This window comes from Arthrobacter crystallopoietes (assembly GCF_002849715.1).
In the GTDB taxonomy this organism is placed as follows: Bacteria; Actinomycetota; Actinomycetes; order Actinomycetales; family Micrococcaceae; genus Crystallibacter; species Crystallibacter crystallopoietes.
Genome location: NZ_CP018863.1, coordinates 4,552,481 through 4,609,386 on the forward strand (window position 1 = coordinate 4,552,481; position 56,906 = coordinate 4,609,386).

The 56,906-nt window shown below is 62.0% G+C and carries 52 protein-coding genes, 1 pseudogene and 1 riboswitch (1 of these 54 cut by a window edge); of the genes and pseudogenes, 34 read left to right on the top strand and 19 right to left on the bottom strand.

Annotated elements, in window-relative coordinates; translation table 11 throughout:
- Positions 1-294 precede the first annotated feature (294 nt).
- The 3 genes from AC20117_RS20940 to AC20117_RS20950 form a co-directional block, all read right to left on the bottom strand.
- On the bottom strand, positions 295-1,011 hold the full coding sequence (locus tag AC20117_RS20940; RefSeq protein WP_236777391.1) for a M23 family metallopeptidase: 717 nt from the start codon (positions 1,009-1,011) through the stop codon (positions 295-297).
- Between the two features lie 142 nt (positions 1,012-1,153).
- A riboswitch (cyclic di-AMP (ydaO/yuaA leader) is annotated at positions 1,154-1,322 on the bottom strand.
- A 385-nt stretch (positions 1,323-1,707) separates the two neighbouring features.
- Positions 1,708-1,929: a heavy-metal-associated domain-containing protein gene (locus tag AC20117_RS20945; protein WP_074701838.1), complete on the bottom strand. Its 222-nt coding sequence runs from the start codon at positions 1,927-1,929 to the stop codon at positions 1,708-1,710.
- A gap of 46 nt (positions 1,930-1,975) precedes the next feature.
- Positions 1,976-2,302 (bottom strand): metal-sensitive transcriptional regulator, encoded by a 327-nt coding sequence (locus tag AC20117_RS20950; protein WP_074701836.1) that lies wholly within the window; start codon positions 2,300-2,302, stop codon positions 1,976-1,978.
- Between the two features lie 606 nt (positions 2,303-2,908).
- Between AC20117_RS20950 and AC20117_RS20955 the strand changes: the two genes are divergently transcribed.
- Positions 2,909-3,538, top strand: a complete 630-nt coding sequence (locus tag AC20117_RS20955; RefSeq protein ID WP_236777392.1) for a matrixin family metalloprotease — start codon at positions 2,909-2,911, stop codon at positions 3,536-3,538.
- Positions 3,539-4,352: 814 nt separating this feature from the next.
- Here AC20117_RS20955 and AC20117_RS20960 read toward each other — a convergent pair.
- The 3 genes from AC20117_RS20960 to AC20117_RS20970 form a co-directional block, all read right to left on the bottom strand.
- Positions 4,353-4,952, bottom strand: a complete 600-nt coding sequence (locus AC20117_RS20960; RefSeq protein ID WP_236777393.1) for a DUF305 domain-containing protein — start codon at positions 4,950-4,952, stop codon at positions 4,353-4,355.
- A gap of 190 nt (positions 4,953-5,142) precedes the next feature.
- Positions 5,143-5,550 (bottom strand): four-helix bundle copper-binding protein, encoded by a 408-nt coding sequence (locus AC20117_RS20965; RefSeq protein ID WP_074701835.1) that lies wholly within the window; start codon positions 5,548-5,550, stop codon positions 5,143-5,145.
- 255 nt (positions 5,551-5,805) lie between these two features.
- Entirely contained in the window at positions 5,806-6,258 is a 453-nt protein-coding gene (locus AC20117_RS20970) for a hypothetical protein (RefSeq protein WP_139186819.1), read from the bottom strand.
- An 885-nt stretch (positions 6,259-7,143) separates the two neighbouring features.
- Between AC20117_RS20970 and AC20117_RS20975 the strand changes: the two genes are divergently transcribed.
- The 3 genes from AC20117_RS20975 to AC20117_RS20985 are packed head-to-tail and all read left to right on the top strand — an operon-like array spanning position 7,144 to position 9,582.
- Positions 7,144-7,689: a DUF6932 family protein gene (locus tag AC20117_RS20975; RefSeq protein ID WP_074701832.1), complete on the top strand. Its 546-nt coding sequence runs from the start codon at positions 7,144-7,146 to the stop codon at positions 7,687-7,689.
- Positions 7,682-8,707 (top strand): hypothetical protein, encoded by a 1,026-nt coding sequence (locus AC20117_RS20980; RefSeq protein ID WP_074701830.1) that lies wholly within the window; start codon positions 7,682-7,684, stop codon positions 8,705-8,707. The genes AC20117_RS20975 and AC20117_RS20980 overlap by 8 nt, the downstream gene beginning before the upstream one ends.
- Positions 8,704-9,582, top strand: a complete 879-nt coding sequence (locus AC20117_RS20985; protein ID WP_074701829.1) for a RelA/SpoT-related domain-containing protein — start codon at positions 8,704-8,706, stop codon at positions 9,580-9,582. The genes AC20117_RS20980 and AC20117_RS20985 overlap by 4 nt, the downstream gene beginning before the upstream one ends.
- A gap of 1,179 nt (positions 9,583-10,761) precedes the next feature.
- Here AC20117_RS20985 and AC20117_RS20995 read toward each other — a convergent pair.
- Positions 10,762-11,418 (bottom strand): ScbR family autoregulator-binding transcription factor, encoded by a 657-nt coding sequence (locus AC20117_RS20995; protein WP_236777394.1) that lies wholly within the window; start codon positions 11,416-11,418, stop codon positions 10,762-10,764.
- A 185-nt stretch (positions 11,419-11,603) separates the two neighbouring features.
- On the opposite strand from AC20117_RS20995, the gene AC20117_RS21000 reads away from it, so the two are divergent.
- From AC20117_RS21000 to AC20117_RS21040, 8 genes are all read left to right on the top strand, one after another.
- Entirely contained in the window at positions 11,604-12,056 is a 453-nt protein-coding gene (locus AC20117_RS21000) for a PGPGW domain-containing protein (RefSeq protein ID WP_074701826.1), read from the top strand.
- 239 nt (positions 12,057-12,295) lie between these two features.
- Entirely contained in the window at positions 12,296-12,817 is a 522-nt protein-coding gene (locus AC20117_RS21005) for a hypothetical protein (protein ID WP_074701824.1), read from the top strand.
- The gene (locus AC20117_RS21010) at positions 12,817-13,395 is read left to right on the top strand and encodes an RES family NAD+ phosphorylase (RefSeq protein ID WP_074701823.1); all 579 of its coding nucleotides are present in this window, start codon (positions 12,817-12,819) and stop codon (positions 13,393-13,395) included. Before AC20117_RS21005 ends, AC20117_RS21010 begins: the two co-directional genes overlap by 1 nt.
- A 140-nt stretch (positions 13,396-13,535) precedes the next feature.
- Positions 13,536-14,798 (top strand): hypothetical protein, encoded by a 1,263-nt coding sequence (locus tag AC20117_RS21015; protein ID WP_139186818.1) that lies wholly within the window; start codon positions 13,536-13,538, stop codon positions 14,796-14,798.
- A 423-nt stretch (positions 14,799-15,221) separates the two neighbouring features.
- Complete coding sequence (locus tag AC20117_RS21020) at positions 15,222-15,608, top strand: hypothetical protein (RefSeq protein ID WP_074701820.1); 387 nt, start codon at positions 15,222-15,224, stop codon at positions 15,606-15,608.
- Positions 15,609-15,916: 308 nt separating this feature from the next.
- On the top strand, positions 15,917-16,345 hold the full coding sequence (locus AC20117_RS21025) for a hypothetical protein (RefSeq protein WP_158300497.1): 429 nt from the start codon (positions 15,917-15,919) through the stop codon (positions 16,343-16,345).
- A gap of 290 nt (positions 16,346-16,635) precedes the next feature.
- On the top strand, positions 16,636-17,220 hold the full coding sequence (locus tag AC20117_RS21035; RefSeq protein ID WP_074701816.1) for a hypothetical protein: 585 nt from the start codon (positions 16,636-16,638) through the stop codon (positions 17,218-17,220).
- Positions 17,221-17,251: 31 nt separating this feature from the next.
- Entirely contained in the window at positions 17,252-17,767 is a 516-nt protein-coding gene (locus AC20117_RS21040; RefSeq protein ID WP_074701815.1) for a hypothetical protein, read from the top strand.
- Here AC20117_RS21040 and AC20117_RS23440 read toward each other — a convergent pair.
- Both AC20117_RS23440 and AC20117_RS21050 read right to left on the bottom strand, forming a co-directional pair.
- Positions 17,757-17,996 carry a hypothetical protein gene (locus AC20117_RS23440; protein ID WP_139186817.1) on the bottom strand — a complete coding sequence of 80 codons (240 nt, stop codon included), beginning with the start codon at positions 17,994-17,996 and terminating at the stop codon, positions 17,757-17,759. The two genes, AC20117_RS21040 and AC20117_RS23440, sit on opposite strands and share 11 nt — an antisense overlap.
- 246 nt (positions 17,997-18,242) lie before the next feature.
- On the bottom strand, positions 18,243-18,578 hold the full coding sequence (locus AC20117_RS21050; protein ID WP_074701812.1) for a hypothetical protein: 336 nt from the start codon (positions 18,576-18,578) through the stop codon (positions 18,243-18,245).
- Positions 18,579-18,672: 94 nt separating this feature from the next.
- Between AC20117_RS21050 and AC20117_RS21055 the strand changes: the two genes are divergently transcribed.
- Entirely contained in the window at positions 18,673-19,122 is a 450-nt protein-coding gene (locus AC20117_RS21055; protein ID WP_139186816.1) for a hypothetical protein, read from the top strand.
- Positions 19,123-19,159: 37 nt separating this feature from the next.
- Here the strand turns inward: AC20117_RS21055 and AC20117_RS21060 are convergent, their stop codons facing one another.
- Complete coding sequence (locus AC20117_RS21060; RefSeq protein ID WP_074703346.1) at positions 19,160-19,801, bottom strand: response regulator transcription factor; 642 nt, start codon at positions 19,799-19,801, stop codon at positions 19,160-19,162.
- Positions 19,802-19,955: 154 nt separating this feature from the next.
- On the bottom strand, positions 19,956-20,141 hold the full coding sequence (locus tag AC20117_RS21065) for a hypothetical protein (protein WP_074701809.1): 186 nt from the start codon (positions 20,139-20,141) through the stop codon (positions 19,956-19,958).
- Positions 20,142-20,344: 203 nt separating this feature from the next.
- On the opposite strand from AC20117_RS21065, the gene AC20117_RS21070 reads away from it, so the two are divergent.
- From AC20117_RS21070 to AC20117_RS21110, 10 genes are all read left to right on the top strand, one after another.
- A complete protein-coding gene (locus AC20117_RS21070; RefSeq protein ID WP_074701807.1) occupies positions 20,345-21,346 on the top strand; it encodes a GIY-YIG nuclease family protein in 1,002 nt (333 codons plus the stop codon).
- Positions 21,347-21,737: 391 nt separating this feature from the next.
- On the top strand, positions 21,738-21,896 hold the full coding sequence (locus tag AC20117_RS23445) for a hypothetical protein (RefSeq protein ID WP_158300498.1): 159 nt from the start codon (positions 21,738-21,740) through the stop codon (positions 21,894-21,896).
- Positions 21,897-22,188: 292 nt separating this feature from the next.
- Positions 22,189-23,217 carry an extracellular solute-binding protein gene (locus AC20117_RS21075; protein ID WP_074701806.1) on the top strand — a complete coding sequence of 343 codons (1,029 nt, stop codon included), beginning with the start codon at positions 22,189-22,191 and terminating at the stop codon, positions 23,215-23,217.
- On the top strand, positions 23,214-24,926 hold the full coding sequence (locus AC20117_RS21080; RefSeq protein WP_083339819.1) for an ABC transporter permease: 1,713 nt from the start codon (positions 23,214-23,216) through the stop codon (positions 24,924-24,926). The genes AC20117_RS21075 and AC20117_RS21080 overlap by 4 nt, the downstream gene beginning before the upstream one ends.
- Positions 24,926-26,098: an ABC transporter ATP-binding protein gene (locus AC20117_RS21085; protein WP_074701805.1), complete on the top strand. Its 1,173-nt coding sequence runs from the start codon at positions 24,926-24,928 to the stop codon at positions 26,096-26,098. The genes AC20117_RS21080 and AC20117_RS21085 overlap by 1 nt, the downstream gene beginning before the upstream one ends.
- Positions 26,099-26,146: 48 nt before the next feature.
- Positions 26,147-28,711: an AMP-binding protein gene (locus AC20117_RS21090; protein ID WP_074701804.1), complete on the top strand. Its 2,565-nt coding sequence runs from the start codon at positions 26,147-26,149 to the stop codon at positions 28,709-28,711.
- A 332-nt stretch (positions 28,712-29,043) separates the two neighbouring features.
- Positions 29,044-30,678, top strand: coding sequence for a hypothetical protein (locus tag AC20117_RS23450; RefSeq protein ID WP_139186815.1), 1,635 nt, complete (start codon positions 29,044-29,046; stop codon positions 30,676-30,678).
- A 269-nt stretch (positions 30,679-30,947) separates the two neighbouring features.
- Entirely contained in the window at positions 30,948-31,712 is a 765-nt protein-coding gene (locus AC20117_RS21100; RefSeq protein ID WP_139186814.1) for an AfsR/SARP family transcriptional regulator, read from the top strand.
- 307 nt (positions 31,713-32,019) lie between these two features.
- Positions 32,020-32,214 carry a hypothetical protein gene (locus tag AC20117_RS21105; RefSeq protein WP_236777395.1) on the top strand — a complete coding sequence of 65 codons (195 nt, stop codon included), beginning with the start codon at positions 32,020-32,022 and terminating at the stop codon, positions 32,212-32,214.
- A gap of 206 nt (positions 32,215-32,420) precedes the next feature.
- On the top strand, positions 32,421-32,810 hold the full coding sequence (locus tag AC20117_RS21110; protein ID WP_074701799.1) for a GNAT family N-acetyltransferase: 390 nt from the start codon (positions 32,421-32,423) through the stop codon (positions 32,808-32,810).
- A gap of 165 nt (positions 32,811-32,975) precedes the next feature.
- Here AC20117_RS21110 and AC20117_RS21115 read toward each other — a convergent pair whose 3' ends face one another.
- Together AC20117_RS21115 and AC20117_RS21120 are read right to left on the bottom strand one after the other, a co-directional pair.
- Positions 32,976-33,299 carry a hypothetical protein gene (locus AC20117_RS21115; RefSeq protein WP_074701798.1) on the bottom strand — a complete coding sequence of 108 codons (324 nt, stop codon included), beginning with the start codon at positions 33,297-33,299 and terminating at the stop codon, positions 32,976-32,978.
- A gap of 184 nt (positions 33,300-33,483) precedes the next feature.
- Positions 33,484-33,834, bottom strand: a complete 351-nt coding sequence (locus AC20117_RS21120; protein ID WP_074701796.1) for a DUF7793 family protein — start codon at positions 33,832-33,834, stop codon at positions 33,484-33,486.
- 489 nt (positions 33,835-34,323) lie between these two features.
- Here AC20117_RS21120 and AC20117_RS23455 point away from each other — a divergent pair, with 489 nt between their 5' ends.
- The gene (locus AC20117_RS23455; RefSeq protein WP_158300499.1) at positions 34,324-34,473 is read left to right on the top strand and encodes a hypothetical protein; all 150 of its coding nucleotides are present in this window, start codon (positions 34,324-34,326) and stop codon (positions 34,471-34,473) included.
- An 8-nt stretch (positions 34,474-34,481) separates the two neighbouring features.
- Positions 34,482-35,246 carry a nuclease-related domain-containing protein gene (locus AC20117_RS21125; protein WP_074701795.1) on the top strand — a complete coding sequence of 255 codons (765 nt, stop codon included), beginning with the start codon at positions 34,482-34,484 and terminating at the stop codon, positions 35,244-35,246.
- Between the two features lie 942 nt (positions 35,247-36,188).
- Here AC20117_RS21125 and AC20117_RS21130 read toward each other — a convergent pair.
- Both AC20117_RS21130 and AC20117_RS21135 read right to left on the bottom strand, forming a co-directional pair.
- Positions 36,189-39,302: a hypothetical protein gene (locus tag AC20117_RS21130; protein ID WP_101632667.1), complete on the bottom strand. Its 3,114-nt coding sequence runs from the start codon at positions 39,300-39,302 to the stop codon at positions 36,189-36,191.
- Positions 39,303-40,180: 878 nt separating this feature from the next.
- The gene (locus AC20117_RS21135) at positions 40,181-42,658 is read right to left on the bottom strand and encodes a tetratricopeptide repeat protein (protein WP_158300500.1); all 2,478 of its coding nucleotides are present in this window, start codon (positions 42,656-42,658) and stop codon (positions 40,181-40,183) included.
- A gap of 605 nt (positions 42,659-43,263) precedes the next feature.
- On the opposite strand from AC20117_RS21135, the gene AC20117_RS21140 reads away from it, so the two are divergent.
- Together AC20117_RS21140 and AC20117_RS21150 are read left to right on the top strand one after the other, a co-directional pair.
- Positions 43,264-44,019, top strand: coding sequence for a helix-turn-helix domain-containing protein (locus AC20117_RS21140; protein WP_074701792.1), 756 nt, complete (start codon positions 43,264-43,266; stop codon positions 44,017-44,019).
- 530 nt (positions 44,020-44,549) lie between these two features.
- Positions 44,550-44,957, top strand: a complete 408-nt coding sequence (locus tag AC20117_RS21150) for a hypothetical protein (RefSeq protein WP_074701790.1) — start codon at positions 44,550-44,552, stop codon at positions 44,955-44,957.
- Between the two features lie 536 nt (positions 44,958-45,493).
- Here the strand turns inward: AC20117_RS21150 and AC20117_RS21155 are convergent.
- Positions 45,494-45,709: a helix-turn-helix transcriptional regulator gene (locus AC20117_RS21155; RefSeq protein WP_074703344.1), complete on the bottom strand. Its 216-nt coding sequence runs from the start codon at positions 45,707-45,709 to the stop codon at positions 45,494-45,496.
- Between the two features lie 126 nt (positions 45,710-45,835).
- On the opposite strand from AC20117_RS21155, the gene AC20117_RS21160 reads away from it, so the two are divergent.
- A complete protein-coding gene (locus tag AC20117_RS21160) occupies positions 45,836-47,098 on the top strand; it encodes a tyrosine-type recombinase/integrase (RefSeq protein ID WP_074701789.1) in 1,263 nt (420 codons plus the stop codon).
- A gap of 545 nt (positions 47,099-47,643) precedes the next feature.
- Here AC20117_RS21160 and AC20117_RS21165 read toward each other — a convergent pair.
- Positions 47,644-48,156 (bottom strand): UBP-type zinc finger domain-containing protein, encoded by a 513-nt coding sequence (locus AC20117_RS21165; RefSeq protein ID WP_335644632.1) that lies wholly within the window; start codon positions 48,154-48,156, stop codon positions 47,644-47,646.
- Positions 48,157-48,252: 96 nt separating this feature from the next.
- Between AC20117_RS21165 and AC20117_RS21170 the strand changes: the two genes are divergently transcribed.
- The 3 genes from AC20117_RS21170 (at position 48,253) to AC20117_RS21185 (ending at position 52,237) form a co-directional block, all read left to right on the top strand.
- Complete coding sequence (locus AC20117_RS21170) at positions 48,253-50,019, top strand: NAD(P)/FAD-dependent oxidoreductase (protein WP_074701786.1); 1,767 nt, start codon at positions 48,253-48,255, stop codon at positions 50,017-50,019.
- Positions 50,003-50,890, top strand: a complete 888-nt coding sequence (locus tag AC20117_RS21175; RefSeq protein WP_074701785.1) for a hypothetical protein — start codon at positions 50,003-50,005, stop codon at positions 50,888-50,890. The genes AC20117_RS21170 and AC20117_RS21175 overlap by 17 nt, the downstream gene beginning before the upstream one ends.
- A gap of 579 nt (positions 50,891-51,469) precedes the next feature.
- Positions 51,470-52,237 (top strand): cyclase family protein, encoded by a 768-nt coding sequence (locus AC20117_RS21185; RefSeq protein WP_074701782.1) that lies wholly within the window; start codon positions 51,470-51,472, stop codon positions 52,235-52,237.
- Positions 52,238-52,625: 388 nt separating this feature from the next.
- Here the strand turns inward: AC20117_RS21185 and AC20117_RS21195 are convergent, their stop codons facing one another.
- Complete coding sequence (locus tag AC20117_RS21195; RefSeq protein ID WP_074701779.1) at positions 52,626-54,050, bottom strand: FAD-binding oxidoreductase; 1,425 nt, start codon at positions 54,048-54,050, stop codon at positions 52,626-52,628.
- A gap of 478 nt (positions 54,051-54,528) precedes the next feature.
- On the opposite strand from AC20117_RS21195, the gene AC20117_RS21200 reads away from it, so the two are divergent.
- Together AC20117_RS21200 and AC20117_RS21205 are read left to right on the top strand one after the other, a co-directional pair.
- Positions 54,529-55,356: an alpha/beta fold hydrolase gene (locus tag AC20117_RS21200; RefSeq protein WP_074701777.1), complete on the top strand. Its 828-nt coding sequence runs from the start codon at positions 54,529-54,531 to the stop codon at positions 55,354-55,356.
- Between the two features lie 326 nt (positions 55,357-55,682).
- Positions 55,683-56,115, top strand: a pseudogene (locus tag AC20117_RS21205) (DUF72 domain-containing protein).
- Positions 56,116-56,267: 152 nt separating this feature from the next.
- Here AC20117_RS21205 and AC20117_RS21210 read toward each other — a convergent pair.
- On the bottom strand, positions 56,268-56,750 hold the full coding sequence (locus AC20117_RS21210) for a MarR family winged helix-turn-helix transcriptional regulator (RefSeq protein ID WP_074701776.1): 483 nt from the start codon (positions 56,748-56,750) through the stop codon (positions 56,268-56,270).
- Positions 56,751-56,846: 96 nt separating this feature from the next.
- Here AC20117_RS21210 and bcp point away from each other — a divergent pair, with 96 nt between their 5' ends.
- A protein-coding gene (gene bcp, locus AC20117_RS21215; protein WP_074701774.1) for a thioredoxin-dependent thiol peroxidase crosses the window boundary here: on the top strand, positions 56,847-56,906 show its beginning. The gene runs 411 nt beyond the window's last position; 60 of the gene's 471 nt are visible here — the first part of the coding sequence; the start codon lies at positions 56,847-56,849; its stop codon lies off the right edge, out of view.

Genomic DNA, 56,906 nt, shown 5'->3' on the forward strand with positions numbered 1-56,906 from the left:
TCGACGTTTATCACGGCCGTTGAACCGGCTCGCTGACAGGGACCGGGGATGGTCAACCTCCGCAATCCCTGAGTAACCGACAGGAAAAGACTAGAAGTCCTCGTAAGCTCCCGCATGAGTACCTCCTACCTGTTTTCGGTTCCTTCCTACTCGCTTGCGCCACGTATGGAACGGGCACTGTTCAAAGCCAGCGTGACAGCCGTGCACGGGCAATGGGCGTCCTCATCCCCGGCGGACGGCACACGAAAGCGGGGCTGCACACCGAAGTGTGCAGCCCCGCAGATCGTCTACCGCCTACAACCAGCCGGCAGGGTCGACCGTTTCGCCGTTCACCAGCACCTCAAAGTGCAGATGGCAGCCCGTTGAGTTACCGGTCGTCCCAACACCGGCAACCCGTTCACCCGCGGCGACTTCCTGTCCCGTCTGGACAGCGATGCTGCCCAAGTGGTTGTACGTTGTCTTCAGTCCGGCGCCGTGGTCGACTACCACGCGGTTTCCGTAGCCGGCGGCGCTGGAGGAAGCCTCGACGACGGTTCCGGCAGCTGATGCCAAAACAGGGGTTTCGCAGCCGCTGGAGAAGTCGGTGCCGTTGTGGAACTCGCCTGCTGCGCCCGTGAGCGGGTTGGTCCGGTAACCGAACGGCGAGCTGATGTTCATCTGTGCCAACGGCCCGGCCAGTCCGGAGACCGGCTGTCCGGTTTCGTCCGGTGCTTCCGTTTCCGGTTTTTCGGCCGGTTCTTCCTTTGCGCGGGGCTTAGCCGCTTCCGGTTCTGCTACGTCCGCAGAGGCAACAGAGGCTTTTCGGTCGCTGCCCGGCTCGGGTTTTGCCGGTGCTGCGTTGCTGGAGATTTCGGAACGGCTGAAGTCAAGGACAGCGTCCGCCGCTGCCACGGCCGTGCTGGCCGGTACGTTCGAAGCTGTCTCGGCCTCAAGGTTGTGGCTCGTCTCGGCCTGGGCCGCTGGCAATGCCACGACAGCTACCAGACCGGTTGCCACTGCTCCGAGAGCCACTTTTCGTGTCAGTCCCTGAAGGGTTGAAGCGGGCTGCGGCTCCGCTCTCCGACGTCCGGCCTGGGGGTTGCGGTTTCGTGCAGGGCTTGCTGAAGGAGCGACGGCGCGCCTGCGTCCGCGCTCACCTGTGTGATTGCTCAAGGGGTCCTCTCCGTACGCCTGCGAAGTTAGCTGTCGGATTCGAGTGAGAGTTCAACTCGGCCCGGGCAGTAAGCACCCCTTGTTAAAAGGAAGCAGTTGACCGGACTTCACCCCAAGGTGCCCAAGGCACCGGATGTGGTTCCTCCGCCCCTGTCTGGTATTTCGAACGGACTGGTCTGCTGACAGGGCTAGGCGGACAGACCAGGGCCATACCCGCGATGGGTATGCGCGGCCTCCAATCTACAATAAAAAAGGTTGACGTTACAATTCCGTGACTTGCCGCCGCAGGGCGGCATCGGCGTCTTCCCCGACCCGCCAACGGCGGAGCTTTCCTGCGTGGGAACGTGCACTGCGGAAACGGGTTCGCGACGACGAAGAAGGACGGGGCTGCCATAGCGGGGTCCGGGAGGTCACGAGTACTGCCGCCCCCGGGGCGGCACCGAAATCCGAGAGGTGTTTGCAGGCGAAGCCCGGAACAGGCACGTCGAAGCTCGCCGGCCGCCCCTCTGGATCAGCGCGCTCACCAGGGAGAGGTCCCAGGCTTATGTCAGCCGTTCAGGCGTTGTTGGATACGACCTGGTAGCCGGCCTCGGTGACGGCATCGCTGATCTTGTCCGGGTCCAGGGCCATCCCGGAGGTGATGGAAGCGGTGGAGATGCCGTCCTTGTTGAGGTCAATGGTGACGATTTCGACACCGTCGAGTTCCATCAGTTCTTCAGTAACTGAGGCGATGCAGTGGTTGCAGGTCATGCCTGAAATGCCGACTCGTGTTTCCATGAGGTTCTTCTTTCTGGATCGTGATGGCTTCAACAGTTGCCGGCGCCTAGCGCAGCAGCCTTCCGATAGCCGCGGAAGCCTCGGCAACTTTCTCCTGGACAGCCTGCGGATTGCCTGTCTCCCTGGATTCGTTCGCGGCCCCGACTACACAATGGGCAATGTGGTCTTCGAGCAAGCCCAGACTCACGGCATGCAGGGCCTTGTTGATGGCGGAGACCTGGGTCAGTACGTCGATGCAGTACTTATCCTCTTCCACCATGCGGGCGATCCCCCTGACCTGGCCCTCAATACGCTTCAGCCTGCGCAGGTACGCATCCTTGTCCGAGGTGTATCCGTGATCGATTCGCTCGTCGATAACAGTCTGCTCACTCATGGCGTCTCCTATCCATAGACACTCAATCTTATACCCTGCTAGGGTATAAGATCAAAGCCTGCTGGCAGGTTTTTGCGCTTCAAGAACCGGATCTTCAGATGGTGCGCCCTTCGCCCCATCCAAAACCGTCGCGACTCGAACTCGCTGGTCATACTCTAAGTGGGAGTAGCTGAACAGCTTGCGCGGGGATCGCACCTGAGCCCGCAGGATAGCAGCGGGGATGGCAAGCGAATGACCGGCCTTGCTGCCGTCCTTGCAGATCGAGACGGCCAGGGCGAAGCCGGTACGCCACTTCCTCTGACCGGGATTCCGGGTCCACGAGCCCGCGGCCAATAGGCGTTGAGCCGGTTGTGTCCGAACGGGTGCCAGCCCGGCTTGGACCGGCACAAGACAACCCTTTTGACCAGAAGGACACAGCAAAAACATAGGCTCTTTTCGTAGGGTGGGGGTTCAGGCTAGCGCACACCCTCCAAGGGAGCCATGATGATGACCGGAACCAGCAGCAGGGGTACCCCGCATCCGATGTCCCAGCGGACCCGCAGCTCCACATTCGCGAGGAGATTGCCTGCCTTGGTGTTGGGGCTGGGCTTGTTCCTAACTGCCTGTGTGTCCTCCCCCAGCCAAGGGGATCCGGACGATGGACCCGCACAAGACACTGTTGGGAACTTTGTTCCGGACCGCGACGACAGCTTGCGCGAAACCCTCGGGGACAGTCCGGCGGAATGCGTGGCCTCGGCGGGTGCTGAAGTGCGGGATGTCGATCCGGAGGATTCACCGGTTAAACCATGGCAGAAGCCGACGGGAGGGGAGCTTGTGGTGGAGTTCGAAACCGGCCGGCTTTCCGAGCGGTATACCCGGCTGGTAACCGAGGCCGCAACGATCTGGTCCGAGAGTCCGTGCATTGAGGCCGTGACAGCCCGGTCCTGCACCGGCGGCGCGAACTGTGTGGCCATCGTGGAAGACGGAAGCCGTTCACGTGGTACGGACGGAGAAATGCGATGGGACGACAACGGGGCCTACATGGAAAGCGCAACCATCACGCTGTACACCCAGCCATTGGACAGGGCTAGTGACAACGGTGCGCTGGCCACCATCGTCCACGAAATGGGGCACACCCTCGGCCTGGACCACCGCCTTGAGCGCTCGGACGTGATGAACTCCGTCACCGGTGACAACACGAACCCGGTTCCGGACGCTATCGATTTCGCTAACCTCGTCGCCATCTATGGGACCTGACCGAGTCGAGAAATGAACACAACGAATAATGGCTGCGGTGCAGGCGGGTCCCCGGGATGCTCCCGGTCGCCGGGGAGATGGCGGCCGACGGTGAGGGCTGTTACCTACAATATCGGCAGGTTGAGGACCTGGAGCAGCCCCATCGTTCGCTTCAGCATTCTGCGCACGCGTAAGTCAATGACGGGAACGCCAACCGGCCACATGCGGACGCCGGTCACGCTGGCATAACTGACTGTCTCGAACTCGTCGTCGCGTCCTCAGACGAGTCGGGTCGGAACAATCGCCGCTTTGAGCGCGGGAAGCAGTCCAAGTGTGTATTTGGAGTCCGCGGCAGCGGTCATCGCGATCCAGGACCGGTCCCCTGCCGGACTCTGCCAAGGGGAGAGGTAATCTTCCAGCTCATCACGGGGCAGTTCCCTGGCAACAGCACGTAGGGTGGCTTCACCGGACCGCGACGAAGAGGAAAAGCATCAAGAAACCCGCTCAATGTGGCCGGAGCACCCGCTCAGAGCCGAGGTGTTCTATTGTTGCTGGTACTTCACTTAGCGGCACAACCCCGAACGCCGCCGCCTGTCAACGAACCCACAACACTTGGCGACAACGTCACCGCAGAAGCGCCAGCCGCGACCGGCTCGCTCCATTTCATTAGCTCATAAGACCTCTAGAGTTAGGCGAATCGCATCTGATGCATTCGACGGTGATCGGTAAGGGTAGCCAACAACTCCCTGTTCCGAGTCACTTAGTCTCGCAATTTCTGGGCACCTTTTTCTCCTGTTGAGATCATGGCAGCCGGCTCACTGGGAGCAATTTCTTCTCAATCCGTGGGACATTGGCGTTCTGCTGGCTCCTGGTAGTCGGGGACCGACCGGGCTTCTGCCTCTTGGGCCGTCGCGGCCACTCCATTGCGTTGGATGTCTTCGATCAGCCAGTCCATCTCGAAGATCTCCCGGCGCTGCGCCTCGCTGATCTCGACCGCCAGCTGGCATACCCGCACGTCGGCGAGTTCGGCGCGCTCGGACCGGGTGATGGCCAGCGAGTGGTGCGGGATCATCGAGCTCATGAACCCTGTGTCCTGCACCGTGGTCTGGCTGCGGTCAAGGAACACTCCGCTGCCGAGGAGCAGGAGGCTGATTACGACCACGGCCACGTTCGCCTTCGTGTTCCGGTACATGTTCAGCATCCAGGCGAGCATGATCAGGCCCATGGTCCCGCCCATCGTGAGCGCCATGAACATCCGGCTCTCGCTCCAGCGCACATGACCCCACTCGTAGGAGCCGACGAACATGGCCGCGTACATCACCACCATCGCCGTCAGGATCATCGCCCCGAAGCGCAGGTACATCTTCATGGCGTCGCGGGACTGGTGCTCAACGTGACCCTGTCCGTTCTTCTTGTCTTTTTCCGTGTTCGACACAGAACTGCTCCTTCTCTTATCCGTGGCGCTTCGCTAACTGCCTGCAGCCGCAGCGTGTCCGCACCGGGCCTGATTATTCTGCTTAGTCTTATGTCTTTCGTTCACGTTCATGTTTTGGTTCCGGCCGCCGGGTGAGGGGGGCGTCCCCCTGGGGACATCCCGGTACCGCGCAGGCGGTGCGCGGGCGAGGTCAGCCCAGAGAGCCCAGCAGCTCCGCACAGGCCTGTTCACAGCGGCGGCAGGCCTCGGCGCAGACACGGCAGTGCTCGTGCATGGAGGCGTGTTGTTCGCATTCGTCGGCGCAGGCCTTGCAGACGGTCCGGCAGGCTTCCAGGACGGCGCGGGTAACGTTGGCGTCGTACCCGGTGTGCCGCGAGAGGATGTTGCCGGTGGTGACGCAGATGTCGGCGCAGTCGAGGTTGGTGCGGATGCACTTGGTCAATTCGGCGACCATGTCTTCGCTGAGGCACGCATCCGCGCAGGCCGTGCAGGTCTGTGCGCATTCGAAGCAGGCCCGGATGCACTCGATAAGTTTCGCCTTGCCGACGTTCCCCAGGTCCTGGGGGTACGTGTCGAGCATTGTCTGTACGTGTGTCATCGTGCTTCTCCGTTTCATTTGGTTGCTGCCAGCGGAGGGATCCCAGCCCTCCGCTGTCCCTATAAGGGGCGTCCTGCTGTTGCGACTCCGGCCCGTCGTCCTGTTCCGGATCTGCGCAGGGGCAGCCTTTACTGCCGCCCCCGTGTTCCGCACACGAAAGACCGGGCAGGCGGCCTGACGTTATCGTGCGCCGGACGCGCTTCTTTGCCGGGGCCACTCGATCGGCCGCGGCCTTGCGGCAGGGCGCGGAGCGGATTAGGTACGGCTGATCGACAGTTGGATGAGGGATGGGGCCGGCGGAGCCGGGCCGGCGTTTACCGGCGACTGCAAGGACTCGAGCAGGAGCGTCGGCACAGGCGTAGCCACGCCCGCAGGTTGATGCTCTTCGGGACGCTGGGCGGCTGCTTCAGTGGCCGACGAAACGTGGTGTGAACAGCAGTAGTGGCGGTGGTCTCCGCCATGAGGCGCCGGGTCCGCCGTGATGAGCACGGGTTCGATGCCCCGGCCCATTCCAGGTTTTACATGATGGTCATGCCCGGCTGCCGCTGCCGGCTCCGCAACAACCCGGTCGCCGGCATCCGGATGCCCGGTGACGCACACGGAGACCACGCTCGCAACGAGGAGCGTGAGGGCAAAACCGGCAAAAATGCTTCCCCAGGACCGCATCCGGTGAAGCATCGCTGCAGGGCGTCTCGTAACCCGGATCATGATCCTTCCATTGGGACGAACATGTGTGGCCCACACTACCTATGGCGTGCAGGTCCGGCTACCCCTCCGTCGACATCAGAGACGCCTGCGCGGTTCTCCGCGGCGGAGCTGGCATTGCTTCTTCTCTCATCGTTGAACCACCATCTTTCGCGATACGCAATCGATGGACAGCCCGTTAGGGCTGGATCCGGCCCACAATAACAACGAGTCCGAGTGTCCCATGGCGGTGCACGGTGCTTATCTGGCACAGGGACGGTGTCTGTGACGGTCGAAAAGTCGCTTGACCATAACGACAAGTCTATTGTCGAGCCTTCGTGTTGGGGGCGTAATCGCTTGACTCCGGAATATTGTTTACTCAGGACAAGGACAAATGACGTCCCCATTCCGAACAGAGCGGGCACCATGAAGTGCGTTCGGGTTGCTACCCCACGGCTGCGCCGGATCTCTGGCCCTTACCTTCTTTTTTCTGGGCCGCTCAGATCAGAAACAGCGTCTGCCGGTCATGTTCTGCATGATGCAAACGTCTCCCTGCGGCCATCGGCACCTCCGAAGTACCTGCCAGGACTGCTCTCCTTGTCGGCTTCAGCGTAATGTCCCGAGGACCGATCGACTGACGTAACACGCAGTGCTCTTTGTCCATCGGCATCTCGAGGAGCGGCCGATGGACCGACTTCCGAAGGGCTGGCGGAAGGTCCTGCACGAGCGGCGTCGGTTTCCGGGAAACTCTGGGCCGGAAGGCCCCTGCGCCAAGCGCATCTGCTGCACTCTATGATGTGTCGGTTGAAGGGACGGGATGTCTACCGCCGCGCGAAGGTAACCAGTGGGAAGATGGCCGAACCATCATGAATCAGTCGTCGAGGATTCCCAGGCGGAGTCCGGAAGAGGATGCAGGGACTGCAATTGCTTAAACTTGTTGGGGGGCCGGGCGGCCATCGAGTACTCGCGGTGGGCGTTCACCGCATAGGAATGTCCCATTTTCTAGACACCTTTGTACGTGGTCAGCCAGACGAGCGGCACAGGCTTGGGTTGATGAAAGACTTCATTGACTACATGCAGGTTCTCAGAGGCCACGGCTTGCACATCGACACGTGCCTCGTCGACGGCAGCTTCGTGACCAGCAAGCAGTACCCCGCGGACCTGGACTGCACACCGTTGATTGATGGTGGCCGGTCAACTCCGCCGGCCGGGATACTCGGCAGCATCCACGACCACTGGGTTAGCCCCGGAAGCCGCTACAAAAAAGTTCCGGTTCCAGGCCTGGGCCGAACGGTGGAACTCGATGTCTACGGCATTGTCAGGATTCCCCAAGAGCATCGAAACCACACACTCGGATCGAAAGCCGAACAGAAGTGGGAAAAATTTTGGCAGATGTCCAGGGGGCACGGCACGGATGCGGTCAAAGGAAGCGTGGAGGTGCGGCTGGATGACTGACCGAGACACCGGACTATCGGCCTTTCTGCGCGATGTTGAGAATCTTCTCTACGAGTACGAGGGGAATTCCTCCGACGACTGGATGACCCGGTCGAACCGCGAAAGCATGGCCGGGTTGCAAACGAATCTTGAGTCGGCATGGCTGGAATCCCGTAAGGGCATTCGTGCCCGCTTCCACCAAGGTGCCATTCAAGGGCATGCAGGGCCCGCAAACCAATTGCTCAAAGCTGTCCTGGCCCTCAACGAAACAGTTGTGGCCTTGGTGAATAAAACCCTGGACAAGCCCTATACGACAATCGATGACAATGTGCGCGGCCGGCTCGGCCTGTGGGCCATTCCAGCAACAAAAGGTTCCTTCATCATGGAACTCATCTGCCCGCCTACCGGGGACGTGGAACCCAGAGCCAATGCAAAACCCATTGACGGACAGACGACCGTTCCGGAGCTTGACGACATGGTCGTACCGGGGGCTGACGCAGTCGACCAGGTCATGGGCGTACTCTACGAGTTACTGGACTCGAGCAAAGGCAAGGTCCTCCAACTGGAGGAGAAACTCATCGATCTTGGCGCCCATGCCACGACACAACTCGGAAAATTTGCCGACCGGTGCAGTGAACTCGGGGTATCGGTCGACGTCGACGACCGGACACAGCAGAACAAGCCCCTAGTCATCCGCCCCCAAGATGCGAGGCTGCTCAAAGGAACCATCAGAACTCTCGGCCTGGAGGAGGAACCCCTCGTCATTGAAGGCGAATGGCTAACCAGCAGCAAGATCCGTGGCGTCTTTGACATCCGGGACAAGGACGGCATCGTCAGGAACGGAACAGTTCCCAAAACTCTTATGACGGACTCCGTGGCCGCTTTGGAGAAGTATGTCCAGGCTCAGATCAGAGTCATCCACAAGGGCGGACCGGATGGCCAGGCGCGCATGGTTCTTGAGAAGGTGACAGTCCTGGCGGATTCGGTGCCCGCGGACTTCTATACCGCGGTGAAGAAAGAACACGGTACTGACGCATGACAGCCGGCAACCTGCCCTTTGCCCTCGCGCCCCGGCCGCTGGGAACGAAAGCCCTCCGCCGGCTGGGAGAAGCCATCCGCGATGGCAACCTCAATGAAGACCACATCGACAGCTACGACGAGGTCATGGCCTGGTACAACGACCTCGCCGAAGGAGTCCATGAGATTCTGGAAGACCACGACTGGAGTGAAATCCTGCCCAGCTGCACGCCGAAAGTCACATCACGGTCGAAAACCATCGACACCTTGCGCGAAAAACTGCAGCGGGACCACAATACGCCCTTCGGCAATATCCAGGACGTTGCAGGGGTCCGGGTTGAGGCTCCTATGACACTGGATGACCAGGTCAAGGTAGCTGCTGAAGTTGCCAGGATATTCGACCACGCAGACGACTGCATCCGCGACCTGCGAACCACCCCACACAGCGGCTATAGAGCAGTGCATGTTTGGCTACGGGATCCAGGGCGAGTGGAAATTCAGGTGCGTACCCGCCTGCAGGGCGCGTGGGCCAACATGTATGAACGCGCGGCCGACTACATTGGCCGCTACATACGGTACGGGGAGCTGCCCTCAGACCCGGAGACGCGAAAAGCGATCGAAGAACTTCAGGACATATCGCTGACGCATATCAAGGATCTTGAAGAGATCTTAACGCTGCTGGCCGAACTTCAGAGCGACCACCAACGTGCCCTGAGCTACGCCGAACAGGTCTTCGTCTCCCCCGCACGGGTCCCGCCCCATGTCGCTCTCCAGCTCAGAAACCAGGATGACAAGGTCAAAGAGTTTGAATCCAAGATTGAAAAAGCGCAGAATGGGATGCTACGCAACGTAGAGTCGCTGCAGAACCTGTTCGAATCATTCAAGAAGGAGCACTAGGGAATGTCCGGGTACCTCATACAGTACAACCGCCGTACCGGTCGCTCCGACGTTCAGGAGTTCCCCGGTGCTGACGGCTCCCGACAGGCTATGCGGATGCGCCTCCGCCTGGAACGGGAACGCCTCGACGAGGACGTCGAAATCGCCTCCATTAACGCAGCTTCCCTGGAGAGCCTGCAGGCCACTCATTCACGGTACTTTGGCCGAGCGGATTTTCACGGAAACGTGCCAACACCAGCGTAACCAGCCACTTGAGCGACTGTGGCGGCTGCCCCTTATCGGGCAGCCGCCACAGTCGTGTGCTGGTGGGCGTTAACCGGCGATTAGTGTCGATCACGCTGCGATGCTTTCGGCCAGATGCTCAAATCTGGTTCGCACTGCTGGCGAGCCTTCCCCCGGAACGGCCTCAGCTATCCGGCCCAGGCGGACTTCGCCCTTATCAACCGCGTTTTTGGCAGCTGAAACGAGGGAACCCCACCCCGACTCTACGGTGGCCGGTTCGCGCAGAACCTCCAGTAAGGCGATCTCTCGAATGAGAGGCCTCGTCGGCGCCCGTTATTACGCTTATGCAGCTTCACGCCGTCAATGCCTTGTTTCAGCGGACCGTAAACGGCAAAGCTCGACTTTGGCCGGCACCTGTGTGGTCAGCCCGAATGCCCGCGCGGCCGAATACCCTGCCGGGCCAATCCCATCGACGCCCAGCACTTTCAGGGCAACCTCCAGAACACCTGGCCGCGCCATGCCGTATCGGGTCTTTGGACCTTTGAAATAGAGTCCCCGGAACAATGGACAAGGTCGCCGCATTTGGCCGCCCGGGAAAGCGCATTGCGGGCAGCCGTGGGAGAACCAGGAAGATCCTTGGCCCTCACGAAGGAGCGAACCGGGAGTTCCTCCAACACTTGGCCGGGCGTTTTCGTTGAAGCGCTCATGACACAAAATCGTACCGAGTTTGTCGCACGAGGGCATGCAGGCCGCCCGTTTGTGCGGCCTGAGAAAAGCTTCTGCTGCGGCTAGGGCAACTCGGGCACGAGCGAAACCAGTAGTTCACTATCTTTGGACTGAAGAACGGACCATCAGCGGGCTGAGGACGCCGCCTTGGTGGGGTTCCCCGCTAAGGCTTAAGCCGTCGGCCCCCTGCCCGTTGCAGGCTTCGGCGCCATCTTCCCGGAACTCTGGCACTCAGTGTTCCGTTTCGGCCTGACAATTCCTGGGTATCAGATCCAACAGCCGCCCGATCCGGTCTGGCGACATGTCACGCTGAATTCCAGGCAGAAGGATCTGCCACATATCCCGGATGCGTTCCATGACGTCTTCCCTGCCCGTCCGCACATCCGACACCATTTGAACGCCGGTAAAGGAAGCCACCACGAATTTCGCCAGGACAGACGGGGCAATGCCTTCCCTGATCGCTCCGTCGGTTATGGCCCGGGTGGCCAGATTTTCCATCACTCTGATCCAGTCTTCATAGGGCTCGTGAACCGAACGGCCGAAAGAAGAGGCCTCGAACGTGAGCCGGATGCCTGCCCTGACCACGGGATCATGGAGGAGCCGGTGACCGAACTCCCGGCACATAACAATCATGGCATCAAGCGGCGGACGCCCCTCCTGCAGGACCGTCAGTCCGTCGTGGACGACGAGCCGGTGCTGCTCCTCGATGACGGCCTTGGCGAGATCCTGTTTCGACGCAAAATGGAAGTACAGGGCACCCTTTGTCACCTGGGCACGCTCCGCTACCTGGATGAGGCTGGCGCGCCCGTAGCCGCTTTTTTCGAACACTTCCGCGGCCCCGGCGATAATCGTTTGCCGGGTTGCACATGAGCGATCCTGCACCGCCACAATCAATACCTCATTCCTGTGTGACCTCATGGAGCACGGATTATCGAACAATAACAGCAGCCACACGAGAAGCCTGTTCCCGAACCCGGATCATCCATAGCTGGGCGCTACTCCCAGGCACCGAGAGCCGCGCCGATTCGAAGTTGTCCGCTATACAGGCGAAACGGCCGTGAAAAGATGTTCCCATGGGCAGAAGGATCGATGCCGTCCCGCGGTGGCTGCGGCGGACCGGCATCGAGGTGCTTGGCTGGGCCCTCATCGTGCCAGGAATTGCGATGCTCGTGTTACCGGGCCCGGGCCTGCTCGCAATAGTGGGCGGCCTGGTCGTGCTCTCGGTGCACTATGTATGGGCGAAACATCTGCTGGGCAGGGTCAAGATCCGTGCGCTCAGGATAGCGATGAAGGAAGTGCAGACGTGGCCACGCATCGTGGCCGGTGCCATGAGCGGGCTTATGGTTGTTGCTGCAGGCATCGCATGGGCCGCCCAGCCGCCCATGCCGCGCTGGTGGACCTTTGGTGACCAATGGTGGCTTCCAGGAGGGCGGGGTGTCGGACTGACCTTGATTGCCTCCGGACTGATCGCCCTGCTCCTCCTTCTGTACTGTTTTCGCAGATTTCGCCGGCCACGCGCCTCATAACGCCAACAGGACCCAGCTCTGTAAGGGCTCCGTCCGGGCCGCTAAAGCTGCCGCCATGTATTTGGGGTTGCCGCTGGGAAGATACGAGCAACAGCCGTCGCAGTCACCGCTCGAGTGACCCAAAGCCCGGGGGCTACTTCACCGCGGGTGACGATGATGAGGACGACGGCTCGCCCCAGAGCCAGCAGGAATGAGTCAACCCCTTACTCTTATGGCAACCAACGGATAGTGTTGGTTGCATGACGGACGAGTTAAAAATCGACACAGTCATCATCCACTTTGAGGGCAAGTCCATCCCGGCAGTAGTGAGGGACGGCGCCGTCCTCCTGCCCAAAAGCCTTGCATCTCCTGCTCCCCGTGTCAGGTCCTACAGAATACTGGGGCTAACAGGTTCCCCACGGGACCTGCGGATACGGTCCGTAAAACCATCAGCATCCTATTCGACTGCAGCCGTTGCCAAGCGGGTCATCGACGTCCTGGGCAACAACACCGTGGCGGCGCTGCTCGGTGTCAATCAGGACCGCCCTGGTCGCTGGGCTTCGAGCAAGGCCGAGCCGACGGAGGAAAACCGAATGCAGCTGGCAGACCTGGACGCTTTCACAGGTCACCTGCTGGCGACTTTCACACCCGAGCAGGCCGTCCTCTGGCTCGAAGGCCACGACCCGCACTTAGGCGCCCGACCGCTTGATGTGTACCGGCTGGAAGGTGCGGCGCCGGTAATCCAAGCCATGAAGGCCCATGAGCAAGGAGCATTCGCCTAGTGCAGTTTTGGCGCGTCTTCAATTGGAACCCGGAAGCCAGGACGCCACAGAAAAATGGACACCCACTCTATGTCTGGCCTTATCAGGGAAATGGGCGGGTCGATGACCCGGAACACGACTATCTCGTCCTGTATGTCGCCGACTCCCCTGAAGGTGCGGCGGCGGAAGCCTTCGGCCACTATGTCCGTTGGACACAGGCGGTTCTTGACGTCCCGCCTGGAGCGCCTGCCGGCAGCATCAAAGCGCTAGCCCACTACGAGGGTGAACCCGCAGTCCTGGACCTTGACGATCCCTACAACCTGCAGGACTGGGGGCTGCGCCCAAGCCAGGTCGTTCAACGTGACCGGCCGTCCACCCAGCGCTGGGCGCGGGCCATCTATGATGCCGGAGACCACAAGGGAGTCTCCTGGTGGTCTTACTATGAACCGCGCTGGGCCAGCATCGGACTCTGGGACATCACCGGACTGGAGTTGGCCGCCGAACCTCAGCCCCTGACATTGAACCACGCAGCCGTTCTTGGAGCTGCTGAAGCGATTCGCCGCATCGTCGAGCGCCCGCCAGCACGCGACCAAAGGTGAGGGGACAGGCGGAGAACCATAGCGGCCAGTGCATACTGCCATTGTTGATACTCATCCCGCTCCCGGCCGGGAGCATAGGTTGACCCGCGAAGTAGGTGAAGAATGGCCTACGCTCATTCCTGTGAAGAAAGTCCCGAGCCATGAGTAGTCCCGCACACGAATTGACCCTGCTTGTCGACGCACCCGACGGATTGATGGTCCGCCGCGTACCCAACGCTTCGTTGCTTTCAACGGATGAGGAGCTGGGCCCGGCCGCGGAAAGTTCGACCCGCGATTCCGCCGCCAAGTGGGGTCTGCCCGACTTCGTTTTCCTCCCGGAGCAACAACGGCAAGGGTCCGGGGTCCGGGAGCGCGGCGACGGCCTCGTCATCGCCGACGGCATCGCCGCGCTCATACAGGTAAAAGCGAGAAACGCCGTTCCCGGCTCGGCTGAACGAGAAGCAAGCTGGCTTACCAGCAACATCAACAAAGCCACCAAACAGGCCAAAGGCAGTATCCGCCATCTTGCACACCGCCGGGAGAAACTGACCAGTGCCAGAGGACGGCGGGTCGAGATCGACGGTGCCCTGTACAGCTGGATCGCGGTCGTCATTGTCGAACACCCGCAGCCGCCAGCAGATTTCACCCCTTCCTTAGAGGAGGCCGGCAGTGTGCCATGCGTGGTTCTTCTCCGGCGGGACTGGGAGTTCCTCTTCGATCACCTTCGTTCCACCCGGGCCGTCCTTCACTACATTTCCCGTGTCGCCGGCGAAGAGCAGGAGCTTGGCGGTGAACCTGCCCGCTACACACAAGCCGCATTGGCAGATGCTGATGCACAGCCGAAAGAATTGCCGGACGGATTGCGGCGTCTGGCCGGTCCCGCCCAGGTAGCACCGGTATATTCTGCGCCGCTGGCGCCGCTGGAACCGGCAGATGATAGCTCGATGCTGTTCCGGATCATCCTGGAAGATGTGGCCAACACCCACATCGGTGAGGACTCGGAAAGCGACCGCCTCGAGCTGCTGACTGCCCTGGATACGCTGCCTGCCTCCTACCGCCCGGAACTGGGTGCGGCGCTCCTCAAGTTCATGCAATCCGTGGCTCAGCACAGGGGCGATAAAGTCCGTTCGGAATCCCGGGTATTCATTCCTTACCCGGGAGACCAGGTCCCGATGGTATTCATGGTGGCCTCCGCCCACTTTTCCAGAGCACAGCCGCTGCTTTCCATGAGAACCCAACTGCTCCACCACGAATACTGGAGCAGCCTGCAGGAAAGCCCGGGCTCAACTGTTGGGGTCATGCTTACCCCGTCCCATCAGAAGAACCGGGCTTGGGATACCTCCACAATCTGGCTCAAAGGCCCGACCGGGCTTACTCAGGAAGATGCCCGGGAACTTCGAAAACACATAACAGGCCGCATCTGAGACCGGGAAGTGCACCTATACAGTCTGCCTTTTGCGGTGCACTTCCCGGATCTTCTCCAGCTAGAGGTCGGGGCAGCTCGAACTTCCGAAGGATACGGTGCGCCAGATATGTAGCATTTTCAACTCTGGAAGTAATGTGGCAAATGCGTCCCTATTCTTCCAATGTTGCATATGAAGCTCGCCTGCGTGCTGAGATCGTCGCGTCAGGGTCCCCGCTGTGCTGAGAGCCGCAGGCTTGCCGGCGGGACTCCGCAAGAAACCGGGCCAGGTGAACGGCAACGGGTATTTTCAGTTTCCGGGGCAACCTTGTGTAGTGGATCCGTTTCGACCTTGATCCCCAACTCGGAAGGCGCATCCGGTCTCGCTGGGGCCAGGGCGTGGTCCATACGATGCTTAGCAGTGCTGCTCCGATACGGTGAGAGCATGGCTGAAATATTGAATGACTTAGCCGTCGTAGAGTGGATCGGTCTTATCTCGCTTGCCGTGGCTGTGTTCCTTGGTATTCCCGGCCTCATTCTGGCTTGGTTGGCCCACAAGCGTGAACGCGACACGGACCCATGGAAGCTGACGAAGCTGAACACCGACGTTTGGGAGTTGGAGCGGCGTCAGAAAATGCCGGTCTGGATTACGCACCTGCTCAACTTTTCCGGTGCCGAAGTACAAGTGCTGAACGGCGCGGGCGCTCCGGTGTTTCCGTACGAACGCGGCAAAAAAGTATCCCTCCTATCTCTCCTTCCATACCCGGCACGCAACTTACCGTCTTTTACAGGCCGGTCACGAGGAAAGAGCGCGTGGACGACCTCAACATAGCTCCTGAATACAACACACCTGATGGCATGGACTCAGAAGCCGGAATCGAGTTTTGGAGCGCCAGTGTCTACTGAGGGCATTGGCCGTGAGGTGGCCGGGCAGCAGAGCGGTTGTTACATAAAACCTAACGTAGATTATGTTCTATGAAACCTACGGCGTCAGGAATCATGCCCCTTCTACGTTCCGAAACCCAAGGCAGGCTGCTGGCGGAACTCTTTCTCCATCCGGATAGGGAGTACTCCCTTCGTTCCTTGGCGAAAGGCGTAGGCGTCAGCCCTCCCACCATCCAGCGGGACGTTGATCGGCTGGTGAAGGCCGCATTTCTGCATGAGAAAAGGGTAGGCAATAGCCGCCTTGTCCGGGCTGCAATAGATCACCCGGTTTTTCAGCAGCTCGCCGACATTGCCCTTTTCGGCTACGGACCGCTGGCTATCCTGCCGGACATACTCAGTCGGATTTCAGGGATCTCTGATGCGTTCATCTTCGGCTCCTGGGCGGCGCGGTACTCGGGCCAGGCTGTCGGCCACGTGGGCGACCTCGACGTAGCGGTCATCGGCCACCCGCCCCGGCGCGACCTTTTTCAGGCCGCCGAGCAGGCCAGCCGGCGGTTGAAGATCGAGACCAACATCCAGCGTATTGGTCCGGAGCAGTGGGAAGACGAGAAAGATCCGTTCGTTGCCTCCATCAGGTCATCCCCCAGACTTCAAATCCGACTATTCGAAGAGGAAGCCCCATGATCAACAGGGCGCGAGGTCATTGACGATCCCGTCACTCAAAAAAACCGGGGTCGATGCCAAGAGGCCCCCGTCTGATTCCCACTGAAAAGCCGGGCCGACAGCGGACAGGAATCGGAGTCTGTTCACCGTCCGGAGAAGACCGAGGGCCGTGCCCTGGGTGAGGCGGTCGGCGTCGCCGCCAAAGCACAACTGCCGGCTGCGCATCACCCGGTAAGCGGCTGGAACACCACGACAGGCCTGCCGTCTTCCTGTGCTCGGGTTATCCAAAGACCATCAGGCAACAATGGGGCATGGTCAATTGGGAAGCACCTCCGAGGACGCCTAAGAGCAGGCTCGAACGGATAGCCGACCATTCCATTTGGTGGCTCCCGCTCGTCGCACTCATCCCGGCCAACATACTGATGCCCAATGCGGACCTACTGCCGCGACTGGCCGTCGGCTCCCTGATATTACTCATCGTCGGAGGCGTTATGGGCACCGAGGTGAGACGCCGCAGGACGGCCCGGCTCGCCAGGGATGCCGAGGACTACGGCATCATCGACTGCCTCATCCGGTATCCGAAAGCCATGCGGGGCTCGCTGCGTGAACGCTGGACGCCAGGATCAGCCGAGCTGAAGCATGGCACCATCGTTTTCCGCCCCAACAATTCCCTGGAGCCTTTCTGCACAGACCAAGCCGGAGCCCCCAAAATTGTTGAGGTGCGCTCGGTGCCCGAGCAGTTCGAGCTGCCGCGCGATGAACGCAAGGCGCTTCGCGGAAGCCAGGAGGTCATCCAGCTGGACACGGACAACGGAGTGGTCGAACTTGCGGCAGACACGATGAGCCTGGGCGCACTGATGAAGCACGTCTACCGCGGGGAAGCAGGTCAAGACTGAGGCAGGACTGGACGTCCGCCATAATGGCGGCATGACCAACGTCCTGACCCTTGTAGAGCAGCGCGTGCCGATGACGGTGTGGAAACGACGGCTGCTCTTCTTTCGGCGGGCTGAAGAGTCCATCCAGGTTCACCTTGAGTTCGTGATCGACGGCAAACTGCTGCGCACCTGGATCCAGGAATGGGAAGCCGTGGACTGGCCACCGGAAGAGGTCTCCCTGCTTACGCCGGCCCGGCCGGACCTCGCCGTCGAACAGATCGACCGCCTTCTTGGCCGCCGGCCGCACCAGTACTGGAACCGCGGCTGGCTGTTGTTCTGCGCGGGCTGCTGGGACGAAGGCTGCGGCGGAGTGACCGCCGACATCCGACGCGGCAACGGAAAGGTCTTCTGGTCAGGCATCGGCTGGGACGACTCGCTCTCAGCCGAGACTTACCGGATCGAAAACGCTGTGGACTTCGTATTCGACGAAGCCGAGTACGACCGGGTTCTGCTGGCGGCCCGAGATCGGTTTGTTCCCGGATCATCAGGCGGACGCGTCAAAGATTGAGAACGACAGGGTCAGTCTCCATGGGGCCGCCCCAGCGTTCACTGCCTCCGACCCGGGTCCACTCGAGCGCTTGGTCTTCCTCGGCCAGGATCTTGCCATCGGATGACAGCGCACAGACGGTGACTGCAGACGGGACATCCATGTTGAATCCGATCTCCCATGTGTCGTCATCAACCCGGGAGGAAAAGTAAGACGAGAGCTCCTCAGCTGCCTCTGGCTCAGTAACCATGCTCGGGGACGACTTTGGGACCGCCGTTTCGAAGGCGTCCGGTGCGCGCTGAATGGGCCGGGAGCAAACATCACCGGAGCACACCTCGACGAGGTGGACGCGCGAAGCATCCCCGGCCAGCTCCACCGTCAGGCCGTTGGACCAGCCGATAGCTGGACACGCTTGCGGCATGCACCCGGTAAGTGATGCTGACAGCAGAGCGATGAGAGGTACTGCTCCCTTCCGCATGATACGCCGCCTCCGCGCTTACAGCGCGCCGGCCAGGACCCCGACGAGCCCTACTGCGACCAGAAGAGCGACGCCGCCGACGCCGATCTTCCATGTGGAAGAGCCCGGCCTCAAGATGCTCCAGCCGATCAGCACCGGCCCGGCAACAAGGATGATCGCCGCCCCCAGGAAAAGGGTGCCGGCCAACGCGTCGGGCTCCGAGCATTCAAGGACGCAGCCGCTGAAGCTGAACATCGCGACGAGGGCCAGCATGGCGGCTGGGTACCCGACGATGAGCCAGCCGAGCAGCACGGCCAGCACCGCCGAGATGATGCGGGTGCTCTTTTTGTTCGGGTCCAGGACGCCATTGGGCATGGCCGCAGTCTACGCGGTGCAGCTGTCGCGGCTGCTGATCATAGGGCCGGCTTTGCCAGGCCCATGCTCCGACAATTCAGGTAGGCTGCGGGTCATGGCCACTCGTCCGGCGCTCGGCGCCCTTACCGCATCCTTGATCTTTCTCCTGACCGCTTGCGGGTCCGCAGGAACCTCGCAGGAAGCAGCTCCCCCGGTCGAGCAGGATCCCAATGAGTGGGCGAAGCAGCAGTTCGGCGAAAAGCGCTGGGGTGCGCCCGGCGTTCACAGTGCGGCCGGCGGCATCGGGCCCGGCGCGGGAATGGACTTCACGCCCGGGAACGCAGGCTGGTACGACATCGGGATGGCCTGCGAGGGAACCGACTCGATGACCGTGACGGTAACATCGGCGGACGGTGATCTCGGAACCGGCAACACGGACTGCGGCTCCGAGGTGACAACCACCATGGAGCTTCCCGCCAGTCAGATCACCATCGCCGTCGAGGGCACGGAAACGCAGGGCCAATGGGCTATCGCCATCGCGCCCGCGGAAGCACCCAAGCCGTAACACGGCGCTCTCATGAATTGGCCAGCCCCTGGTGCCGTCAGGCCAGCAGCTGCAGTCTTCGGGCAAAGGCTACTGCCTGCAGCTGGGAGTGCGCGCCGAGCTTGGCCAGGATTGATTTCACATAGCCCCGGCAGGTGTTCTGGGTGATGTTGAGTGCCCGGGCCGTGGTCGGCACGTCACTGCCTTCAGCCAGGAAAGTCAGCACTTGCCTCTCCCGACGGGTCAGCACGGGGATTTCCTCTGAGTTGACCGATCGGACCGCGGGCACCAGCAGGGAAGGATGAACTGTCATTGCTCCCGGACGGGCACTGCGGATCGCGTCCAGCAACCCGCCCAGCGATCCGCTCATCGGGAGCAGCCCGCTGACCCCTGCCTCCACGGCACGAGACAGGACGTCACGGCCAGGGCCTGTTGTCAGTAAAATTATTCTCGCTGAAGGAACAACAGCGAGGATCCGCTCGGCTGCATCAAGTCCATCTCCGTCGGGAAGCGTACCGTCCACGACAACGGCGTCCGGAGCAGCCCCGGCACACAACGCAACAGCGCTCTCGACAGTCACTGCGAACCCTGCGGGGTTCAGATCCGTCTGACCGCCGACCGCTTGGCAGAGCAGCTCCGCGAACATTGTTTGGCCGCTGACCATTACGACATCCGAAACTGCATTCCCCTGAGCGCTCATTACGACTGTCCTGTCCCCGACAACGACCTCGCTCACGGCTTCACCGCCGTATTTACGTGACCCTGCTTCTTCTGCAGCAGAGCATCAGTATGGCTCCCCCAGCGCTGGACCCTTGCCTGCTTTTCCTCAAAATCTGCTCAAGAATCCTGTCTGCTTAGATGCCGAAGAGCTGCGCCGCTCCGACGAGTGCGAGAAGCATCCCGACCAGGCTCAGAGTCAGAAAGACAGTCCGCACGTGCCCGAAGGGCTCGCCCGCCCGGCGTGGCCGCGCGTACCGGTACATGATGGTCGGAAGTCCCAGGATCAGTCCGACCACGATGAGCACTACCGACAGCTGCATGCGCCAAGACTAGGACAAGCCCCGGACCAATGGGCGTGTTCGAGGCCAGAAGGCGTGAGTCGACTTGCTGGCCGTACCCGAGCGCTGCATGGCGTCGACGGCATTCTTATCGGGTGAGTACTAGCCTTGGTGGTTCATGGCCGAGATGCCCATCAGTCGACCGGCCCGTGCCACAAAAGGCCGCGCCAAGAAAGAGCCCACCAATGGCAGATCCGGACCGCCCATATCGCCTGGGGTGTGAGCACTTAGGTGAGCTGCTTCGCGGACCGCAGATCGGCCATAAAATGATCCGGGACTTATACGCGTTCCCGAGCCGTTCGCAGAAGCGAAAGCCTAATCGAGCGCACTTCAGCGACCAGTCGTGGGAGAACACAGCGTGGGCGTATCGGGACGAGGACCATGCCCAGCACTCGGACGCTTATCTTCTGGTGCAGCGCGACACGGCGCTGAGGAATTTTGACCTGTCCATGCGGTATTTCGAGTCCTTGGACGCGGACGAGCTCGAGACTGCGTTGGAGCATGTTCTCGCGAAGGGGCGGACGTTCAAGCCCGTCGAGTCGCTGCCCGATTGGGACGATGTTGAGGGTGCGTACGTCATGGTCTTCGACGAGTACAAGCAGTTCTACATCGGGCAGTCGCGGAATGTCCGCAAGCGGATCAAGCAGCACTGGGGCGGCCGCAAGTCTTTCGACCGGTTGATCTATGGCAGGAGCATGTACACCTCGATCTTCCCCGTGGACGAGCTGCGCGCCCTGGACAACACTAGGATTTACGCTGCCCGCAGCAGCAACCCGTACGCCCCTGAAGAGCGCGCAGAGAAGGCTGCAGACCAGCGCTTTTGCCTGAACCGGATGACAGGCGGCGAGGCTACCCCGTTGGCGCTGATGCTTAGGGACATCAACCCGCGCGGCCGTGGGCACGGAGTGGTCGCGGTGCCTTTGTCCTTTGGGGAATATCAACGGGAGCGGGAGGGCTTGGCAAACAAGATTGCCCAGACACCGCCACCGCACAGGTCCACGTTGATAGCGGAACTTGCCGGCATGGACATGACGATCTATTCCATGAAACCTGAGACCGGTGCGCCGTTCATGTGGTCAAGGCGAGACGGCATCGCCAGTGCGGTTCCCCGGGGCGAGCTGAGCGTGGAGGAGTTCACATCGTTCCTGGAATTGATGGGAGAGAAAGTTATCTGGCCTAAAAACTGACCCAGCCTCCCGAGGTCGTTGCGTTCAATGAGGAAGCGTGCTGCCGGGCTTCTCCCCTATTGTCTGCCGCAACCGTTGCCCCTACGTGAGGTCAACGACAGGAGTTCAACATGGGATTCGCCATCGTCATGCTCGTCCTCGTAGTGGCCGCCATAGTATAGCTGGTGCTGTCGACTCGTGCCGATCGCAGGCCGGCCGCGCACGTCCAACTGTGGCAACGCTCCGACTGGTCGTCCCCTGGTGCCTACACCATGGGCCCGTTAGGCGGGCATATCGATTCAAGCGGCAGCGCCGGCGGTGACTCTGGCGGGGCGGCGGCGTGTAGCATGCTCTCCGCGACCGGATGTAAATCAGTAGCTCCGGCCTGTGCGTTTACGGCATAGTGGCTCCCATGGAATCATCCTCCACCGCGATCTTCGCAATCTCCTTGGGCGGCGTGTTCGCGGCCGTCGCAGTCTCCGTGCTCGTCGTTGCCAAGCGTAAGAAGGCAGCTACCGACAAACAGCTGGGCACCGGCCGCATTCAGCGCGACGGCGCGACCGACGGCTAGCTCGTACTCGGATTCCGGCGCTACTTCCTCCGGCTTTAGACGGCGGTGGCGGAGGGCGACTAAGAGCCGTTGGCAGCTTTACCCGCCCTCTGTCGATAACAGACGACCGGACAGTGCCGATTCGGTAAGCGCGCGAGCAGACCCATGAGATCACCGCTGTACTGCGCCCCGCGTCATTTTAGTGAGCATTTAGAGTTCTGCTATGGCTCGGCGCGCTGGGCGTTGTATGGTGAGGCTCGCCTATCTTTCGGCTCGAAGCCGCCCTTTCTTTAGCCCTGAGGAGAACCTTTTGATGCGTCGTCGTTCCCTGCTTGGAACCACCGGATTTCTGGCCGTCGTGATGACCGGCGTCTCCGGCTGCGGAGTGCCCGGGGTCGGGGCGGAATCTGCCGACCTGCAGGTCTACACTGCCCGGCATTATGACCTTGAAGCGGCCTTCAGCGAGTTCACGAACCAGACCGGCATCACGGTGGAGTTCATCAGCGGGGGTGATGCGGAACTGCTGGAGCGGCTCAAGGCCGAGGGTGAGGATACGCCGGCTGATCTTTTCATGACCGTTGATGCCGGAAACCTCTGGAACGCGGCGCGGCAGGGTGAACTTGCGGCTCTGGAATCCGAGACGCTGGATCAAGCGGTCCCGGAGGACCTCCGTGACCCCGAGGGGTCCTGGTACGGCCTTGCGATGCGTGCGCGCACCGTCGCCTACAATCCCGACGCTGTCGACCCGGAGGAATTCGATGCGAAGGATACCTATGCCGGGCTGGCAGACCCGAAGTGGAAGGGCCGTCTGTGCATGCGCGACGCGACCTCGGCCTACACCCAGTCCCTCGTGGCGAGCCTGATCGATCTGCACGGCCGGGACCGGGCGCTGGAGATCGTCCGTGGCTGGGTTTCCAACGATGTGCAGATCATGAGCAACGATGTCCTGCTGCTGGAGGCCATCGACGCCGGCCAGTGCGATGCAGGCATCAGCAACCACTACTATGTGGCCCGCGAACAGGCCGAAAACCCCGACCTGAACGTCAGCCTGCACTGGGCCAGCCAGGAGGGTGCGGGCACCCACGTGAATATTTCCGGTGCCGGCGTCGTCGAGGGCTCGGACAACCCGGAGCAGGCCAGGCAACTGCTCGAGTGGATCGCGTCCGAAGGGCAGAACGCCTTTGTCGATGCGAGCTACGAGTTCCCGGTGAACCCGGATGCGGAACCGGAGCCGCGGATCGCGGAATTCGGCGAGTTCAAGCGCATGCCGTTGAACGCAGAAGCCTACGGTGACCTCAACGCGGAGGCGATCGACCTGCTCGCCGAGGCCGGCTACGAGTGAGCGAAGCCCCCGTCCTCACGGAGCCGGGGAAAGCCCCGCCGTCACGGCGGAGGCCCCGCGGTAAACACGGCTTCCGCAAGTTCGGCGCAGGGCGCCCGCTCTGGTCGTTCATGGTTTTCGTGGCGGCCGCAGCCGTCGCCGCACCCGTGGTGGCCGTGGCAGTCGACGGGCTCACCGGGCTCACCGGCGCCGATCTGCCGCGCGGCCTCGGTGGCATGCTGCTGACCACGCTGGGACTGATGCTTGGCGTCGGTACCGGAACCCTTGTGGTGGGCGGCGGGCTGGCTTGGTTGGTGACCGCCTACCGCTTCCCGTTGCGGAACGTGCTGGTGTGGCTGCTCGTGCTTCCGCTGGCCATGCCCGCGTACATCCTTGGTTTCATTTTTCTCTCCGTCTTCGATGTGGCCGGCCCGGTGCAGGCCGTGCTGCGCGCAGTCCTGGGTGCCGAGGCGGGGATTGCGCAGGTCCGCTCGCTGCCCGGCGCCGTCTTTGTGATGACCCTGACGCTCTACCCGTACGTCTATCTGCTGGCACGTAACGCCCTGCTGGAGCAGGCGCCGGGACCGTACGACGCCGCCCGCACGCTTGGCGCGGGACGGGCCCGTGCACTGTGGACGGTGCTGCTGCCGCTGGCGCGCCCGTCCCTGGCCGCCGGGCTGGCGCTGGTGATGATGGAAACCCTCACCGATTTCGCCACCGTGCAGTACTTCAACGTGAAAACTATCTCGGTAGGGGTTTACCTGGTCTGGAAAGGCAGTTTCGACTTCCAGCTGGCCAGCCAGCTCTCCGTGCTGGTCCTGCTGTTCGCCGTGGCGGTGCTGGCCGGGGAACGGCTGATGCGCGGCCGGGCACGGTTCCACCAGCGCGGCGGCCGCGGGCAGGGCCTGGAAACCGTGCGGCTCAAAGGATGGCAGGGGTGGGCCGCCACCGGTGCCTGCCTGGGCGTGCTTGGCGCCGGATTCCTGCTCCCGGCCCTTCAGCTGCTGTGGTGGGCTGTCGGGGAGCTCGCGGCCGGGCCGGTCCCGCTGCGTGCCGAACAGTTCGCCGATTACCTGGCCAACAGCGTGGTCCTGGCCGTGATGGTCGCCCTGGCATGTGCGCTGGTTGCCGTGGTGATAGGGCACAGCCTCCGGCTCGGCGGCGGCGCCCTGGTGCGCGGCGCCGCGCAGCTGACCACGTTCGGCTACGCGGTCCCCGGCGCCGTGGTCGGCATCGGCGTGCTCCTGGCCTTCACCGTCCTGGATGACCTGCTGGAGGCCGTCGGCGTGGCCGGCGGCACCGGCCTGCTGGTCACAGGTTCCGTACTGGGCATCCTGTACTCCTACACGGTGCATTTCCTGGCCCCCGCCTACCAAGCCGTGGACGCCAGCTTCGCTAAAGTTCCGCCGTCGATCACCCGCTCCGCGCTCAGCCTCGGCGCCGGGCCGGCCCGCGTCCTGGCCCGGGTACACCTGCCGCTGGTACGGCCCGGCGTCGCCGTCGCACTGGTGCTGGTGTCCATCGACGCCGTCAAAGAACTGCCCCTCGTGCTGCTGCTGCGCCCGTTCGGATTCAGCACCCTGTCCGTCTGGACCTACGAACTGGCCCGGGAAAACTTTTGGGAAAAGGCCGCATTGCCGGCCCTGGTGATAGTTTCCCTCGCGGTGGTTCCGGTGTTCTTTCTGTTCCGCCAGGTACGCCTGACCGAAAACCGCCGGAAGGAGCACTGATGAACATGGGATCCGCACTCGGCTTCCTCACCCGCAGAACCGCCGCGAACGATCAGAGCACTCCTGCCCTCGTACTTGAAGGGGCAGCCAAGCATTACGGCACAACACCTGCTATCGACTCCTTGTACCTGACCGCCGCGCCCGGGGAACTGATCACCATGATCGGGCCCTCGGGTTGCGGCAAGTCCACCGCGCTGCGGCTCATCGCCGGGCTGGAGCGCCCGGACGCGGGCTCGGTCCGGATCGCCGGCGAAGTGGTAGCCGGCCGCACCCGTTTCCAGCCGCCGGAACGGCGCCGCGTCGGCCTGGTGTTTCAGGACCACGCCCTGTTCCCGCACCTGACCGTGGCGCAGAACGTCGCATTCGGCCTCCACCGCAGTCCCCGTTCCGGCCGCAGGGCCCGGGTGTCCGAAGTCCTTGAACTCGTGCGCCTGCCCCATCTCGCCGGCCGGTACCCGCACGAACTCTCCGGCGGCGAAGCCCAGCGTGTGGCCCTCGCCCGGGCCCTGGCACCCCAACCGGCGGTCGTGCTCCTCGACGAACCCTTCTCCAGCCTGGACGAAAGCCTGCGCGCGCAGGTCCGGGCCGATACCGTCGCCGTGCTGCGCGAGACCGGCACCACCGGAATCCTCGTGACCCATGACCAGACCGAGGCGCTCTCAGTGGGCGACCGCGTGATCGTCATGCGCAACGGGCGGATGGAGCAGGTCGACACCCCGGAGCGCGTGTTCGAACAGCCGGCCACACGTTTCGTCGCCTCCTTCATGGGGGACGCGGATTTCCTGCCGGCCCATGTGCACAACGCCGTGCTGACATGCGAGATAGGGGCGGTTTCCACGCTTCCCGGGTGGGCCGGCGCCGATGTGGACGTGGATGTGGTGCTGCGGCCCCACGAAGTGGCGCTGGCGGCGGACCCGGCGTCCGCCGCCAGGGTCGTGGCGGTCGAGTACCACGGGCCCTTTGTGCTACATACCGTGCGCCTTGCCTCCGGTCGGACCGTGCGGTCCTGGCAGCCGCATACCGTGCGCCACCCCGTAGGAACGGCCGTCGCGGTGACGGTGGCCCCGGACACAGAACCCACACTGCTTGCTGGCGACACGGCCATCACGTCGCCGCCGGCAACCGGCTCCCGGGTGAAGCGAAAGGGTACATCGGCCACTGTCCCGCAATAAACCCGTAATGAACGAGGTTAGGTAAGGCTTGGCTAATATGCTTTCCCGGTGACCATACAGCTGGACCTTGCCCGCGCCCCCTTCGCTGCCGATCTGGCGCGCCACGGAGACCGCCCGGCCGTCCTCATGGCGGACCAGGTGCTGACCTACCGGGAGCTGGCCGAGCGCGTCAACGATGTCGCGCAGCGGCTGGGGCCGGTGCGGCGGCTGGCCGTGCTGGCGGCGGCCAATGACGTGGATTCGCTCGTCGCGTACCTGGCGGCGCTCTCGGGCGGCCACCCGCTCATCCTCGTGCCAGCCGACAAGCCTGCCGCCCTCGAATCGATCCTGGCCGGCTATGACCCGGACGTCGTCATGCGCCCGGGCAACGGGCAGCCGCTGCTGGAAGTGCGGCGTGAGGGGACGGCCCATGCGCTGCATCCCGAACTGGCCCTGCTGCTGAGCACGTCCGGCTCCACCGGTTCGCCCAAGCTGGTGCGCCTCTCCCGGGAAAACCTCCAGTCCAACGCCGAGTCGATCGCCGGGTATCTGGACATCCGGGCCAGCGACCGCGCGGCCACGACGCTGCCGATGTCCTACTGCTACGGCCTCTCGGTCATCAACAGCCACCTGCTGCGCGGCGCCGGGCTGGTGCTCACGGACCTGTCCGTGGTGGACCCCTGCTTCTGGGGCCTGTTCCGGCAGCAAAGCACGACAACGTTCGCGGCCGTTCCGTACACCTTCGAGCTGCTCGACCGGGTCGGGTTCTCACAGATGGACCTTCCGGGCCTACGGTACGTGACCCAGGCCGGCGGCCGGCTCGATCCGGCAACCGCGCAACGGTACCGCGGGCTGGGCCAGCGCGGCGGCTGGGACCTGTTCGTGATGTACGGGCAGACCGAGGCCACCGCCCGCATGGCGTATTTGCCGCCGCAGCTCGCGGCCGAAAACCCGGGCACCATCGGCATTCCTGTGCCGGGCGGGGCCTTCCGCATCGATCCGGTGCCGGGGCTGGAGGACGGCGAACTCGTCTACACCGGCCCGAATGTCATGCTGGGCTACGCCGAATGCCCGGGAGACCTCGCGGCAGGCCGCACCATCGACGAGCTGCGCACCGGGGACCTCGCCCGCAGACACCCGTCCGGCGTCTACGAGGTCGTGGGCCGGCGCAGCCGGTTCGTGAAGATCGTCGGCCTGCGCATCGACCTCGGCCAGGTGGAGAAGATCCTCGCCGAACTCGGGGTCCCGGCAGCCGGCGCCGGATCCGACCGGGGCCTCGTGGTCGCGGTCGAGGGCGACCACGACACCTCCCTGCTGGGCAAAATACTCGCCCAGCGGCTCGGACTCCCGCGCGGTGCGGTGGAACTGCACGCCGTCACCGGCTTCCCCCGGCTGGCCAACGGGAAGGTGGACTACCAGGGCGTGCTGGCCCTCGCCCGGCCGGAACCGGCACCTGACGCTGAACCCGCGGCGTCCCAGCACGTCCCGGCCGGGCCGGCGGACGTCCGGACGATCTTCGCCGACGCGCTGGAGTGCGACGACGTCAAGGACATGGACACGTTCGTCTCGCTCGGCGGTGACTCCCTGTCCTATGTGGCCGCCTCGATCCGGCTGGAAAAGGCGCTCGGCCAACTGCCGCCGGACTGGCATCTCCTAACCGTCGGGGACCTGGCCCGGCGCGGCCGGCCGGCGCGGCGGCGGTTCTTCGCACCGCTGGAGACCGGCGTCCTGCTCAGGGCCGCAGGGATCGTCCTGATCATCGGCACCCATGCACAGCTGCTGCACTGGCCGGGCATGGCCCATGTGCTCTTCGCCGTGGCCGGCTACAACTTCGCCCGCTTCCAGCTCGGCGGTGACCGGGTCCCGAGGCTAAGGCGCCAGCTGCGCAGCCTCGGGCGGATCATCGTGCCGAGCGTGGCGTTCATCGCCGTTGCCTACCTGCTCACCGACAGGTACGGCCCGGAGAACATCGTGCTGCTCAACTCCTTCGTGGGGCCGGAGACCTGGACCACCCGCTGGGACTTCTGGTTCATCGAGATGCTGGTCTACGTGCTGATCTCCGTGGCTGGGCTGCTCGCCATACCCTGGGCGGCCCGGGCCGAGCGCCGCTTCCCCTTCGCTTTTCCGCTGGCCCTGGCGGCGGTCGGGCTGCTGACCCGCTTCGAGATCCTCATCCTGCCGGCGCCGAATCCCGCACCTGTGCTGTGGCTCTTCGCCCTCGGCTGGGCCGTGGCGCGGACGCGGACCCTGCGTCAGCGGATCCTGGTGTCAGCCATCGCCGCGTCAACCGTGCCCGGGTTCTTCGATAACCCCTACCGCGATGCAACTATCCTGGCCGGCATTCTCCTGCTGACCTGGCTACCGGCCGTACCCGTTCCGAACGGCTGCCACCGCCTGCTCGGTGTCCTCGCCGCCTCCTCCCTGTACGCCTACCTGGCCCACTGGCTCGTCTACCCCGGTCTGGCACCCTTCAGTCCCGCGCTGGCAGTGGCGGCCTCGCTGGCCGCCGGAGTGGTTTACTGGTCGCTGTCCATGCGGGTGATGGGCGCTGTAGGCCGCTGGATGATGAAAATGCAGGCCGGCCACCGGGTTTCTCCCGATTCTGCGGCTATCCGCACTCCAGGCCACCGATAAGCCGGAACTTGGACCCTGCATCCCTGCTTGCTAACTGAGAATTCCGTCAACTTCATCGGCTTAGCGATCGTCAAGTGCCGTCGCTCCTCTAGTCCGCAGAAGCGAGTCCCTAGTTCTAAACTGCGGTGGACCGGCTTACGGGACGCGCTACGCGCACATGCATTGTGGCTCTTGAACAGCTTTCTGGTGCAGCTTTGCCTCTTGCTGGCCTTGCCTCTGTCCATGTTCGACATGATCTCCCGCTGCGGCACGCCTAGAAATTCCGGTACTGGAGCCAATGATTAGGAAGCTTGCGTTTTCGTGTCCGGCCAAAACTCGATGACAATGGGACGGTGATTCCGCTGACACCACATGAAGTTGAGCAACTCGTCGCACTCCGCACGGCGCTTGAGGATGCCTTATCTCGTGCGAAGGCCGCGAACCGGTACCGTCGAGGAACCGCAATAGTTGCACTGGATGCAGTTGTGGAACGCGTGAGTTCGCTTGTAGCGGTGACCCGAGGTGTGGCTCCTACCAAAGGCACGTTGGACGATCTGATCAGCCGTCTGGTTCAAAGTATCGGGCCTGCATGGAAGCCAACTGTTCTGCCTGACATTAGGCACCTGCGGCGCGCCCGCAACGCATCCCAGCATGAAGGTCTTGAACCGGACCGGGTCCAGGTTCCGCTTTGGGCCAGTGCCACTGAATTGTACGTTTCCACTTTAATTGACGCGCAATTTTCCATTGATATTCGACGAGTAGTCCTGTCAGATGCCATCCAAGATGCAAGTCTTCGCGACCATATACGTCAAGCAGAGCTGGAGCGGAATCTGGGCAACTACGCCTCTTGCGTCAAACACGCGGAAAGAGCGTACCGAACTGCTCTAACGAGGTGGAAACAACTAAGAGGCAATCGCGGTCATTGGCGGCGGCCGCAACCTACGACGAGCGAGACTTTCGACCGAAAGAGTCATGACTACCTGAGCAGACAACTCAACGAAGTGCAGGCAGTTCTAGACACCTTGGCCTTCTCGATCGATGCAGCCGAGGTTGAATGGTTCCTATCCACTATTGCCGAGCAGGGCGACGTGCTGAACGCCGAGGACTCCGAAAGGGCCTTGTCGTTTGCGTATGAGTGGATCATTGAATACGAACGAGCCACTCAATCGTGGACACCCAATCGGCGGCATCGAGCCGATGTTGAGGCGCGGCTGGTACGTTCCGCTGATGGCCCCGCACACATTGAGGATTGCGTAAAAGTGGATCTTCAGTCGGAGCGGGTACGTGCAGTATTTCGTATCGCTGACGTCCCTGATGAGCTCGAGTATCCGACGTGGGCTCAAACGGTCCGGGAGATTCTGCCAGCAAACAGCCATGAGAATGATTATTGGTGGAGTGTTTCGAACTCTGGAACAGTGGAAATCGAAAAGAAAGCTGAGCGGACAGTCGACTTCTCCACTGAGATTGACAAACTTTCCTCCGCCCTCCAAGAGGCACATGGCGTTCTCAAGGAGAACCTACAGGCTACTTCTGAAAAGGAGGAAGCCAAACAGCAACGGCATACCAAATTCGCAAAATCTATAGAGAACATCCGTCACGACTTTCCCGACTGGGTAATGCACCTCGAATGGTCTAACGGTAGTCCCGCCCCGGACGGAACCCAACAGATGATCTTGACCGTTTCAGACGAGGTCAAAAACCTTAGATTTGGAGAACGAACCGAGGGCAGCTTCTTCGATGACAGAAAGCAGCTCACAGACGTAATTCGCGACCATGAGCTCGTTACTCAATGCTACGGACTCGGTGAAGCAAACGAATGGGGCCTCATGCCCGTGCTCGAAGCCCCTCAATTGATGCGCATGCTCCAGGAGACCGACCTGATTGTGCGGAACCAGCTTGAGGTTATTGAACGCCGTGAAGAAGAATTAGGCGCCGCTATAGCGAGTGCCAAGGGAAGCATCGCCGCAAAGCTCATCAACCTGCAGTGACCTACCCTTGGTCGTCGACCGAACAGCATGAAATGAACGGTCCGAACCTTACCCTCTACACAGCTTTGCCTGCCGAGAAGAGGACCTAACTGGCCTGGGAGATTTATATGAAAGCCGCTTAACCATTCCACGTCGACACCAGGCGCCAAACGCAGACTACAGCACAAATTACCCTCGCCGGCTACTGCACCCAAATCTGGGGATGGCAACGGCGCAAAGGCACGCGCTACGGTTTTCGCTACGGAGAGAGTATCCGTAAATCGCAGGGATTGGGGAACGGCCGCACCTGCTCGCGCACCGAAACGCGGCTTGCCTCACAGAGGTTTTGGGGATTTGCGATGGGAATTGACCAGTCGTGGGAACTGCAGGTCATTGGCGGCTGGCAGTTGAGCCATAACCGCAAGGAGATCCGGGTCGTCCTCCGGCAGCAGCGGCTGCTGGCCCTGCTGGCTTTGCGTGGCAGCCTGTCGCGGAACGTAGTGGCCGGAATGCTGTGGCCGCAAACTACAGAAAGGCAGGCTTCGGGAAGCCTGCGCGCCACGGTATGTGCCCTCCGGCGGAAGTGGCCGGACCTGCTCGAAATCGGCGACGGAAAGCTGGCCCTGTCCAGGCAGGTCCGGCTGGATTTAGAGCACTTCCGTGAACAGATTTCACATGAGATCCACTCTCCGGGGCGGTCCTTGATGGCCATGCTGCGCCGAGCTGAACTGCTGCCGGGATGGTATGAGGACTGGGTCATCGATGAGCAGGAGCGATGGACACTGCTGCGGCTGGCGGCGCTGGAGAGGGCAGCCGTCCGTCTTCTGGCAAACGGAGATAATGACAACGCCATTGACGCGGCGCGGACGATGATTGAGCTGGATCCTGCTCACGAAATTGCCTATCAACTGTTACTGCGAGCCCAGCTCGCCGACGGCAACCGGGCAGAGGCGATGCGCACTTATCGAGATTTCCGTTCCATGCTCCACCTCGAGTTCGGCACCGAACCTTCAGAAAAGACGGCGCTCTTCCTCAGGCAGTCACTGCAGGTATAGCGGCTGTAGGCTTGTCTTCCCTGGGTGCGCCGGTGGTGCCCAACCAGAAAACACGCCGCATTTCGCGCCTTCTGGCGGCACTGTTCGTGGGAGCCCCTCTGGCCCGCTTCCGGGCCGCGGCCGATAATGATAGTTAGACAATTTACGGCGGACCGCATTCGGGTAGCGACAGGCTCCGGGTCCTGCCGTAGAAGTTCAGACCGCACCCGGGAAGCAGGCCGCCATGGCGTTGTCGGACGAAGAGCGCAGACGCCTTCAGGAACTTGAGTAGGAGCTCTTCGCTGACGGTCCGGGGCTGGCCCGCAAATTGGGCCGGGACGCTTCCGCTGAGAGTTCAGGTGCCCGCACGGTGTATGGTTTCCTGATCATCGTGGCCGGTTTCGCTGTTGTTGCGGTTGTTGCCGGGATCATCGCACAGCTGACGGTGCTTGGGGTCCTGGGTTTCCTGCTGGCGGGCACGGGCGCGTACATGGTCCTGAACCGGTACAAACCGCGCCGATGATCTGAATAGCCGGGACTGTGCCAGGGCATTTTCGCCACCGAGAGTAGCGTGATCACATCGCGCTTCCGGCAGGGCGGTGGATCGGCTAGGGTAGGCCGTAAGTCGAGCAGCCGGCTTCCAGCATCTATCGAAGTCCTCGCCATGAAACCCAGCATGATTGCAATCCCCCACCCCGAATTCGTGCCACTTCGCCTGACCGTGCCGTGATGACTCCGCTCAAGGAGGCTGGCGACGGCTGCGGACAGCTGCCCGGCACGAAGGTGAAACCGGTGGTGCGGCAGAATCAAGCAGCTGAACAATTTGAGATTTACCTGGGCGGACACCTCGCCGGATTTCTGCGCTACCGCCTTGTGAACGGTGAAATGCGGCTGATCGAAACAACCATCAGCCGTGAGCACCGAATCGACAACCTCGTCCCATGCCTCATTTCCCACGCCCTCAGGGTGGCAGGGCTCAAGGGTCTCACCGTGCTGCCGCTGAGTCCTGCTGTCTGCGGATTCATCTCCATGCACCCGCAGTACATGCATCTCGTCCCGGTCGGCAACCACCGCGACACCCTTTTGCAGTACCGGCCGAGGAGGCATCCTCAAGGGTAATGGGCGTCATTCTCTGCTGCACGCCATCTTTCCGTCCGCCGAATCCTGGGCAGGTCACAGAACTGGATACAGACAAACTGCCTTCCACTACCTGGGCATGGAAGAGCAGGCCACGCACTTCTTCGAGCTCTACCGGCAGTCACCCAGCCGCAGCGGTTGAATCCCCTAGGCTGCCTGGCTTGTAGCCGAAGTAAACGCGACTTCCATGGGTGGGACTATGACAAGTCTGCAGTCGGTCTGCATTGACTCCAGGGACGCAGGCAGGTGGCAGGACGCCGCGCTTTGGGTGAGCTGCTCCAGAGCACCGGGCGTCACGCGTGCACCGCCCAAGTCGAGGACAACCTCCAGGCCAGTGATGATGGAGCTGGCGCGTTTGGCGAGATTGAAGAGGGCCGTAACATTTCTGGCGCTTACCAAACCGACGACTTCGATGCGTGCCGAAACACATTCCAGGTCCACCCGTACGAGTACTTCCAGCTTGTCTTTCATTCCATACCCCTCCCCTCGCTGGCCGCGACACTGCGGCCGTTGACAAGCGTATGAAGGACAGGCGGTCGGCACAACAACTCTGCCCATAGTGATCCTGCCAATTCAGTAGCAGATTTCCCGGCCCCGGTATGCATCCCTTCGACAAGCATCAGGATCGTGCCTGGTCACGGCTATACCGGCATGGTCAAGGTCCTGTAAGCCATTCCATGGCGTCGGCGCGCGAGGTAAAGAACCGTGTGGGACATGGCGGGGTGTGCACTCCCAGGAAGAAATTGACGATCACGCGGTCGACCGGGGATGACCCCAGCAGGGCGATACGGGAAACTGCGCTGGGGCGTGTAAACAGCGTCCTCGCCGCGCGGCTGACCGAGGCCGTGGCCTCCATGTCAACCAGCATCGGATGTCGTTGGTCTTCGCAGATGCTGTCGACTGCGATCATTGCGGCCTTGGCGTCCTCTTCCTCGATGCGAGACCCCGGCTCCCACTGCAGGTGCAAGAGCCCGTCGCCTCGCAGCACGAGCGATGCTTTGCTCATGGCTCTCCTGGACACAGCTGCTCCCTTTCACTGTCCCTGGCTGTATTCCCCTCTAAACACGGTAGGACAACCACATTGGAAGGAGCCTGCGCATCAGCTGGTGCCTCTGCAACGGTATCTTCTCCGGCTCTGATGCGAGCCGGAGGTGGCGCGGGAGCGGCCCACCTGTGGTGGGGCACACCAACGGTATCCCCAGATATATCGGCGGCCCTAAGCTGCGATGAAACCAGCGAGCACGCAAACTGCACCGATAAGGAAGAAAGACAGGTATCGCTTCCGCTCCGGCGAAAAAGGCTCGTTCCTGCCCCTCGGATGACGGACTGCGTACGTGGCCGCAACCCTGACGAGCACCCATCCGACAAGCATGACGAGAAGCACTGCTCCACCCTAGGCTACGCCTGCCAGTCATCGTGGAATCCTTCCACGCCCGGCGCTCTTTCGGGACTCCACGACCGGTGCCGTGCGCATTCGCGCCTGCATAGGACGGGCATGGCTGAGAACTGGAATAAACGCTTCGGTGGCGACCCCGACGAGAAAAGCAAGAACATCCAGGACTGGATGTACGGCGCCGGCGGCAAGGTGCTCGGGGCGATCCTCGTCGTCCTGGGACTGTACTTCGTCCTGCGGATCTTCCTCTAGGCGCGGGCATGGCGAACGGAACCTTCGGCACCGCCGCGGCCGGACTCGACAACGCTCACTGGGCGAAGAACCAGGACGTCGCAAACATCGGCGCAATCGGTGAACGGCGTACCGCAGAGCTCCTCGATTCGTTCGCGGACCGGGCCGCCGTCCTGCACGACCTGCGCATCCCGATCAAGGGCATCAGCGCCAACATCGACCACGTCGTCGTCAGCGGCAAACGGGTCCTGATCCTCGACACCAAGATGTGGCTACCGGGCCTCTACTGGACGTTCGGCGGCGCCAACCGGCGCGGTCTGGTCCGGGTGGTCCACACCGAGAAAAAGACCATGGAAATGGCCCGGACCAGCCTGGTCCGTTTCCTGGACCGCACGCGGTCCGAAGTGGTCCGCCCGAAGGTTGTTGTGTGGTCCAGCCGGACCACCCAGCCGGTCCGGACCATCCTCTTCCAGGTGCCCGGGGCAGATGTCCTCAAGGGCGAAAAACTCGCGCGGACACTGGGATCTCTCATCGGCAGGCAGCCGGCGGACCAACAGATTGTGGACCGCCTCTCTGAGCTGCTGGTCCGGTCCAGGCGGACCACTATGGACCACCCGCTGACCACTTCCTGGACCACCCCGCGGACCGGTCCGGACCAGCGGGTGGACCGGTCCGGTGGACCACTTCTGGACCACCCCGCGGACCACCCGATGTATTCCCGGTCGGGAATGGACGAGAAGGTCCGGGCCAGGCTGGAACGCATGCGCAACGACGACGATCCGTTCGCCGCCTGACCCTCCCCCGACGCACCCTTTCCAAGGAAGGACCACCGCCATGGCCGCACGTGCCCAGGCACCGCAGAAACCGGTCACCCTCAGGAACCGGGTTAGAGAATGAGGACGGTCAGGACTATCGCTCGCAATGTCGGTTATAGGAGATGACGTCTGCTACCATCGCCGCACACATGATGGAGACAGAGCCTCCGGGCAAGCTACTGCTCTGGCCGTTCGACATCAGGTCGCATAGAGCAAATGAACCCGAAGATGCTCAGAATCCGAGATAACAACAGCAGAAACCTCTGGAGGGACAATGTCCGCATCGAATACACTATTGACTCCGAAAGACATGGCGGAGCGCCTCGGAATCCCCGAGCGATCGGTTAGGCAAAAAGTTTATGGGGCAGTTTGGCCCCACCGACGCTTGGATCTGAGGACCATTCGCTTCACAGAAGATGACTTTAGGACGATCCTGACCATGTCATACGAGCAGCCGCACGACCGAGCTGCGGCGCTTCCGGAGGTACAGAGAGCACCAAGTGAAAAGGCAGTCATATGAGCGGCCGTCACATCTAGCACTCCTTCCTCAACGTAAGCATGCGAGCGAGCGATGTAGATTGGCCTGGCGCATTCGACGATTCGGTCTTGTCGAAACGAGGTGCATATGTCCACCCCCTTACCGCTGGCGGCCAACAATGCTGGCTCCTTTAAGGGAGGCGTGCCGTTTCAGGTCCTTGAAATGCGCCACTCTGTTGTCCACAGAATATACAAGACCAACGCACCTATCCCGGTCATGAGGTTCATGCCCCTTCGCCGATGGCTACTCGACAGCGGCCCATTCCGCGCGCAGAAACGACTCTGCGCCACACTAGCGCAGCTGAACTTTCAGGCAATACTGCGGGCAGCGACTCATGAAACCGCTCGTGACAACGCCCGATCCCCTCAGGAGAGGGTCCAGCCCTATTCCTGGATGACACCGTCAACAACAGTATCTACAGGTACGGGAAGCCCCTTCGGCCTGCCCTTTCCGGTGCCATGGGCATAGGTGTTGATGAAGCTGCCGCGGCTCTTCGGACGGGGAAGGCTTGGAGGGGTGAGCCCTTCCTCCCACACTCCTGGCCACGCAGCCTGCTGGGTGTGGCCGTATGGGATTAGCTCAGGGCTGTGCAGCTGCGCAACCTTGAACGCTTCCTTCGTGAAGAGAATAATTCGTAGACCCTTGTAACTTACGACGGATCCGATGGTTGGTCCTTTAGGTCTCAGAAACCCTTTCTCATCGGCGACAGCCCAACCGAGCTTGAAGTTAATGCTGTTCGAGTAGCCGTCCGCCTCACCCAAAGGCGGACTGGCGGGGTCCTCAGCGCTGAGAACGTGGGCATGTCCAGCCCCGAGAACAGACGAAAGGGCTTGAACAAGTGCTTTCCCCGGGGCTGCCGTCTGGTTGTCCACGTAGGCCTCGGAGACACGGGCAATGATCTCCGCACCCAGGCCCTCGCCGTTCATGAACAGGGACAGGTATTTCTTTTCCAGGCCCAGGTTTAGGGCCATGTCCTTGAGGACTGCGAATGTAAGGGATACGTCAGCGGCGAGGATGGAGGAGCGCTCCAGGTTCGCTGAGGTGATGCCGCGTTCCTTCATGATGTCGCGGGTGGCTTCCTTGATCATGGACCGGTTGTCTTCGAGCCATTTGATCAGTCCCGGCCAGCCGCCCTTGCGTACGGCCCGGTCGCGCAGATACGTGATTACGTGCACCGTGAAACGCGCCTGCAGGCCCTCGTTCCGAGCGGCGTCGTTGATGGCGTCTGTAGGTTCTCTGGAAGGATTGAGCATTCCCTTGCCGATGTAGGTGGGGATCAATCGTTCCTTCACCGAAGCGGTAGTCAGTTCGTTCTCGGCGGTGATCACGAGCTGGCTGATCGGCTTGTTGGATTTCATCGAGGTCATGTCGAAGTTCATGCGGCCCTTGGAGGCGTTGTTGAAGATGGCGCGGGTCAGGTCCTCGAGCTTCGCGGTCTCGGACTCGGCCTGCCGTTTCGACGTGGACGGGGCCAGGTCGTCAACGACCCAGATCGGGGTCAGCGAGACGACCTTTTCCAGGAACGCGAATGTGTCCTTGGCCGAGCCGGGCAGCTGGTCCTGCCAGTCGGAGCGGTTGCGCGCCCAGAAGTACATCATGGCCTGCGCGGTCCAGGACTTGCCGCCGCCCTTGGGCCCGTAGATGTAGCAGGTGGCGCGCGGGCGCAGCGGCACGGCCGGGCGGAGGCCGGCGGCCAGCACCAGGGCGGCGGTGGCCGGCTCGGTCCAGGCTTCGGAGAAGATGTAGGTGTCCACGACCTTGCGGAAGTCGCGGGCGACCTCTTCGCGGTAGGACTCGTCTGTCCAGTCCGCGTAGGTGTTGTCGCCGACGCCGAAGTGCGGGGCGCGGTCGAGGACGTTCTCGTCCACGCCGGGGGTCGCGTTCTGGCCCAGGTCGTTGTCGCCGACGACGGTGTCGCCGATCAGGAACACCGGGTTGCCGCCTTCGACCGGCACCCAGCCCATCTGCATCCAGCGGGTGGTATGCCCGACTTCTGATCGGCGGTGGGCTTTGATCGCCGAGAGCCATTTGTCTCCATTAGCACCCTTTGGGGGCCATGCTCGATGTGTCAGAAGCGACCGAGGAATATGCCCTCCGTGGCGATCCCAGTCCGCGGGAGCGTAATTGAGGATCTTTTCCGGTCCGGACACGATCCCGGTTCGGTTTCGGCCATCTTCCCACCAGGTTATCTCGACGTTCACACGAGATTCGACTACATCCGAGTTCGCCACCTCCTCGGAAAAGGATCCCGTCCTCAGCTCCTGGTCGGTGGGCTGCCGCACCGATTCGAACGCCAGGATACGCCCGCCCAGGTCGACGCGCTCCTCCCAGCGGACACCGGTCTGCTCGCCGTTGGGGCCGGCGTTGACCGGGATGCATTCTTCGGTGCGGAACCCGTCTTTGGTGACCCGCCAGTTGCCGGGCTTCTCAGCCTCGTCGGTGGCCGGGGCCGGCGGGAAGGTCACGGACAGGTAGGACACCAGGCGCTTCCAGGAGCCGACCTTGGCCAGGAAGTCGTCGACGCCCATCTTGGCGATGGAGCCGCCGTCGCCGGAGGTAACGGTCGGGTTGAGCACCCTGACCGTCTTCATCTTGGCTTTTTCTTCCAGGTACTTGTAGAGGCCGACGGCCGCCCGGTGCACGAAGAGGTTTTCGGTCAGGTCCGCGTCGAAGGCGATCCAGCCCTCGCGGTCCTTGAGCACGATTTCGCGCCAGTCGATCGGGTTTTGCTTGTCGTTGTAGATCCCGGCGATGGAGACGATCAGGACGCGGTCCGGCAGCGCGATGTTCTCGTACAAGGCCGCCAGTTTCTGCCGGGGATCGCCTTCGCCGTCCCAGCGCAGGTCGTCCCAGGAGGCGCCGTGCGTGCGCAGGTAGGCTGAGAGGGCGGCGTCGCCCTTGAGCATGCCTTCGGCGAACATGACGACCGGGGTGCCGTCGATCCAGTCGGTCGGGGTGCCCGGGTGCAGGTCCAGCGGCGTGCCGATGCCGCCGGCGAACTCGTACTTGATCGGCTTGCCGCGTTCATTGTCTTCCGGGTGCGAGGGGCGCACCTGGTAGGTGAACGGTTCCGGGGTGACCTGGTTGCGGGCCGCGTTCTGGATGTCGGCGACGGAGTACCAGGGCATCTGCATGCCGTCCTGGCCTTCGGCGGTCAGGGACCGGCGCATGCGCTTGCCTTGCCCGGACTGCGGCTTGAAATTCATGAGCTTGAGCTCGGCGGCGACGTTGGAGGCATCCAGCAGCTTGTAGCCGCGGGCGGCGGCAACCAGCGGGGCGACGCCGGAGTCGGCGAGCTTATCGGCGCCGGAACCGGTGATGGCGTGAGCGTAGTCTTCGGCAGTCCAGGCGGGCAGGTCCGGTAGCATGCCGTCGGCCAGGGCGGCCAGGGCGGCCAGGGTTTCCTCGCTGGCACGCTCGGGGGCCCCAGAGCAACCGGTGACGCCACGATTCTGGGCCACGGAGGGGGATTGGCGTTCTGTGTCGTTGATGTTCATGTCCGCACCTATGCGGGCTGAAGCGCCCATAGCGGCGCATTCTCGTCGTAGGACGTCTTAAGACGTGAGTACCGCCCTTTACGAGTCTCCCTCGAACCGACAAGATGTCGTGCCGTGCGCTACGTCGCCGGTGTTTGAGCTTCCCCCAGTCCAGCCGAAGCTTCCTCCAAAGCGTTCGAGTCACTCGATCTTGGGCTGAGCCCCATCCCACAGCAGGCCATCCTCGTCTCGACCTAGCTAACGACATTGATGAGCGAGGTCTTCCCTGTTGTTCCCCAGCACCTCCCCAGCTGATGCTCGGGAACGTCGATTACCTTTCGCCCCTTATATAGGCGTTCCTACCTCTTGAAATACCCCTTCCCTTGCATCCCTAGCAGAAACTACTACTACATCAGCTCAACAGGTCTTGCGATGCCATGGGTTCGCCAGGGCTTTTCCTTAGTTCATTAGTAGGCATCGAAGGCATATGCTTTGCTCGGGAAGCTCGGGAAAGGACGAATATGCTCCGCCTTCTTGAGAGTCTCGGGGGAACTTATGTGCATTGCTTCCCTAGCACCTGCTCGGGAAGCACGCGGGATCACTGGATGCGTGCACGGGAAACGCCGCACGAATCCAGTGCGTTATTCTGCCAGTGCCTATGGGAAGAGCACGTTCAAAACAGGCTGAGGGGCGGCGAAGGTCAGCAGCGCGATCAGGGCTGGACACCAGCGGGAGACCATTCCCGCTGGGCGTACTGCGGCTGGGGTTGCTGCATACACGGCGCCTGCTGCTGGTACCGGCCGGGAGCATACTGCCCCCTGCGGATAGCCCGCCAGCGACTGCTGAGCCTGCGCATACTGGGTCTGGGGATTGGACTGGCCAGCCGGCTCTGAGGGCTCTCAGTACTCGAGAAGTGCGACGGACGTCGCTCGAAGACCTTTTGTGGGGTGGACGACAGGCGTGAATCCGCATACAGCGCCTAGTCGCATCTTGGACCAGTCGTCGACTCTCGGGCAGTCCCGCACGTGGCAGAAGTAGTCACCGCTGTCGGCCTTTAGGAACAGGTACCCATTCTCGGCTTTGATGCTCTGCACTCGCCCGATAAGCCTGGAACTAGAGCCCGGCATCTGTTCACAGAGGCCGTCCAGTACTTCGACGAATTGAGCCGACTTGGACTTAGCGTAGCCCTCGCTGTTTTCCTGAATCCGTTTGACAGTTTCCATCAAGAACAAGATTGAATCGATTGCACTTGCTATAAGGTCACCGTCGCGAACTTCCTCGAGAAACTCAACAGCAAGTTCTACGGCCTCCACTGCTCCGTCGACATCGTCGATTTCAGCGTGGTGGAGGGCGCTCGAATTTCTGGCCCGGACTAACAGGATAAGTGCCGAAACTCGGTCCTGGTGTGGGCACTGCTTGTCGCGAAAAATATGGCCGGCTGCCTCAGCTGCCTCACCAAAATTTGAATTGGCAAAGTGCGCCCATGCAATGCCGCTTAGGATTTCAAGAGAAACGGTGTCCAGTTTAGCCGCCGCCTGAAGCGCTCTCAATCCAGCCTGTGCATCCCCCGCCACCGTCAAGAGAAAGGTCCCGTAGTGAAAACGCGCCGAGCCTGACTCCGGGGCAAGCTCGATAGCTCTTTCATATGCTGCTTGCGCGGCGTGGTCATTTCGATCCAGAGCCCGAATGTATCCTTCTATTCGCCAAGCCTCAGAATATGTGGGAGATAGCTTCTGAGCCTCGAAGCAGAGTTCGAGTGCGCGTTCGTGCTCATCTGAAATGGAGAGCGCTTCTCGGAGAAGTCTGGCAACGTGAAAATCTCCCGGTCCGCGGACGGATACTGTGGCAGGGTCATAAGGGGTCGCCCGGCTTTGAGCGACTAAACCCGTTCCCATCTGAGATAAACCGTCTTTGCGATTCAGAAGCCACTTTCGTTCCTCTGAATCAACAGGGTGGTGCTTATCCAAATACTGCTTACCAAAGTCCGTCAGTTGGTAGACGGTATCTACTGTCTGGCTGGTATTTAGATTTGACATAGACACAAAGTTCGTTGTCAGGAGTTCCAGCAGGGCAGACTGAATCGCATCTGCTGAATAGTCGTTGAGGTAGGCGAGCTCTGCTTGATTCCGTGGCCCCAAGAGGACTTGCATGCTGCGCACCACCGCGCGGGCGCTCTCTCCTAAGTATTCATAGACATTCGACATGCAGAACTCTAGGAGCAAAGCATTGTTCGTGAGCAGATCCTCGGGTCGCCGACCGGTCTGAACTCCTGAGACGAACCATCGAATGTATGCTGGGTGCCCACTCATGGCGGTCACCCACGATTCGACAGTCTTTTGCGGGAGTTCCTTCAGTTGTTGAATTCCGCGGATTCGGGCGAGCGCTCGAAGCAGTCGTGCAGCATCGTCCGTACCGAGAGGAGCAAGGTTCACAGGATACTCGGTGCTACCGACGCCGATTCGGCTCGTAATCATGACCTTGCTGCCGATCGGAAGCTCCAGCAAGAATCGCCTCAGTCTGTCATCCAGAACGGTTTCCAGGTTGTCTAGAACCAGCAAAACCTTAAAATTCTCGAGATAGGACAAGATCTCGGCCTCAGGGTCGGCCGCAGTCTGCCCCGCCAGGTAGGATGCCGCTTGATCGAATAGCCCTAGGGAATCCTCTATAGCTCCTTGTATCCGTTGTATTTCCTGGGTCGACAGAATCGTCGATTTGGCGGTCACCCAGACAACGGCATCGAACGCGACTTGTGGATCATCCAATAGGTCATATGCGGCCTTCAACGCGATGGATGTCTTTCCGATACCTCCATCGCCGAGGATGGAGATCACCGGGTACGGGCCTTTAATCGCTTTCTTGATCTGCCGGAGCTGCTCCTGCCGACCGAAGAAACCAGTCTCGTCGAAATCCGGCACGGGCAGATTGTGTTGCGGACCCCTGTCATTGTCCTTCGGAAGGCGAACTGTCAACCCTAAGACATAGGAGGGATTCGCCTCCAATCGTGCCATTGTGTCCGCGGTTGACGACCAGCCTGCGGCCTTGTTGACCAGCAAGCGAGCGGTATCGATGAGGCTTGCAGAATCATCGATTTCCATGGGACGCGTATGCGCCACCCGGTTCCTTATAGCCACGACCCGCTCAATGCGGGTATTGAGGGCCTTAAACGTCTCAAGCTGGTCGACTGCAAACTTGGATTTTAAAGTCATTATCAGTTCGAAGGCTTCCGCGAAGTCCAGATACGGAAGAATCCCTGGGAGCGTCACTGCCGAACCTTGGCCATCGCGCTTTCGCCGCTCCTGCGCCTTGTTGCGCTTCTCATCTGGCAACTCAATCGGAAAGCCAGTCCCGTCCACGACTTCTGCGATCATGTCTCGCATGTCCTGTTCCATCGCGGAAAGCAGCGCATAACACGTGAGTCGAGTTGCGCTAAAGCTCATTTATTCTTCCCCCAAAAAACCGAAGCTCTAGGATCCTATCGTGTTGATTTGACCCGTCTGGCGGACTGATACTACCCGTCCCTACAGGAATCTGGGCAAATTTCGGACGGAATAGTAAACGTGTCCGTCATCGGGCAGCGGCCGGTACGCGGTTCGGCTGTTACTTCGCCCTGGAACTGAGGATTGTCCGGTTGTCGTCCTGCTTTCCGCTCACCCCCGATGAGATTTAATTGGCGGGGTATTTGCGGGGCTTCTTCGGAGTGGCACTTCCCTGGCCACAGGAGTACAGCATCGCCAAGACGAGAGTTCTTCGTACGCCTTAGCAAACAACCGCAGACGAGGTCACCGAACAGGATGCTTCCACCGCTACCATCGCCAGAACAAAGGCTTCCCCGGCATGCTGCGGTGTGGGACGAACTGGACGATTCCTCCGCCCTCAGAATCATCTACCGCACCGCCTACGCCCGCCCCTGGAGACACCAGAGACACCGCTCCGAACGGTCCGCAAGATTGACACTAATGTTGCGGGTTGACAACATTAGTGCATGATTCCTGATGGTTTGACGGCCAGCGAGACGGCCGAAAAGCTTGGCGTCTCACGGCAGGCAGTGCTCAGGCTCGCCGGCTCGGGACGCCTGACGGTAAGTGGCCGCGCCGGCCGCGCCGTCATCATCGACCCGGGGTCCGTCGAGCGGCTCGCCCAAGCCGGCACCCGCCGCGGCCGGCCGTGGACACCCCGGATGGCATGGGCAGCCCTTGCACTGCTTTCCGGCGGGAAGCCTGACTGGATCAGCTCCTCGGAGCGGTCCCGGCTCAAGGCACGCCTTCGCCGGATCGATCCCGTCGAGCTGAACCTGCTCGCCCGCGGCAAGGACTTCGTGACCGCTTACCGGGCGACACCCGCCGTGATCCCCGAGGTCACCGACACCCTGCTGCCGACCGGCGGCAGCGCCATGGCCGACCCGGAGCTGGCCGACCGCTTCGGGCTCACGGCCGGCGGCGGCACAGCCGAGGGCTACCTCATGGCCGACGACGTCGCGGATCTGACCGATGCCTTCGGACTGGTCCCGGATCCGGGCGGCAACGTCATCCTGCACGAGCTCACCATCGATGAGCCATTCGCCGCCGGAGAGGTTCCCCTGGCCGCAGTGGCCGTTGACTTGATGAACTCCCTGGGGACCCGCGAACGATCAGGCGGGGCACGGCTGCTGCAGGAGCTGCTCGATGGCGGCCGACCGGCCGCTCTGGGACGTGCCCGCCCCGCCCGGCGGCCGGGGGCCGCCCTGGCCGCAGTGCGTTGAGCTGGCACGCGCCCTGCCCCACGAGCAATGGACACTCGTCGGCGGCCTCATGGTGCAGCTTCACGCGGTCGCTGCCGGCCTGACGGTAACCCGGCCGACGGCTGACGTCGACATGGTGCTGCACATGGAGACCGGTGCCGCAACCATTTCCGGTGTCGTCGGGGCCCAACGTACTGCGGTTCAGACAAGACCGGCAAAATGATGCCGATCCCGTCGATACAGACCGCACACTTGAGTTTGGGGACGCTGTTTCGGCAAGATATTACCGATTCCGCGTTGCAGGAGGCATAAATGGGATCTGGATCAGGCGGACCGGCAACATCCTGCCGAAGTAAGGAGTAACCGTGAGTCGAAGGCTTTGGCAGACAGTGGTTGCGCGGAAGCTGTTCAGACGGGAAGGTGCGGAAATTTAGCACCAGACCAGATTGCCGTGGATGTCACCCGCTACCGGTGGTTTCTCCATGAACGCATCATATGGTTGCAGCGTCGCCGAGGTTGCTCTCCGGGAGACGGGGGCGTTAGATGAAGATATGGATCTGGAAGAGTGGGCAGAGGAACTGGCCTATTCACTGGGAAATGGAAGTGGCTCCCCGGGTCTGCTCACCCTTGCATCTTGCGTGCATGCCCCGGGTCAGGCCAGTGTGATCGCCACGGCCCGCGCAACAGTCACTGCCGCTGGCTGGCCGCTGTACGAATGCACCGCCTCCGAGTTGAGTGGCCGGAGCTTCCGGCTGCAGGAATCCGGCTACCTGATCCTGCACGGCGTCGACAACCCAACGCCCGTCGAAGTGCCGGTCCTGATCGGGGCCTTTCAGCATCTAGTGTCTCGTGGTCTGCCTGTCGGGTTGCTCGTGGCCGGCACGCCGGCAGGGATCCGCGGGCTACGTGCCCATCCCGCGATGGGGTTCCTCTCGCGTGCCGAGGCCGTCGAAGCATAGCCGTGGCGCTACTGTCCGCGGTTCATTTCCCCCTGCTCATTTCGTGAACTTTCGATTGAGGACGTTGGCAGAGGCCTCCTTTTCCAGGGCGGCTGCCCTTGTCGATGAACACCCCGATCACGGGTGCCTTCGCCAAACGGCGCGGATGAATTTGTCAGCCTGATCGGAACCGACTAGGACGGCTCGTGTTTGGCGGTCACCACCTGATGGTTGATCGGCTTGTTCGATTGCTGGTTGGATATGCCGCGTTCACGCACACCCGGAGGCATCGTTGTAGACGCCGCGGATCAAGCGGTCGAATCGCGTTTTCCGCCTCGGACCCTATGTAGATACTTGAGGCGCATATGGTTCGACGGAGACGACGCTGCGCACTCACCCATCCGCGCAAAAGCAGTGGATGGGTTGCAACGATAAAAAACGACAGAAGCGCGCATGAAGCGCATGAAGACCAAGTCCGCGGCAACAATGGAGCTTGGGGGAATCGCACGCCTGGCCTTTTCATGGGGACCGCAAAGGGTCTCGGTTCGGCTGGCCAATCAGGCTACGCGGCGGCGCTCCTTGCGGCTGTTGCGCTCGATCCAAGCGTCAACTTCATCCAGGCTGTAGCGAATGCCTCGGCCAACATAAATAGGCCTGGGCCCTTCGTTGGAACCTCGCCACGCCCGGAGCGTGGATTCCGACACCTTCAGGTAGGCTGCAAGGTCTGCCGTGGTCAGTTTGCCGTCGATGACGGTGATCTGTGTATGTTTCACGCCCGTCTGTATGCTGACAGGCTCGTGCACGGCGGTCGCTGCGCTGTCCAGCGATGCCGATCCGATAGAGTACTGACGACATCAACACCACTTGCATCGCACTTGTTCAGCAAAGAGGACCCCGATATGGCGCGCCCTGAGATGCGTCCGAATACGCACGGTAAGATGAGCTTCTCTCCGAGGGAACGCGGAGGCTTCGAAGCTTCCTGGTACTACAGAGACGCCCATGGCAATCGCAAAAGGATGAAGGCCTCCGGTCGAACCAAAAGTCGGGCCCGCGAGGAACTCGAGTTCAAGTGGGAAACCCGCGATCTTTCCGATGCGGATTCGGAAGTCACCGGATCGACGACCATAGAGGAGTTGGGGCAGCTCTGGCTGAAATCGCTGCGGGGAAGAGCACCGGGGACAATGGCGGCGTACCGGAACCGAATCCGGATCTCGATTACGCCCTTCATCGGCGACAAGAAGATTCGAGACGTGACTCCGGGTTACATTGAGGCCCACCTCCGAAGAATTGCCGACGGCAACGACACCAGGACAATCACATACAAGAAGTCAGCTGCCCGCACGATCCCCACCGGCGGATTATCGGCCGAGAGGACGGCGCGCATTGTGCTGCACGGTATGTTCGATCACGCAGTGTCGTTCAATGCCCTTCCCTCCGGGATTAACCCCGTCGGAAAGGACAAGCGGCAGGCTGAGCGGAAGGCCAAGCGCTCCAAGGTCCGCGCCATGACGCGCGCTGAATACTTCGAGCTGGTCCGACGGATTGAGGCCTGGCAGGCTGCCCAGCAGTCGGGTCCGGCCCGTGGTGTACATCTGCGGCCGGCCATTGATGTAATGCTCGGCACGGGCGTGCGTAGCGGGGAACTGCTCGCCATCCGCTGGGAGGACGTGAGATTGGAAGAGGACATTCCGTTCATCCTGGTCTCCGGGACCGTCGCCCAGAACGAGGAAGGCAAATGGCACCGCCAGGACTGGACCAAGGGCGATCGTTTCCAAGTGGCGAAAATCCAGCCCATTGCGCTGCCACCGCATGTCGTTGATTTGCTCGAGAAGCGCCGTGCAAACCTGGATGGGCCTGCTGAGGGATTAATCTTTAAGAGCCAAGTTGGCGGGCTGGTGCTCACATCAAATTTCCGAAGATCCTGGCGGCAAGCACGACAGTACGACAACCGCACCGGCGATGATTTCGCGTGGGTGAAGCCAAAGTCCCTCCGGAAGTCCACGGCCACGATGATCAAACGCTCATCGGGACTGGAAGCTGCGGCCGAACAGCTAAGGCACTCAAGTAGTGCCGTGACACGTGAATACTACGTCGAGGAGGAGCTGGTGATGGTGGACAACCGAGCTGTCTTCGATGACATCTTTGGGCAAGGGGGTAAATAGCCCCACAAGAGTCCGCCGGGCTATTTACGGGCTATTTATTCTGTATCTCACTAGCGCTCACTAGCGTTCGGACCACCCATAAAGGACTTCTGAAAGGCTGTTTCCACAGTATCGGCGGGAAATTCCCGAAAACAAGCGGAAGGCCCTGAGGGCCGACTCCAGAACAATGGGTTCCGGGTTCGAGTCCCGGGGGGTGCACCAGAAAAGAAACCCCGTCTGACCAAGCTAACTGCTTGGACAGGCGGGGTTTCTTTTTGCGCCAGAACAGCTTAAGGGCCATTTGCTAGGTACTTATTTTCCGCCGGGGCTGGAATGCCGCCCAGCAACCAGCCGTCCGGGCGCTGACCAGGGGCAGCGTAATGCAAGAGGAAAGCCCTGTTCAACGTAGAGCGGGGCTTTCTGCAGGCCGGCGACCAGATATCACAGGGCAGGTACGGCTTCCCGGACAAGCCGACATTGCCGCCGAGGGCAGTGATATTGCCGAGAGCGATGGCGGCGACTGCCCGGTCTCATCCCAGCGTCAGTGCTTGGTTCGGTTTCCGGGGCTATCGGTGTATGCGCTCTCGCCAGTCTGTCGGTACCTTTTCTGCCGGTGCTGGTACGGGCTGTTCCAGTGGCCGGGACTGAGGATCCGGAAGCCGGGGGCCGCGGAAGAACTTCTTCGTGTTCGTCTCGTAGAACCAGTCCTCCTCCGGTTCATAGGACGTGATGACAGGGTGGCCGAGGGTGCGGGCGTGGGCACTGGCATGCTGTGAGGGTGATGAGTCGCAGCATCCAATATGGCCGCATTGCGCGCAGCGGCGAAGATGTACCCACCATCCTGGCTCGGCGCCGCTGAGGCACTCTAGACAACCGGTTCCACTCGGTACGGAGGATAGGCTGATTCCCGGAATGGGGCGGTTATTCGAGCGGTTCTCCATTTTCCATCCCTCCGTTTTCTGCGCAGACCATCCCGCGTGTCCTGCTGACGGGGACCATTCTGGCAGAATCCCTGCCGTCTGGGAATGAGAGAAACCGAGGCAAAACCCGGAGCGCCGACTCAGTTCCCGACGCCGCATGAAGGCCTTCCCGGAGACGACGAGTACCCCTTGTCTCCCATGTCCCTGCGCGAGTATCGTGAGCGCCACCGAACCTTAACCAGAAAGACTGCGGCCATGGATCAATCGGTTCCGGTCATGCTGCTGGCTACCACAGACCCGACCTCTCGCCGCATTCTGGGAGATGAACTGCGGCGACGCTACGGCGCCGACTATGAGGTAGTGGACTGCGTCGACCTCGCCCACGGACGAGCGGTCCTCGAGGGGCTCCGGCGCTGGGGTCGCCCCGTCGCACTTATCCTCGGGTGCTACGGGCCTGCTGATCGCGGTGGACTCGACTTTCTGCGGCGCGCCTACGGCTATCATCCGGCCGCCAAGCGTGGCGTTGTCGTGACATGGGGTGACTTCGCCAGCGCCCCCACCGTATTCCGGGCAGTCGCCCAGGGGCACGCCGACTTGGTGATCATACGTCCCGAGCGGTTGCGTGATGAAGAGTTCCATGGAGCGATTACCGATGCCCTCGATGACTGGCATCTGGCCCAGGGAAGCGGCTTCGAGGCGGTCCGGCTGATCGGTAAGACGGGCGACTCAAGGACTCACGCATTGCGCGACTCCTTGAGTCGAAACCATATCCCCGTGGGCTTTTACCCGGTCGGGTCAGAGGCGGCAGAGCGGACGCTGGCAAGTCTAAACCTGCGCGACCCCGCGCTGCCTGTCCTGGTACTGGAATTTACGGCTTCCCCAACTGTCCTCGAGAACCCCAGTGACCTGGAGATCGCTGAAGCCCTCGGGGTGACACGCCCTCCCCCTGCGGACAAGATCTTCGATGTGGTGGTCGTGGGGGCTGGCCCCTCCGGCCTCGCTACAGCGGTTTACGCAGCCTCCGAAGGCCTCTCCACCATGGTGGTGGAGAGGGAAGCCGTGGGAGGCCAGGCCGGCACCAGTTCCCTGATCCGCAATTACCCGGGCTTTTCCCGCGGTGTCAGCGGCGCCCACCTGGCCTACCGCTCATTCCACCAGGCCTGGATTTTCGGCACCGACTTCCTCTTCATGCGGAAGGTGGAGACGCTCGGCGTTGATGGGGCCCTCCGTACTGTGTCAATTTCCGACGGCACCACCGTGCGGGGCCGCACGGTGGTGGTGGCCACCGGCGTGGACTACCGGCGCCTGGGCATACCGCAGCTTGAGGAGTTGGTCGGCAGAGGCGTCTTCTACGGGGCCACGGTTTCCGAAGCGCCGTCAATGGCCGGGAAACACGTATGTGTCGTAGGTGGCGGCAACTCGGCCGGACAAGCGGCCCTGCACCTCGCGAAGTACGCGAAGAAGGTGTCACTGCTGGTGCGTGGACCAACGCTGGCGGTCAGTATGTCTGACTACCTCATCGCCCAGCTTGAGGCCACCCGGAATGTGGCCATCCGCTATGGCACCGAGGTCGTGGGAGTCCGCGATCTGGAGGGATTCCTTGCGGCGGTCGACGTCGCCGGGCGCGGGGCTGCAGATGCAGGACCGATCGAGGAGATCGAGGCGGGCGGCCTGTTCGTGCTGATCGGTTCGGTGCCGCGGACCTCCTGGCTGCCCGACACAGTCCAGCGGGACCCCTCCGGTTTCCTCCGCACGGGCGCCATCCGGGAAGTCAGTGATGCCGAATCCAACGGACCGGGAAAGTTGCCTCTGGCGCTGGAAACCAGCATGCCGGGCGTTTTTGCGATCGGCGACGTGCGTGCCGGTTCCATCAAAAGAGTGGCGACCGCCGTCGGTGACGGCGCCACCGTAGTCTCGATGCTCCACGCCTACCTGGCCGAGCATCCCCTGCCTGCGTCGATGTCGTCGACTGGTGGAGTGGCCGCCCCCGAGGAGTCTCCCGGTGATGTCCGCTTCAGCTGAGGTCACACCCCTGATCCCCCCGATGAGGTGGCTGCTCTACGTCGCGGCATTTCTGGTGTTTCTGGCCGGCCTGGTGCTGTTCGTCTTTCCACTCCGTACCGACGAGTGGTTCGCCTGGACGGTCAACCCGCCCATGACCGCCGTCTTCCTCGGGGCTGCATACTGGTCGAGCGCCGGACTGGAGGTCGCCGGAGCCCGTGCAGCGAACTGGGGTCTGGCGAAGCTGGCAGTCTGGCCTGTATTCGTCTTCACCTCTTTGACCCTCGTGGTAACCCTCATCCACATCGACCGCTTCCACCTGTCAGCAGACGCTCCGCCGCTAGCCCGGATAGCCACCTGGATGTGGCTGGCCATCTATGCCATGGTGCCCGTGGCCATGCTCATCATCAGCTGGTTGCAGACCCGGTCCCGGCGTCCAGGCCCAAAAACCGTAACGGCGGAACGCCCGGCGCTACCGCTTTCGCTCAGGCTACTTCTGATGGGAATCGGCGGAGTGCTGCTGATATTCGGCACAGCGCTGCTGGTGCTGCCCCTCCCTACCGCGATGCTCTGGCCATGGCCACTGACCGAGCTCACAGCGAGGGCGATCGGTGCGTGGCTGGTCGGTCTCGGGTGGGCGGCGATGCAAGGCCAGCTGAGTGGAGACGCCCGGGCCGTCCGCTCCGTCGCGCTAACCTCCGTCATCTTCGTACTCCTGCAGTCAGTTGCCCTGCTGCGGTATGGCGCCGATTTGACATGGCCGAGCGCGCCGGCGATCGGCTTCGTAACCGTCCTACTTGCCATCGGAGTGGCCGGAGGATGGGCACTGGCATTGTCCCGTTCGCCGGTCGCCCGGACAGCCCGACGGGGTCGTTGTCCGCCTCCATTTTAGGTCGGAGCGTTGACCGACAACCCACCGGGCGAATTGTTTTCCCACAGATTACGCTCCGGAAATGAGTAGGCAATATGCACTCGCAAGAATTGAGGCACGGTCAAAGACGACTCCAGCAGCTATCAACCTGGAGGTGATCATGCAGCACTCAAGAAATCTCACACCTGTCCGGGACGTCTCACTCATCCGCCGCGGAGACTGGATCGAGGCCTACCGCGGCGGTCAGACTTGCTATCGGGGAGACGTGACAGAAACAGCACCGGGGCTGGGCATCATATGGATTCGCGAGAACGGCAGGCACGGCCGCCGTGCGGTCTCCCTGGACGACTTCACTGTCCTGAGGTCTCCGCGGCAATCAGCTGGCTTCCAAGGGCAGGACCATCTTTAGAAAATCCGGTGCGCCGACGGCCGTGGGGGTGCAGCCGGCGCACCGGTGCAACTCGCCCGTCCCGATAGCCGGTTTCCCACGCCGGAACGGATTCGAACTCCACACATTTACCAGCGCCCAAAAACTCAAATCAGTTGTCGCCGGCCGGGAGGACCTTGATTCCCAGCCTGTACGGCCGCACTGTTAGTGGCATGGCACTGCACAATGAACGGGACCTTGACCAGAAGTCGGCGGAAGCACTTCGGGATGCACTGAGTGCCTACCGGATCATTGACCTCAGTCGAGAGCTGGCTCAAGGAATCCCGACCATCCCCGCCCATCCGAAGTTTTTCCTGCTGCCGTTCCCCTCGATGACCGACCCGGCGGAATTCAACCAGCTCGTCATGGGCGACCATTCCGGAACGCACATGGATGCGCCGGCGCATTTCGTGCCCGATCCAAGCGATAAGCGACGTGTCCACACCCACGAGATCCCGTTGACCGGATTGATGGGCCGTGCGGTCAAACTCAGCTTCGGACCCTACGACCCCGTCAGCTACAACATTGGCCGTGACGAGATCATCGAGTGGGAAACCCAGAACGTTGCCATCGAACGTGATGACATCGTCCTGTTACATACGCAATGGGAGGACCGCTGGTCGTTCGTTCCCGAAGGGTTTGACTACCTGCGCGGCTGGCCGGGACTCACCGGTGAAGCAGCGAAGTACCTTCGCGACAAAGGGGTAAAGGCCGTTGGCATTGACTGCATCAGTATCGACCCGGGGGATAAATCCGGATCCGACCTCCTTGCGCACTACGAGCTGCTCGCCGCAGGGGTGCTCGTAATGGAGAATCTGTGCAATCTCGCCGAGGTCCCCGGGATCAGCTATTTCATGGCGTTCCCGCTCCGACTGACCGGAGCCACCGGGTCTCCCATTCGCGCGATCAGCCTAGTCCCAAGCACGACCGGTAACCAGTGACACGGGATTATTTGTCCCGCCAGGTCCTGCTATCGGCTTGGGAGCATGCCGCGGTTGCTTACTTGCACGGCGCAGGGGTCCGGCCGCGGGCAGCATACTCGGAGCCGTCCTTACCGGCCCGGACCGGCCCCTTTGGTTCCGGCGCACCCTCGCCGCACTTGTTCAGATAACGGTACAAAGTCGCTTTCGACCAGCCCTGGGTTTTGGCGGTCAAGGCCGCGTATGTGCCTTCGGCCTTCATCCGGCGCACAGGCGAGCAGCGTTAACGTTCCGCGTATGATGGGACCAGCTTGTCCGACCGGACCGCAGATTCCGGTAAACCAGCAGGGCTACTCGGTCCCGGCGCCACAGCGAGCGTACCCGCCGGGTGTGGTCGAACTGGCGGCAGTCAGTATGAGGCGGTCGGCACGATGTTGTGGTTGCGGCGGAACAGGTTCTGCGGGTCGAAGCGGTTTTTCAGGGCCACCAGGCGGTCGTACGTTTTAGGCCCGTACGCCTGGCGTGCAGCTTCGGTGGAGTCGTAACCAAGTTCTGCACCGAGGAAGTTGACGTATTGGCCGTGCTCGGCAAGCGGCTGCATGTTTGCGTAGGCCTTCCGGGCGAACGCGCTGAGCCGATCGTCCTCCGCTGGGTCCTTCCAGAAGCCGTAGACGTTCAGCCAGTACTTCGCCGAGCGGTTGGGAAACGCTGTCGCGTCCTCGGGCACATGCCCGAAGGCGCCTTGCATGTGGTGGATGTCGATTCCCGTTCCGAACCACGTCACCTCGGAGGCGAATCCGACCAGGACATCGATGGCCTCTTCATCCAGCCTGGAAAATGACACGTTCTTCCAGTATCCGCGGGCGCCCTTGGGAAAGAGGGTATCCATGGCGGTCTGCCATTCCAGCCAGGCCGTGGGCGCGACTTCCTCCTCGTCCGGGGGTGCCGCTTCCCGCAGCTGCTCGATCAACTCGAGCCCTGGCTGGTGGTTCTCGGAGGCCCAGGCAAAGCCGATGATCATCCACGGCTCCTCCCCCATCTCGAAGGCGGAAGGCAGCACCAGGATGGAGATGATCGGGTTCATCTCATTGGGCAGGTCCTGGGTCCAGCGGTTAAAGGCGCGCAAGGCGTCCTTCCAGCGCTCCGGGCGGTAGAAGAAGTTTCCTCCCAGTACGGCAGCCGGCAACGGACGGGCCCGGAAGGTGAAGGATGAGACCACTCCGAAGTTCCCGCCCCCGCCGCGCAGGCCCCAGAACAGGTCGGAGTTTTCCTCCTCGCTGGCCTGCAAATGCTCTCCGGTTGCGGTGACGACGTCGGCGGAGACGAGGTTGTCCAGGCTCAGCCCGTTGGACCGGGTCAGCCAGCCCACTCCGCCGCCAAGGGTCAGCCCGGCGACCCCGGTCGCGCTGATCACTCCGAGTGGTACGGCTAGTCCATGCGGGACAGTGGCGCGGTCGACGTCTGCCAAAGTCGCCCCGGGTCCGACGGTCACAAGCCCGTGCTCCACGTCAACCTCCACACCGCGCAACTGGCCCAAATCCAGCACCAGGCCGCCTTCGACCGTGCCGTGTCCGGCGATGTTGTGCCCGCCTCCGCGCACAGCCAGCGGCAGGCCTGTGCTCCGCGCCATGTCCAGGACGTGGTCGATGTCCGCAAGCGTGACCGCCCTGATGACCGCCCGCGGGTGCACGTCGATCATGCCGTTGCAAACTGCCCGGGCTGCGTCAAAGAGCGGATCCTGCGGTTCAATCGCCGGCCCCGCCAGATGGCTGCGCAGCTCCTGCAGTGCGCGGTCCGTTTCGCCGTCCTGGTCGCCATGATGCATTGTGTTCATCGGTCTGTCGCTTCCCTGACGCAGGGGTTGGATGTCCCCTAATCCAGCAGTGGATTTATTTTCGCCGGTGTCGGCAATACCGGGCGGTGGGCCCCAGGACGCGCCCTGAAGTGTCCGGGCCCGGATACAGTCCAGCTGACAATGCACCGGAACAGCTCGTCGTGGCCTCAAGTATAGAGTCGCCCGAGTCACCGAACAACGGATCCACTGGAGTGCCTACTTTCAAGAAAAGTGCGAACTGACCGATAGTCCCGGAAGACCCTGACATGGAGCACCCCTCCGCCCTGCTCAGACAAGCTGAGGGTGTTCGGGGGAGACGCCCGTCCGCCGTCATCATGCAGGAATGACGGCCCCTAGGCAGCCCGGTTAGCGGGGATTAGCATACCGAAATGGATTACCCGGGAGATGCCGGGCAAGGGCTGGCGCCTCCACTGCCAGGGGCCGTCCAGCTGGCAGCCGCATTAGCTTGGAGGGTCGTATGGGACAGCATGTGAAGGCCGGGGAGCTGGAGATCTGGACAGAGCAGGTCGGCGAGGGACCAGACGTACTGCTCGTCGGCGGGCTCGGGGACACCGTGGAGTCCTGGCAGTTCCAGCTGGACGGGCTGGCGGACCGTTATCGGATTACGGCGTTCGACAACCGCGGGGCGGGCCGGACGGCCATGCCGGAGGGGCAGCCGACCGTGGAGGCGATGGCTGACGACGCTGCCGCGGTGCTGCGCTCGTTGGGAGTTTCCTCGGCCCACGTGGCCGGGTTCTCCGGCGGCAGCATCATTGCCCAGGAGCTCGCACTGCGCCACCCCTATGCCGTCCGCAGCCTGGTGCTGCAGAGCACATGGTCAGCGATGGACGACTTCATGAAAACAATGATCCGGGCCTTCCACTGGCAGGCCGAGCTGGCGCCCAGCGAACGTGACTTCCTGGAGGGGTTCTTTATCTGGGTCTACACGGCCAGGGCCCACAATGACGGGACGGTCGACCGGTTCATCGAGGATGCCATGGCCTTCCCGCACAAACAAAGCACGGAGGATTTCCTCGCCTTCGCCGACGCCTGCGCGCGGAACGTGACGGCCGGACGGCTGGACGGCATCCAGGTTCCAGTACTGGTACTCGCCGGCGGAGCGGACAGGATGAGCCGCCCTGAGCTCGGCAAGGCGGTGGCCGACGAGATCCCCGGCGCCCGGTTCGAGGTCATGGAGGAGGAAGCGCATCAGCCCTTCCAAGAGATCCCGGACCCTTGGAACGTGCGGGTGGATGAGTTCTGGCAGGAGGCGGAGAGGCTCCGCTCGGGTATTCCGTCGAGCTGAACCTTGCACGCGATGTCCTTCTTAGTGTCAGAACGCCGCGCAGCAGCGCCTGTCATTCCGGAATCCCCGGTTTAGGGACTGTTGGCGGTGAATCATTTTCGGCCCGCGGCGTCGCTCTCCGCCTAGAAAAAATGCCCCGCCAACCAGGCCAACAGCAACCCCGCCCGAAGTTGCTGCCCAGCATACCTGAGCGGCCACGCCCAGGATCGGTCGTGAGTTACGAGTTCCGGCACCTTGAAGACCGCGAGCCTGGTGGCACAGTATGCTCGCCATGTGAACAGCGTGAAGACTGCGAAGGACGTGAGGCGCGGCGGAGGTGGGAGCGGCTGAGCCTCCGGATCGGTACCTCCGGTTGGAGCTATGCCCACTGGGACCATGTCCTCTATCCCGGTGGTACACCTTCCCCGGACCGGCTGAGCCATTACGTGCGCCGGTTCGACACCGTTGAGCTGAACGCCAGCTTCTACCGTTGGCCGCGTGCTGGCACGCCACGGCGCCGCTTACTGCATCATGAGTGGCGCCAACCTGCCGTGCCTCCTTGAAGCCACGGCGCCTTTCGTCTATGTGCGACTGCACGGCCCCGACCAGAACCACCTCTATGCCGGGTCCTATTCAGATCAGGACCTAGGCTGGTGGGCGGACAGAATCCGCGAATGGGACGCCGATGGGAAAGACATCTTCGTGTATTTCAACAACGACGGCCATGGGCACGCCGTCCGCAACGCAGCCACGCTGCGCCACTTTCTCGGCCAAGACTGAGACGACGCAGGCAAACCCGGCGGATCCTTCATGATGCGAAGCCTCTCGCCGGGCCCAATATGGCAAAGAAAACGGGAACGCCCCGCGGCCGCTGGTCCGGCTCGGCGCGTTCCCGCCTCAAAAAATCCTGCAGCTACAACTGGCCTGGCGCTTTAACTCTTGTCGGGCAGACGCTCGTCAGTGGCCATCGGCATGGTCTCCGGTAAGTCCCCGCCCCAGCGGGTGGAACCAAGCCGCCGGATCACTGCCGCCAGCCGGTCGCGCAGTTCCTCAACTCCGATTTCCCCGCCGGGCGTCAGGTTCCGTTCAAGCTCCCGAGCCTGTTGAAGCGCCGTCTGGCCCAGTTCGGAAACAGCTACCTGCTGCGACCGCCTGTCTGCTTGGTTACGAACGCGGGTAATGTGCCCGTGCGCCTCCAGCCGGGACAGGGTCTTCCCCATTGTCTGCGCCTGCACCCGGACTTTGGCGGCGAGTTGGGCCTGCGCCAGGGGCCCTTCACCGTCCAGGACTTCCAGCGCGATGACCCCCGCGTGGGTCAGGCCCAGGGAGGCGAGCTTTTCGTTCCAAGCATGCTCGACCAATCGCGCGGCAGTTGACAGCAACCGTGGCGTCGGCCAGTTGTTTAAATCCGGCATTATCCGATTATAGCCAGCCTGCTTCCCTCTTGAGGGCCCATGTGCGCAATTGGCTAAGCTGGGTCCGACGTACCAACCTAAAAAGGAGCTGCCGGAATGGCCGAACGATTGACTTCAGGCGACGACGCCCCCGCTTTTACACTGCAGGATTCGACC

Excerpts from the sequence above, each read along its gene's own strand:
- AC20117_RS21060 (WP_074703346.1), bottom strand. The coding sequence starts at position 19,801 with ATGAGCGCTCAGGGGAATGCAGTTTCGGATGTCGTAATGGTCAGCGGC.
- AC20117_RS21175 (WP_074701785.1), top strand. The coding sequence starts at position 50,003 with ATGTCCGCTTCAGCTGAGGTCACACCCCTGATCCCCCCGATGAGGTGG.
- AC20117_RS21125 (WP_074701795.1), top strand. The coding sequence starts at position 34,482 with ATGGCGAACGGAACCTTCGGCACCGCCGCGGCCGGACTCGACAACGCT.
- AC20117_RS20945 (WP_074701838.1), bottom strand. The coding sequence starts at position 1,929 with ATGGAAACACGAGTCGGCATTTCAGGCATGACCTGCAACCACTGCATC.
- AC20117_RS21035 (WP_074701816.1), top strand. The coding sequence starts at position 16,636 with ATGGTCAATTGGGAAGCACCTCCGAGGACGCCTAAGAGCAGGCTCGAA.
- AC20117_RS23455 (WP_158300499.1), top strand. The coding sequence starts at position 34,324 with ATGGCTGAGAACTGGAATAAACGCTTCGGTGGCGACCCCGACGAGAAA.
- AC20117_RS21195 (WP_074701779.1), bottom strand. The coding sequence starts at position 54,050 with ATGAACACAATGCATCATGGCGACCAGGACGGCGAAACGGACCGCGCA.
- AC20117_RS20950 (WP_074701836.1), bottom strand. The coding sequence starts at position 2,302 with ATGAGTGAGCAGACTGTTATCGACGAGCGAATCGATCACGGATACACC.
- AC20117_RS21050 (WP_074701812.1), bottom strand. The coding sequence starts at position 18,578 with ATGCCCAATGGCGTCCTGGACCCGAACAAAAAGAGCACCCGCATCATC.
- AC20117_RS21130 (WP_101632667.1), bottom strand. The coding sequence starts at position 39,302 with ATGAACATCAACGACACAGAACGCCAATCCCCCTCCGTGGCCCAGAAT.
- AC20117_RS21115 (WP_074701798.1), bottom strand. The coding sequence starts at position 33,299 with ATGAAAGACAAGCTGGAAGTACTCGTACGGGTGGACCTGGAATGTGTT.
- AC20117_RS23445 (WP_158300498.1), top strand. The coding sequence starts at position 21,738 with ATGGAATCATCCTCCACCGCGATCTTCGCAATCTCCTTGGGCGGCGTG.
- AC20117_RS20985 (WP_074701829.1), top strand. The coding sequence starts at position 8,704 with ATGACAGCCGGCAACCTGCCCTTTGCCCTCGCGCCCCGGCCGCTGGGA.
- AC20117_RS21055 (WP_139186816.1), top strand. The coding sequence starts at position 18,673 with ATGGCCACTCGTCCGGCGCTCGGCGCCCTTACCGCATCCTTGATCTTT.
- AC20117_RS21065 (WP_074701809.1), bottom strand. The coding sequence starts at position 20,141 with ATGCAGCTGTCGGTAGTGCTCATCGTGGTCGGACTGATCCTGGGACTT.
- AC20117_RS23440 (WP_139186817.1), bottom strand. The coding sequence starts at position 17,996 with ATGGTTACTGAGCCAGAGGCAGCTGAGGAGCTCTCGTCTTACTTTTCC.
- AC20117_RS21135 (WP_158300500.1), bottom strand. The coding sequence starts at position 42,658 with ATGCGAGACATGATCGCAGAAGTCGTGGACGGGACTGGCTTTCCGATT.
- AC20117_RS21150 (WP_074701790.1), top strand. The coding sequence starts at position 44,550 with ATGGATCTGGAAGAGTGGGCAGAGGAACTGGCCTATTCACTGGGAAAT.
- AC20117_RS21140 (WP_074701792.1), top strand. The coding sequence starts at position 43,264 with ATGATTCCTGATGGTTTGACGGCCAGCGAGACGGCCGAAAAGCTTGGC.
- AC20117_RS21160 (WP_074701789.1), top strand. The coding sequence starts at position 45,836 with ATGGCGCGCCCTGAGATGCGTCCGAATACGCACGGTAAGATGAGCTTC.
- AC20117_RS21070 (WP_074701807.1), top strand. The coding sequence starts at position 20,345 with ATGGCAGATCCGGACCGCCCATATCGCCTGGGGTGTGAGCACTTAGGT.
- AC20117_RS21120 (WP_074701796.1), bottom strand. The coding sequence starts at position 33,834 with ATGAGCAAAGCATCGCTCGTGCTGCGAGGCGACGGGCTCTTGCACCTG.
- AC20117_RS21110 (WP_074701799.1), top strand. The coding sequence starts at position 32,421 with ATGACTCCGCTCAAGGAGGCTGGCGACGGCTGCGGACAGCTGCCCGGC.
- AC20117_RS21085 (WP_074701805.1), top strand. The coding sequence starts at position 24,926 with ATGAACATGGGATCCGCACTCGGCTTCCTCACCCGCAGAACCGCCGCG.
- AC20117_RS21000 (WP_074701826.1), top strand. The coding sequence starts at position 11,604 with ATGGGCAGAAGGATCGATGCCGTCCCGCGGTGGCTGCGGCGGACCGGC.
- AC20117_RS20965 (WP_074701835.1), bottom strand. The coding sequence starts at position 5,550 with ATGACACACGTACAGACAATGCTCGACACGTACCCCCAGGACCTGGGG.
- AC20117_RS21005 (WP_074701824.1), top strand. The coding sequence starts at position 12,296 with ATGACGGACGAGTTAAAAATCGACACAGTCATCATCCACTTTGAGGGC.
- AC20117_RS21170 (WP_074701786.1), top strand. The coding sequence starts at position 48,253 with ATGGATCAATCGGTTCCGGTCATGCTGCTGGCTACCACAGACCCGACC.
- AC20117_RS21015 (WP_139186818.1), top strand. The coding sequence starts at position 13,536 with ATGAGTAGTCCCGCACACGAATTGACCCTGCTTGTCGACGCACCCGAC.
- AC20117_RS21020 (WP_074701820.1), top strand. The coding sequence starts at position 15,222 with ATGGCTGAAATATTGAATGACTTAGCCGTCGTAGAGTGGATCGGTCTT.
- AC20117_RS21185 (WP_074701782.1), top strand. The coding sequence starts at position 51,470 with ATGGCACTGCACAATGAACGGGACCTTGACCAGAAGTCGGCGGAAGCA.
- AC20117_RS21210 (WP_074701776.1), bottom strand. The coding sequence starts at position 56,750 with ATGCCGGATTTAAACAACTGGCCGACGCCACGGTTGCTGTCAACTGCC.
- AC20117_RS21165 (WP_335644632.1), bottom strand. The coding sequence starts at position 48,156 with ATGCGGCGTCGGGAACTGAGTCGGCGCTCCGGGTTTTGCCTCGGTTTC.
- AC20117_RS20980 (WP_074701830.1), top strand. The coding sequence starts at position 7,682 with ATGACTGACCGAGACACCGGACTATCGGCCTTTCTGCGCGATGTTGAG.
- AC20117_RS21200 (WP_074701777.1), top strand. The coding sequence starts at position 54,529 with ATGGGACAGCATGTGAAGGCCGGGGAGCTGGAGATCTGGACAGAGCAG.
- AC20117_RS21040 (WP_074701815.1), top strand. The coding sequence starts at position 17,252 with ATGACCAACGTCCTGACCCTTGTAGAGCAGCGCGTGCCGATGACGGTG.
- AC20117_RS20970 (WP_139186819.1), bottom strand. The coding sequence starts at position 6,258 with ATGATCCGGGTTACGAGACGCCCTGCAGCGATGCTTCACCGGATGCGG.
- AC20117_RS21075 (WP_074701806.1), top strand. The coding sequence starts at position 22,189 with ATGCGTCGTCGTTCCCTGCTTGGAACCACCGGATTTCTGGCCGTCGTG.
- AC20117_RS20975 (WP_074701832.1), top strand. The coding sequence starts at position 7,144 with ATGCAGGGACTGCAATTGCTTAAACTTGTTGGGGGGCCGGGCGGCCAT.